47 protein-coding genes and 2 pseudogenes (1 of these 49 only partly in view) are annotated in these 57,671 nt (G+C 31.9%); 25 read left to right on the forward strand and 24 right to left on the reverse strand.

Features of this window, described 5'->3' with window-relative positions:
- The first annotated feature begins 520 nt into the window (after positions 1–520).
- Entirely contained in the window at positions 521–1,189 is a 669-nt protein-coding gene (locus KA883_RS00150) for an RluA family pseudouridine synthase (RefSeq protein WP_046206938.1), read from the forward strand.
- A 129-nt stretch (positions 1,190–1,318) separates the two neighbouring features.
- On the opposite strand, the gene KA883_RS00155 is transcribed toward KA883_RS00150, so the two are convergent.
- Together KA883_RS00155 and KA883_RS00160 are read right to left on the reverse strand one after the other, a co-directional pair.
- On the reverse strand, positions 1,319–1,981 hold the full coding sequence (locus KA883_RS00155; RefSeq protein WP_046206937.1) for a transglycosylase family protein: 663 nt from the start codon (positions 1,979–1,981) through the stop codon (positions 1,319–1,321).
- Positions 1,982–2,366: 385 nt separating this feature from the next.
- Entirely contained in the window at positions 2,367–2,873 is a 507-nt protein-coding gene (locus KA883_RS00160; protein WP_046206936.1) for a YfiT family bacillithiol transferase, read from the reverse strand.
- 297 nt (positions 2,874–3,170) lie between these two features.
- Between KA883_RS00160 and KA883_RS00165 the strand changes: the two genes are divergently transcribed.
- Positions 3,171–4,697, forward strand: a complete 1,527-nt coding sequence (locus tag KA883_RS00165; protein WP_046206935.1) for an SLC13 family permease — start codon at positions 3,171–3,173, stop codon at positions 4,695–4,697.
- A 131-nt stretch (positions 4,698–4,828) separates the two neighbouring features.
- Here KA883_RS00165 and fadH read toward each other — a convergent pair whose 3' ends face one another.
- A complete protein-coding gene (fadH, locus tag KA883_RS00170; protein WP_046206934.1) occupies positions 4,829–5,593 on the reverse strand; it encodes a 2,4-dienoyl-CoA reductase in 765 nt (254 codons plus the stop codon).
- Between the two features lie 517 nt (positions 5,594–6,110).
- Here fadH and lqo point away from each other — a divergent pair.
- The 4 genes from lqo to KA883_RS00190 all read left to right on the forward strand — a co-directional run bounded on the left by lqo (position 6,111) and on the right by KA883_RS00190 (position 9,122).
- The gene (gene lqo / locus KA883_RS00175; RefSeq protein ID WP_046206933.1) at positions 6,111–7,601 is read left to right on the forward strand and encodes an L-lactate dehydrogenase (quinone); all 1,491 of its coding nucleotides are present in this window, start codon (positions 6,111–6,113) and stop codon (positions 7,599–7,601) included.
- Positions 7,602–7,828: 227 nt separating this feature from the next.
- Positions 7,829–7,930: an SE2200 family small protein gene (locus KA883_RS00180; RefSeq protein ID WP_064499651.1), complete on the forward strand. Its 102-nt coding sequence runs from the start codon at positions 7,829–7,831 to the stop codon at positions 7,928–7,930.
- Between the two features lie 325 nt (positions 7,931–8,255).
- On the forward strand, positions 8,256–8,900 hold the full coding sequence (locus KA883_RS00185) for a DUF2975 domain-containing protein (RefSeq protein ID WP_046206932.1): 645 nt from the start codon (positions 8,256–8,258) through the stop codon (positions 8,898–8,900).
- A gap of 12 nt (positions 8,901–8,912) precedes the next feature.
- Positions 8,913–9,122, forward strand: coding sequence for a helix-turn-helix domain-containing protein (locus KA883_RS00190; protein WP_046206931.1), 210 nt, complete (start codon positions 8,913–8,915; stop codon positions 9,120–9,122).
- Positions 9,123–9,344: 222 nt separating this feature from the next.
- Here KA883_RS00190 and KA883_RS00195 read toward each other — a convergent pair whose 3' ends face one another.
- The 3 genes from KA883_RS00195 to melB form a co-directional block, all read right to left on the reverse strand.
- Positions 9,345–11,054: an ABC-ATPase domain-containing protein gene (locus KA883_RS00195; protein WP_046206930.1), complete on the reverse strand. Its 1,710-nt coding sequence runs from the start codon at positions 11,052–11,054 to the stop codon at positions 9,345–9,347.
- 182 nt (positions 11,055–11,236) lie between these two features.
- Complete coding sequence (locus KA883_RS00200) at positions 11,237–14,215, reverse strand: glycoside hydrolase family 2 TIM barrel-domain containing protein (protein ID WP_210139806.1); 2,979 nt, start codon at positions 14,213–14,215, stop codon at positions 11,237–11,239.
- Between the two features lie 13 nt (positions 14,216–14,228).
- Entirely contained in the window at positions 14,229–15,620 is a 1,392-nt protein-coding gene (gene melB, locus KA883_RS00205) for a melibiose:sodium transporter MelB (RefSeq protein ID WP_046206928.1), read from the reverse strand.
- A gap of 180 nt (positions 15,621–15,800) precedes the next feature.
- Between melB and KA883_RS00210 the strand changes: the two genes are divergently transcribed.
- The gene (locus tag KA883_RS00210; RefSeq protein WP_210139807.1) at positions 15,801–16,631 is read left to right on the forward strand and encodes an AraC family transcriptional regulator; all 831 of its coding nucleotides are present in this window, start codon (positions 15,801–15,803) and stop codon (positions 16,629–16,631) included.
- A gap of 209 nt (positions 16,632–16,840) precedes the next feature.
- Here the strand turns inward: KA883_RS00210 and KA883_RS00215 are convergent, their stop codons facing one another.
- Positions 16,841–18,130 carry a YhgE/Pip domain-containing protein gene (locus KA883_RS00215; protein WP_064209912.1) on the reverse strand — a complete coding sequence of 430 codons (1,290 nt, stop codon included), beginning with the start codon at positions 18,128–18,130 and terminating at the stop codon, positions 16,841–16,843.
- A gap of 160 nt (positions 18,131–18,290) precedes the next feature.
- Between KA883_RS00215 and KA883_RS00220 the strand changes: the two genes are divergently transcribed.
- The 7 genes from KA883_RS00220 to KA883_RS00250 all read left to right on the forward strand — a co-directional run bounded on the left by KA883_RS00220 (position 18,291) and on the right by KA883_RS00250 (position 28,234).
- Entirely contained in the window at positions 18,291–18,908 is a 618-nt protein-coding gene (locus KA883_RS00220) for a TetR/AcrR family transcriptional regulator (protein ID WP_107365629.1), read from the forward strand.
- Positions 18,909–19,307: 399 nt separating this feature from the next.
- On the forward strand, positions 19,308–19,652 hold the full coding sequence (locus tag KA883_RS00225) for an ArsR/SmtB family transcription factor (protein WP_046206924.1): 345 nt from the start codon (positions 19,308–19,310) through the stop codon (positions 19,650–19,652).
- Entirely contained in the window at positions 19,645–22,053 is a 2,409-nt protein-coding gene (locus tag KA883_RS00230) for a heavy metal translocating P-type ATPase (RefSeq protein ID WP_046206923.1), read from the forward strand. The genes KA883_RS00225 and KA883_RS00230 overlap by 8 nt, the downstream gene beginning before the upstream one ends.
- Before the next feature lie 175 nt (positions 22,054–22,228).
- A complete protein-coding gene (gene licT / locus KA883_RS00235; RefSeq protein ID WP_046206922.1) occupies positions 22,229–23,053 on the forward strand; it encodes a BglG family transcription antiterminator LicT in 825 nt (274 codons plus the stop codon).
- Between the two features lie 297 nt (positions 23,054–23,350).
- Entirely contained in the window at positions 23,351–25,309 is a 1,959-nt protein-coding gene (locus KA883_RS00240) for a beta-glucoside-specific PTS transporter subunit IIABC (protein ID WP_046206921.1), read from the forward strand.
- Between the two features lie 18 nt (positions 25,310–25,327).
- A complete protein-coding gene (locus tag KA883_RS00245) occupies positions 25,328–26,758 on the forward strand; it encodes a 6-phospho-beta-glucosidase (protein WP_046206920.1) in 1,431 nt (476 codons plus the stop codon).
- A gap of 24 nt (positions 26,759–26,782) precedes the next feature.
- A complete protein-coding gene (locus KA883_RS00250; protein ID WP_046206919.1) occupies positions 26,783–28,234 on the forward strand; it encodes a glycoside hydrolase family 1 protein in 1,452 nt (483 codons plus the stop codon).
- A 101-nt stretch (positions 28,235–28,335) separates the two neighbouring features.
- Here the strand turns inward: KA883_RS00250 and KA883_RS00255 are convergent, their stop codons facing one another.
- From KA883_RS00255 to KA883_RS00270, 4 genes are all read right to left on the reverse strand, one after another.
- Positions 28,336–29,607 (reverse strand): amidohydrolase family protein, encoded by a 1,272-nt coding sequence (locus tag KA883_RS00255; protein WP_046206918.1) that lies wholly within the window; start codon positions 29,605–29,607, stop codon positions 28,336–28,338.
- 192 nt (positions 29,608–29,799) lie between these two features.
- Positions 29,800–30,999, reverse strand: a complete 1,200-nt coding sequence (pbp4, locus tag KA883_RS00260) for a penicillin-binding protein PBP4 (protein ID WP_046206917.1) — start codon at positions 30,997–30,999, stop codon at positions 29,800–29,802.
- 60 nt (positions 31,000–31,059) lie between these two features.
- Positions 31,060–31,740 (reverse strand): M15 family metallopeptidase, encoded by a 681-nt coding sequence (locus KA883_RS00265; RefSeq protein ID WP_046206916.1) that lies wholly within the window; start codon positions 31,738–31,740, stop codon positions 31,060–31,062.
- A 301-nt stretch (positions 31,741–32,041) separates the two neighbouring features.
- A complete protein-coding gene (locus KA883_RS00270; RefSeq protein ID WP_046206915.1) occupies positions 32,042–33,538 on the reverse strand; it encodes a glycosyltransferase in 1,497 nt (498 codons plus the stop codon).
- Between the two features lie 290 nt (positions 33,539–33,828).
- Between KA883_RS00270 and panB the strand changes: the two genes are divergently transcribed.
- Both panB and panC read left to right on the forward strand, forming a co-directional pair.
- Positions 33,829–34,641, forward strand: a complete 813-nt coding sequence (gene panB / locus KA883_RS00275; protein WP_046206914.1) for a 3-methyl-2-oxobutanoate hydroxymethyltransferase — start codon at positions 33,829–33,831, stop codon at positions 34,639–34,641.
- Positions 34,638–35,486, forward strand: a complete 849-nt coding sequence (panC, locus tag KA883_RS00280) for a pantoate--beta-alanine ligase (protein ID WP_046206913.1) — start codon at positions 34,638–34,640, stop codon at positions 35,484–35,486. The genes panB and panC overlap by 4 nt, the downstream gene beginning before the upstream one ends.
- 85 nt (positions 35,487–35,571) lie before the next feature.
- Here panC and ptsG read toward each other — a convergent pair whose 3' ends face one another.
- The 3 genes from ptsG to KA883_RS00295 all read right to left on the reverse strand — a co-directional run bounded on the left by ptsG (position 35,572) and on the right by KA883_RS00295 (position 39,777).
- Positions 35,572–37,587 carry a glucose-specific PTS transporter subunit IIBC gene (gene ptsG / locus KA883_RS00285; protein WP_046206912.1) on the reverse strand — a complete coding sequence of 672 codons (2,016 nt, stop codon included), beginning with the start codon at positions 37,585–37,587 and terminating at the stop codon, positions 35,572–35,574.
- Positions 37,588–37,767: 180 nt separating this feature from the next.
- Positions 37,768–38,604, reverse strand: coding sequence for a glucose PTS transporter transcription antiterminator GlcT (glcT, locus tag KA883_RS00290; RefSeq protein ID WP_046206911.1), 837 nt, complete (start codon positions 38,602–38,604; stop codon positions 37,768–37,770).
- Positions 38,605–38,817: 213 nt separating this feature from the next.
- The gene (locus tag KA883_RS00295; RefSeq protein WP_046206910.1) at positions 38,818–39,777 is read right to left on the reverse strand and encodes a cation diffusion facilitator family transporter; all 960 of its coding nucleotides are present in this window, start codon (positions 39,775–39,777) and stop codon (positions 38,818–38,820) included.
- Between the two features lie 201 nt (positions 39,778–39,978).
- Here KA883_RS00295 and KA883_RS00300 point away from each other — a divergent pair, with 201 nt between their 5' ends.
- Together KA883_RS00300 and KA883_RS00305 are read left to right on the forward strand one after the other, a co-directional pair.
- A complete protein-coding gene (locus KA883_RS00300; RefSeq protein ID WP_046206909.1) occupies positions 39,979–40,755 on the forward strand; it encodes a 3-hydroxybutyrate dehydrogenase in 777 nt (258 codons plus the stop codon).
- A 341-nt stretch (positions 40,756–41,096) separates the two neighbouring features.
- Positions 41,097–42,515 carry an anion permease gene (locus KA883_RS00305; RefSeq protein ID WP_210139808.1) on the forward strand — a complete coding sequence of 473 codons (1,419 nt, stop codon included), beginning with the start codon at positions 41,097–41,099 and terminating at the stop codon, positions 42,513–42,515.
- A 96-nt stretch (positions 42,516–42,611) separates the two neighbouring features.
- On the opposite strand, the gene KA883_RS00310 is transcribed toward KA883_RS00305, so the two are convergent.
- Entirely contained in the window at positions 42,612–43,739 is a 1,128-nt protein-coding gene (locus tag KA883_RS00310; RefSeq protein WP_046206907.1) for a zinc-dependent alcohol dehydrogenase family protein, read from the reverse strand.
- A gap of 15 nt (positions 43,740–43,754) precedes the next feature.
- Positions 43,755–44,603: an AhlS family quorum-quenching N-acyl homoserine lactonase gene (gene ahlS, locus KA883_RS00315; RefSeq protein ID WP_046206906.1), complete on the reverse strand. Its 849-nt coding sequence runs from the start codon at positions 44,601–44,603 to the stop codon at positions 43,755–43,757.
- Positions 44,604–44,880: 277 nt separating this feature from the next.
- On the opposite strand from ahlS, the gene KA883_RS00320 reads away from it, so the two are divergent.
- From KA883_RS00320 to KA883_RS00340, 5 genes are all read left to right on the forward strand, one after another.
- Positions 44,881–45,834, forward strand: coding sequence for an NAD(P)-dependent oxidoreductase (locus tag KA883_RS00320; RefSeq protein ID WP_046206905.1), 954 nt, complete (start codon positions 44,881–44,883; stop codon positions 45,832–45,834).
- 14 nt (positions 45,835–45,848) lie between these two features.
- A complete protein-coding gene (locus KA883_RS00325; protein WP_046206904.1) occupies positions 45,849–46,214 on the forward strand; it encodes a cupin domain-containing protein in 366 nt (121 codons plus the stop codon).
- A 307-nt stretch (positions 46,215–46,521) separates the two neighbouring features.
- Positions 46,522–46,632, forward strand: coding sequence for a type I toxin-antitoxin system Fst family toxin (locus KA883_RS00330; RefSeq protein ID WP_107365522.1), 111 nt, complete (start codon positions 46,522–46,524; stop codon positions 46,630–46,632).
- Between the two features lie 566 nt (positions 46,633–47,198).
- Entirely contained in the window at positions 47,199–48,170 is a 972-nt protein-coding gene (locus KA883_RS00335) for a chitosanase (protein WP_107365523.1), read from the forward strand.
- 30 nt (positions 48,171–48,200) lie between these two features.
- Positions 48,201–49,520: a glycoside hydrolase family 5 protein gene (locus KA883_RS00340; RefSeq protein ID WP_046206902.1), complete on the forward strand. Its 1,320-nt coding sequence runs from the start codon at positions 48,201–48,203 to the stop codon at positions 49,518–49,520.
- A gap of 592 nt (positions 49,521–50,112) precedes the next feature.
- Here the strand turns inward: KA883_RS00340 and KA883_RS00345 are convergent.
- Both KA883_RS00345 and KA883_RS00350 read right to left on the reverse strand, forming a co-directional pair.
- A complete protein-coding gene (locus tag KA883_RS00345; protein WP_046206901.1) occupies positions 50,113–50,889 on the reverse strand; it encodes a hypothetical protein in 777 nt (258 codons plus the stop codon).
- Between the two features lie 74 nt (positions 50,890–50,963).
- A pseudogene (locus KA883_RS00350) lies at positions 50,964–52,115 on the reverse strand (MFS transporter).
- Positions 52,116–52,233: 118 nt separating this feature from the next.
- On the opposite strand from KA883_RS00350, the gene KA883_RS00355 reads away from it, so the two are divergent.
- On the forward strand, positions 52,234–53,064 hold the full coding sequence (locus tag KA883_RS00355) for a LysR family transcriptional regulator (RefSeq protein ID WP_046206900.1): 831 nt from the start codon (positions 52,234–52,236) through the stop codon (positions 53,062–53,064).
- A 93-nt stretch (positions 53,065–53,157) separates the two neighbouring features.
- Here the strand turns inward: KA883_RS00355 and KA883_RS00360 are convergent, their stop codons facing one another.
- The gene (locus KA883_RS00360) at positions 53,158–53,565 is read right to left on the reverse strand and encodes a carboxymuconolactone decarboxylase family protein (RefSeq protein ID WP_046206899.1); all 408 of its coding nucleotides are present in this window, start codon (positions 53,563–53,565) and stop codon (positions 53,158–53,160) included.
- A 108-nt stretch (positions 53,566–53,673) separates the two neighbouring features.
- On the opposite strand from KA883_RS00360, the gene KA883_RS00365 reads away from it, so the two are divergent.
- A complete protein-coding gene (locus KA883_RS00365) occupies positions 53,674–54,084 on the forward strand; it encodes an Lrp/AsnC family transcriptional regulator (protein ID WP_210139809.1) in 411 nt (136 codons plus the stop codon).
- A 219-nt stretch (positions 54,085–54,303) separates the two neighbouring features.
- Here KA883_RS00365 and KA883_RS00370 read toward each other — a convergent pair whose 3' ends face one another.
- The 5 genes and pseudogenes from KA883_RS00370 to KA883_RS00390 all read right to left on the reverse strand — a co-directional run.
- Positions 54,304–54,477 (reverse strand): hypothetical protein, encoded by a 174-nt coding sequence (locus KA883_RS00370; RefSeq protein ID WP_155390631.1) that lies wholly within the window; start codon positions 54,475–54,477, stop codon positions 54,304–54,306.
- A gap of 90 nt (positions 54,478–54,567) precedes the next feature.
- Positions 54,568–54,872, reverse strand: a pseudogene (locus tag KA883_RS00375) (recombinase family protein); the annotation flags it as partial.
- Positions 54,873–54,899: 27 nt separating this feature from the next.
- The gene (locus tag KA883_RS00380; RefSeq protein ID WP_046206896.1) at positions 54,900–55,514 is read right to left on the reverse strand and encodes a CPBP family intramembrane glutamic endopeptidase; all 615 of its coding nucleotides are present in this window, start codon (positions 55,512–55,514) and stop codon (positions 54,900–54,902) included.
- On the reverse strand, positions 55,489–56,814 hold the full coding sequence (locus KA883_RS00385) for a YcaO-like family protein (RefSeq protein ID WP_046206895.1): 1,326 nt from the start codon (positions 56,812–56,814) through the stop codon (positions 55,489–55,491). The genes KA883_RS00380 and KA883_RS00385 overlap by 26 nt, the downstream gene beginning before the upstream one ends.
- On the reverse strand, positions 56,801–57,671 hold the 3' portion of the coding sequence (locus KA883_RS00390; RefSeq protein WP_046206894.1) for a bacteriocin biosynthesis cyclodehydratase. It continues 59 nt past the right edge of the window; the window shows 871 of its 930 coding nt (coding positions 60–930); the start codon falls outside the window, past its right edge; its stop codon occupies positions 56,801–56,803. The genes KA883_RS00385 and KA883_RS00390 overlap by 14 nt, the downstream gene beginning before the upstream one ends.

Consider the following 57,671-nt stretch of genomic DNA (forward strand, 5'->3'; position numbering starts at 1 on the left):
ATCTGCTGAATTTCCTGCTGCAATTCCTGTTACGCCAAGTCCTACTGCTAACGTTGAAGCTAATACTGTTTTTTTCATTATTAATAAATCCTCCCAAGAGATAATACTTTTAAATTTGCTTTTTAAATTTGTGTTTCGTTTTTTGCAAAATTACTTTTATCAAATTTGCTAATCCCTACTGTAACATCTAGAAAAAGCTTGTGGGTTACAGTGAAGTTAAAAAATATCTAGAATTTTTACGCCTCAATTACATTGATCACGTACCTCAATTCCATTCAAAAAACCAACACATCAATCAGGAACTATTATTCTACTTTTACAAATATGTAATGACAATGTAATTAGTGTGAAAATAATATTCACTTTCACCTTAATAAATAATTACTTTTTATGATTTTTAAATATAAGGAAGATTGAATTTATATCTAACTACTGATAATATCTTAATTTGGTTTAATTTTAATAATTTTATTTTAAAATTTACGAAAACTAATAATGTATATTATGTTGGAGGAATTAAATGTTCGACAATATTCTTTATGAAGATAACCATTTATTAATGGTAGAGAAACCTATCAATGTTCCTGTACAAGAAGATAACTCAAGAGATCAAGATTTGTTGTCTATTTTAAAAAATTACATAAAAGTCCAATACAATAAACCAGGAAATGTATATCTTGGTCTCGTACATCGCCTTGATCGGCCTGTTGGAGGCGCAATCGTATTCGCTAAAACATCCAAAGCGGCTTCTAGGTTATCTAATGAACTTAGAAAACAAAAATTATATAGAACATATCTAGCGATTATTCACGGTGTACCTTCAAAAAAAGAAGGTGAACTTCGTGATTATTTATGGAAAGATAGAAATAAAAACATTGTATATGTGGTTAATTCCAAGAAAAAAGAAGCTAAAGAGGCAATTTTGAATTATAAAGTTATCAAAACCATTAATCGTAAAACTTTGGTTCAAATCCAATTAAAAACAGGTCGTTCACATCAGATTAGAGTTCAATTCGCAAATCAAAACTTACCCTTATACGGAGATCAAAAATACGGCCAAAAATTTAATAAACCCGGTCAACAAATCGCACTTTGGGCATATAAACTCAGTGTCAAACATCCAACTAAAGATGAAATTATTTCTGTAACTTCTACTCCAAATAAAGGTGTTTGGAATGACTTTTTATAACTTTATGCTTAAATACACGTAACTTTATCCAATTGTTAAATAAAAAAGCTATGAAAGCTTCTCTACTGAAAGATGCTTTCATAGCTTTTATTAGTATTTTTTGATTTTAATTAAGAATTATAATTCAGATTATGCAGTAACCCATTGTGAAGCGCCAACTTCATTGTAAAGTTTTACAGCTGCAGCATCTTGTACTGATTCTGGTGCTTCTGTTGGAGATACACCTTTATATTGTGCTGGTGCTACTGAATCCCAAGTGCTTTGTAAGAATTGGTATTTACCTGCTGCACCTGAAGATGGGTTAACAGCTTTTAAGTCGCCGCCTGATTCACGTTGCGCGATTGCTTGTAAATGTGAATTAACGTTTACTGAAGAACCACTTGAAGCTTCATTTGAGCTTGATGATTGAGTTGAAGCTTTCGTAGTTGCTTCTTGTTGAGGTTGTTGTGTTTGTTCAGTTTGTGGTGCAGTTTGTTGAGCTGGTTGCTCAGTTTGTACTTGTTGTGGTTGTTCTACAGTTGAAGCGTTAGCGCTTGAACCTTCACCATAACTCCATGACCAAGTTTGTCCATTTGATTCAAAGTTATAGTTTAAACCATTATAATTAAAGTTATAGCTATATGAGCCTTCTTGTACTGGTGATGCATTTAATTGTTCTGGGTTAGATTGTGCTAAGTTTGCTAATTCTGCTTTGTCAATACCTTGTTCAGCCGCGTCAGCTGAATTTCCTGCTGCAAATCCTGTTACACCTAATCCTACTGCTAATGTTGAAGCTAATACTGTTTTTTTCATTTTTGAGTAAATCCTCCTACAAGTTTGTTTTTATATTTTTAAGAATTAATTTTATCTGTGATATTGAAACCAATTGTTATTTTTGAAAAATCCAATGCTGTTTCAACCAATTTCCAGTAAATACTATAACATCCATAAAAACCTTGTAGGTTACAGCGAAATTAAAAAAATCCTGTGCATTTTACATAATAATTACATTAAATCGAATATAAATTCGAAGATAATTTGTAAAAAAACCTATTCCTAAAGTATATAAACTAATTTTCAAACTAATTTTTCTGTAACACAATTGTAATTAGTGTGACAACTATCGTAGTTAGTTTGTTATTTATACATGAAAAAAACCGTTCAATGATTAAAATTGAACGGTCTCAACATATATTTATTATGATAATGCAATTTTAATATGCGCTAAATGATGTTCTTCATGCCAAGCTAATTTAGCAACTTTAGTAGCAACAGATATTTCTCCGCTTCCTCTTAATGTAAATGTACGATTCAAATCATTTTCTGTTAAATGATTACCAATTGCTATAATACGTTCATTTATACCTTCTAACATTTTAATGGAACATTCTATAGGAAGTTGACTATCAACAAGTTTAGCCCACTCATCTTGAATAAAAGGATCTACAGCTGGATTCGTATCTGTTAATGCCAATTTTAAGCGTTGAAACATATTTAATTGAGAATCTGCTATATGATGAACAAGTTGTCGTACATTCCAACTTTTCTCCCGATATTGTTTATTTAACGCTTCTTCATTTAAATGATCTACAGTTTGTCTTAATCTATATGCATACGTCTCAATTTCACTAAGCCATCGTTGGATATCTTTTAGTGTCACATAATCTGGTACTTCTAATTCACCAATTGGAAATCTAACATCCATATTAATCACCTTTTTTATTTATTAAATGTTTAATGGCATTCTTATATTTTCCATTAGTATTGCTATTACCTATTTATTATTAATTAAACTTGCAAACGATTTAATGTCGCAGTGTTGAACGCCTCTCCCATATTCATATCAAAAGTATCTTCTCATAATTACTATAAAATTTTTAAAATTAACGATTTATCATATACATAATTAGTAACTTTTTATGAACTTTCTTAAATTATAATGATACAACTTAATAAAATTTGTAATATTATTGTGAAAGATATAACAAGGGAGTGGAAATATATGCGTAAAGATTCATCTACTAAATCTACATCTCATTTTAAACCATTTTGGTTACTCACAAGCATCACCGTCTTAATCGCTTTGTTGTTATTGCCTACACCAGAAAGTTTACCGCTTATGGCTAAAAGCGCATTAGCAATATTATTATTTGCAGTCATATTATGGGTTACTGAAGCAGTGACTTATCCAGTTTCTGCAGTCATGATTGTTGGACTCATTATTTTATTGATAGGGTTCAGTCCAGTACAAAATTTATCTGAATCACTAGGGCATCCTCAGTCAAATGGTGAAATATTGAAGGGAAATTCACTTTTCGGAACAGGTAATGCTTTAAAACTTGCTTTTAGTGGGTTTTCTACGAGTGCATTAGCTTTAGTTGCGGCTGCTCTTTTTTTAGCAACCGCAATGCAAATCACACAACTTCATAAAAGGCTTGCACTCATTGTACTATCTGTAGCAGGCAATAAGACAAGTCGCATCGTCATAGGTACAATATTAGTAGCAATATTTTTAGCATTCTTCGTTCCATCAGCAACTGCACGAGCAGGTGCTGTGATTCCTATATTATTAGGAATGATTACAGCATTCGGTGTTGCTAAACAAAGTAAATTAGCTGGACTTTTAGTTATCACAGCTGTACAAGCAGTTTCTATTTGGAATATTGGTATAAAAACTGCAGCTGCACAAAACATTGTCGCAATTAACTTTATAAATGATCAATTAAATACTGATATATCATGGGGGCAGTGGTTATTATATGCAGGACCTTGGTCTGTATTGATGTCAATTGCGCTTTATTTTATCATGCTTAAAGTGATGCCTCCTGAAGAAAAAGAACTTTCAGGCGGTAAATCTTTAATTCAACAACAGTTAAAAGCGATGGGGCCCGTAACTTCTAAAGAGTGGCGTCTTATTGGAATATCTATCATTTTATTAATACTTTGGTCTACCGAAAAAATATTACATCCTATTGATTCATCTTCAATCATTTTATTAGCACTGGCTGTCATGCTAACTCCTAAAATTGGCGTCATGTCTTGGAAAGAAGCTGAAAGTCGTATACCTTGGGGAACTATTATTGTTTTTGGCGTTGGTATATCTTTAGGAAATGTACTTTTAAAAACAACAGCTGCGCAATGGTTGAGTGATCAAACGTTTGGCATCATGGGTTTAAATCATTATCCTCTTGTAGTAACCATTGCATTAATTGCACTTTTCAATATTTTAATACATTTAGGTTTTGCAAGTGCAACAAGTTTAGCATCAGCGTTAATTCCTGTATTTATTTCACTAACCACTACCTTGGATTTAGGCAATCAGTCTGTGGGATTTGTGCTTATACAACAATTCGTTATCAGCTTTGGTTTCTTACTACCTGTAAGCTCACCACAATCAATGTTGGCCTATGGCACAGAAACATTTACTGTTAAAGATTTTTTAAAAACAGGGATTCCTATAACGGTTATTGGTTATTTACTTATGATTTTATTTAGCGCCACTTATTGGCATTGGCTCGGTTTAATTTAATGTGAAAATTATCCTTATCCATAACAAAATCGACTTGCTAAAAAACCATTATAATCAATAACAGGCTGTAACAATTAGTGTGTCACAGCCTGTTATTATTTCTGTTATCTTCATAAAGTTACGCTATGATGTTAAAATGCGTTTTGGTTAAGCCATTGACCACCATCCATTGTCATACAAGCACCATTAATGTAATTTGCCTCTTCAGAAAATAAAAACTTAGCTAATCCTGCAATTTCTTCTGGTTGGCCCATGCGTCCTAAAGGCACACTGTCCAATGTTTGTTGACGTGCGTCTTCCGATAAACTAAGTTTTCCAGAGCCTCCTGTATGATCTATAGGGCCTGGCGCAATTGCATTTACGGTAATGCCATACTTTGAACCCCACTCTACAGCGAGCGTTCTGGTCATTGCTAACACACCCGCTTTTGCACTAGCAGAGTGTACAACACCTGGCCCTGAACGCCATGCATAAGTTGCCACCATATTGATAATACGTCCACGATGTCCTTGTTCAATCCATTTTTTTCCAACAGCTTGTGTACAATGCCAAGTTCCATTTAAGACAATATCTACGACAGAATTCCAACCATTAGTTGTTAGTTCTTCAGCAGCACATATAAAGTTACCAGCTGCGTTATTAACCAAACCATCTATTTTACCAAAAGTATTAATGGCTTCATCCACTGTATATTGTACGCGTTCCGTATCACGAACATCCATATCAACACATAAAATTTGTCCTTCTCGGTGTTCAATTTCCTTTTTCGTTGCTTCTAACCGTTCTAACGATCTACCTGTTATAACGACATTTGCACCTTCTTCAGCAAAACGTTTCGCCATTGCTTTTCCCATACCACTACTTCCACCAGTAACCATTATCACTTTATCTTTCATATAGAGTCTCCTTTATCAATTAAATTAGTAAGCGCTTACATTTTATAAATCAGTATAACAAAGTTTTGCCAATTTTTCTCATTAAAAGATAACTCTCAATTATTGAGAAACATCATTTTATATCCATGTTTCATATGAAACATTTTGCTTATTTAATCGTTATGTATTTAATAAGTGGTTGATAAAACCAATTGCTTAAATACAAATTCACACGTCTAAATTTTTACTTCTATACCCTTTATAATTAATTAAGACATATATAATTGAAATTTATAGATACTATAATGTAATATTACTATGTAGCAGTTATTGTCACTTATTTTAATGATTTATACTTGAAATATAGGGTAAATTATTATAAGTATGGTCACATATTCCAAATAGGAATGTGTTATATGATTAATATGTATTTTCACATGTGTGAATCGCGTAATATAATAGTAAATAAAGACATAAGATGAGTGACAATGTATGACAATTTGTTACTGATGTTATTAAGAATGAAAGGTGAGGAACTATGGCTAAAACTGAGTCAAAAGACGTCATTCTTATTGGCGCCGGTGTATTAAGTACTACTTTTGGTTCTATGCTTAATGAACTTGAACCAAATTGGAACATTAAATTATACGAACGTTTAGATCGTCCTGGTGACGAAAGCTCAAACGAACGTCATAACGCAGGTACAGGACATGCTGCACTTTGTGAATTGAACTATACAGTGCAACAACCTGATGGTTCAATTGATATTGAAAAAGCAAAAGAGATTAATGAGCAGTTTGAAATCTCTAAACAATTCTGGGGCTATTTAGTTAAAAATAACTATATCGAAAACCCTAGAGAATTCATTCATCCTTTACCACACATTAGTTTCGTAAGAGGTAAAAATAACGTTAAGTTTTTAAAAGACCGTTATGAAGCAATGAAAAACTTCCCTATGTTCGATAATATCGAATATACTGAAGATATCGAAGAGATGAGAAAATGGATTCCATTAATGATGCAAGGTCATAGCGCAAACGACATTATGGCTGCCAGCAAAATTAATGAAGGTACTGACGTAAACTTTGGTGAATTAACTCGTAAAATGGCGAGAAACCTTGAAAAAAGCCCACAAGTAGAAGTTCAATACCATCATGAAGTACTTGATTTCAATCAACGTAACGATGGTAAATGGGAAGTTCAAATCCGCAATGTAAATACTGGTGAAACACAAACACAATTAGCTGATTATGTATTTATCGGTGCTGGCGGTGCTGCTATTCCATTACTACAAAAAACAGGCATCCCTGAAAGTAAACATTTAGGTGGATTCCCTATTACAGGCCAATTCTTAACATGTACAAATCCAAATGTGATTGAAGAACATGATGCCAAAGTGTATGGTAAAGAACCACCAGGCACACCACCAATGACTGTGCCACATTTAGACACACGTTTCATTAATGGTCAAAAAACATTATTATTTGGACCGTTTGCAAGTATTGGTCCTAAATTCTTAAAATATGGTTCAAACTTAGATTTATTTAAATCTGTTAAACCAAGTAACATCACAACATTATTATCAGCGGCAGCGAAAAACTTACCGCTACTTAAATATTCATTTGACCAAATTTTAATGACAAAAGAAGGTTGCATGAACCACTTACGTACTTTCTATCCAGAAGCACGCGATGAAGATTGGCAATTATATACTGCCGGCAAACGTGTTCAAGTGATTAAAGATACTGAAGAATATGGTAAAGGCTTCATCCAATTCGGAACAGAAGTTGTAAACTCAGAAGACCATTCTGTCATTGCATTACTTGGTGAATCACCAGGAGCATCAACTTCTGTATCTGTAGCATTAGAAGTATTAGAGAAAAACTTCTCTGAATACAAAAATGATTGGGAACCTAAAATCCAAAAAATGATTCCTTCTTATGGCAAATCATTAATTGAAGATGTTGATTTAATGAGAAAAACACGTCAACAAACTTCAAAAGATCTTGAATTAAATTATTACGAATAAATTTTTGATTGCTTAAGTGTAAAAACTAAAATGAACTGAGATTAAGATTGTGTGAAACACCTATTTATGAACCTACAACCGTATATTATTTTCTGCTCGCATCTTAAGAGATGTGTCTCGATAGATTTTATCGTTACTGAATGCCTGTTGGTTCCTTAATCTTTGTTGTTCATTGGTATTTTTAAAGATACTTTGTTATCAATGATTCACTTAAAGGAGCGAAATGTATGAAAAAATTATTAGTAGTTGTGGCTATAGGCGCATTAGCATTTGTAGGCCTTAAACGTTACCAACAACATGTAAACAAAGCACCAAACATTGAATATTAATAAATGACAAAAGCCATCATAGGTAAGTCTTACCTATGATGGCTTTTTGTTTTTATTATATAACACGCAAGTATAAAGCGGTGATTATCCTGAGATATTTATACTTATATCTCTTTGTATAAACTGTTGTCTTAATGGCTGCACTATATCTCCATTTACTCAACCCACTCATGTTCATCGTATAATAGCATTATTATATTTCCTTTTTGTATTATCTAATGATTCAATTCGTCCTTCGATTTTTTTATCGTTATTCGATAAAAAAGTATTGATTATCGATATATTTAAGTTATAATGAAATTAATCAATTAAAAGGAGCGTCAATATGTCTACAATTAAAAGCAAACGTTTTAATATTTTAATCAAAACACTAACTATTTTAGCAACCATCGCTTTAGTTTTAACTTCTCTTAGTATATTACCAATTATTATCGCAATTATAGCATTGTTAATCATTCCTTCTTCATTTATTAACACCCAATTAGACAAAGCCAATAAACCTTTTTGGGTTGATTCATTAGGACTAAAATCACATGATATTACCAAGCATGATCTAAATAGTATTACTTTTCCTAAACCGTCTGTTATATTAATACTATTATTAATAATTGTATTAATTGCAATTTATATTCTGGTTATTGCCTATGTCAGAAAATGGCTTAAAAATGTTAGCAAAGGGCAAATTTTTACAAATAAAAACGCAAGCATCATAATTTTAATTTCTTACTGCTTTATTGGATTGGGTGTATTTGAAGCATTTTTTGAATTGGCAAATAATTTTATGATTTATAATTTTTTAGGACAAAATGCTAAATTGTATGCACTAATGGACAAAGATATCGAAACCTTTGCAGATTTCTTTTTTAATTTTAATTTCACACTTATTTTAGCGGGTATCGTTATTTGGATTATAGGAAATGTTTTTAAATATGGTGCATTCTTACAAGATGAGTTTGATTATACCGTTTAGGAGATTATATAAATGATTGTAGTTAGATTAGATCGAATATTAGCAGACAGAAAAATGAAACTCAGTGAATTAGCTAATGAAATTGATATTACTGTAGCAAATTTATCAAATTTGAAAACAGGCAAAGCAAAGGCGATACGTTTTTCAACATTAGATGCCATATGTAAAGCACTTGATTGTCAGCCTGCAGATATTATAGAATACACAGAATCTGAAGATTAAATCTTCATCTTTACTAATAACTTTTCTAGTTCAAAACGCTACATTAAAATTCATAGACTAGCTTATATTTATCATAGCTATACTTTTGCCTTAACTCCTGCTTAGTGGTTAGGCTCACGCTTGTGTTAGCTCAGACTAACCGGATGTCTAAAACTTTATTTAAATAGAAAACAGGAGTGGAACAAAGTAATACGTAAGTTCCACTCCCGTTTTTTGTATGTTTTAATATGTTTTAATATTCAAACCTCTATAGCGATTGAGTGCGCCACAGAATTCTTGTTTTCTCGGCAATGCAAGATTACCAGGGTGTCCTTGATGCGGTGAAATAATATCTAACCCTTTATCACTAATTAAATTAAAAATTTTATCAGCTGCTTGTGATATCGTATCTTGTTCATTTAACAAATGACTTTGATAATAATCTATCATGGTAGCTATACAGTTCGTTTGGCTAGCATCAACAAGTTGTTCTAATCCCGAAATATTTATTCGTTCTTTACCGTATAAAATTGTCTGCATGCCTTTTACTTTAAAACGTTGATCTTTGCCTTTATGTGAAAAACTAGATTTCAATGGTATTCTTTGCGAAATTTTTCCAAAGTGGCATTGTGATGCTTCATCTTTCAAGTGACTATCTTCACTAGCAATTGCTTTCGCTTTATGAGTGACGTCTTTTAATACATATTCATCCATCATTAATACTTGATCAGCCACTTCAAAGTAATCGCCAGAACCTCCTACGATGAGAATTGTTGAAACATGATAATCTTGGTATAAAGACTTTACTTTCATAGCAAAAGGTGTGATTGGTTCTTTTTCGGGTGCGATTAATTTTTGCATTCTCCCGTCTCTAATCATAAAATTTGTTGCAGATGTATCTTCATCTATTAATAATAACGACGTTTGAGATTCTAAGGCTTCCATAACATTTGCTGCTTGTGATGTACTACCGCTCGCATTTTCAGTAGAAAATTGAGTAGTATCTTTTTTACCTGGTAAATTATTTATAAATGGTTCAATATTTACTTTTTCGATACTTCTTCCATCTTCCGCACGGATTTTCATCGCATCTTCACAGGTAATAATAAGTTCACGTCCATCACCTGGAATATGGTGATATACACCACGCTCTAAAGCTTCTAGTAGTGTTGATTTACCGTGGAATCCACCACCAACAATGAGCGTAATCCCCTTCGGAATACCCATACCACTAACTGTCTTTCCACTAGGTAAATTCAATTGAATTTCAAATTCCTGTGGACTTTGGAATGTTACAGCACCAGCTAAAGGCATATCAGACACACCACTTTTTCTTGGCAATATAGAACCATTCGCAACAAATGCAACTAAATTTTGTCGTGACAGTGCCTCGCGTATAAATACCTGATCTATCATCGTAGTCACTTGATCATTTAATGCAGTTCTATTGATATGTTTATACATTAATGATTTTTCTACTATTTCAGGTAATAAATCTATAAAAATATGATGAGCAACTTTTCCTAAAATTTTTCTTCCTGCTGCTGGTAAACCTACCTCAAAGCGAACCTCAATTTCACTTTGATTAATCACTACAGAAGTACGTTGTAATATTTCTTGGCCACAGCGATCTATAAAAATATCAGGTCTCTTTTTAGAGGTTTTATCAGCTTTAAGTACATCACTAATACGCTTACTAAATGACCTTGCTAAAAAATCAGATACAGCAATCTTTTTATCTTCTGAATCTAATAATTCATCTGGTATATTGGCAATATGACGCTGCATTTTAGCACGCACTTTAGATGGTGGTGCGTAAGGATCTGCTTGTATATGATCTATAATTAAGTGAAATTTATCAAAAGCATATTCACCTTTAAGTCGTTTATATGCACCATATTTTTGTCCGTCTAATGATTTTAATAACTTCCCGAATTCCAATGTATTTTTCAAACGGAACACTCCTTCAAAATAGGTTAATACTCTTTTATTTCATACCCAAACTCCCGAACCTGTGAAACTCACTCTAATAATAAATGTTAGTTTCCTGATAAAAAGACCAAATTCCAACGAAAAGAGCCCACACAAAGTTAGTTTTTAATCACTACTTTTTGTGGGCATTTTTAAAAATTTAATTATTCAAATTTTAACTTAAATTGAAATTGGATATGCTTGTCGTTTAATTGGTACATTTCATTTAATTCTGGTCCACAACTATTAGATCCTATACCACTTTGACCATAATCGATATATATATAAGTCTCTTCTTCTACTAATTGATCTTTATGCATCGTATGTGTAAGTTGTTCTAATGAGTAATGTGTCGCATTAAAACTGAATGGTTGATCACTGGTTACTGTAATTTGATGCTCATCATTAGAAACCTTCGCATATGTTGTCCCACTATGGCTACCTGATTCTTGTGGCTTGATATGATTACTACCATTTTGTGTAACTGTTGTATCGAAGTAGTCTAAATACGTTGCTACACCTTTATCAGAATAACTACTGAATGGGCCATTGCCATAGTATTTCACCGCTTCAAATGTATGTGGTAATGTTATCTCTAAGCCAAATCTAGGCAGAAATGGTCCTGCAATATCTTTCTCCAAATCATATGTTACATCTATTGAACCATCGCTTTGAACAGTCCACGTTATTTCTCCCTGTAAAATAGGAGGAACCACATCATGGACAATTATTATTTCGAATTTAATACTGACTGCATTGTTAATTTCTTCAACTTTATAATTTTGTACACGTGTATAAGCTTCTGCATAACCCATATATTCCCAATCTTTTCTAACATTAATATCATTATCTGTAGGTGCACGCCAAATCTTATTTTCTGTAGGATGATTGACTATGGTATTGCCCTCGTAAACAACAGAAATCAAACTACCATTTTCTTTATTAAAGGTATAAGCATAACCGTTTGCTAACACTATTAGAGAATGACTATTTTCTTTATAACTGACTGGACCTTCCTGTACGTCTAATTCGTGTTGGTTAGTAGATTGACGTTGATAGACGATTTGATCTTGTCCTAATTCAAAATTAATGTGACGTAAAGGCTCTTCATTTTTCAATTTATAGCGTAATAGTATATCGCTTAATTCAGCTATTTTAATATGATTGCTTAAATCTATATCTTGTGTACTATGTGGTTCAAAATTATCAACCGTAATATCAAACGATGTTTTATCACCGTTTAAAAATGTTGCTGTCGCTTCGATAGTTAAATAATTTTCTACATGACTAAAATCTAGTTGATTACGTAATTTTAATATACCGTTCGCTTCTTCTATTACTCTAACAGGTCTGTGTTCATGTTTAAATTCATAGTAACCTTCATGTGGTGTACGATCAGGGAAAACGATGCCATCCACACAGAAATTCCCATCATGAAGTTCTTCTCCAAAGTCCCCGCCATATCTAAAAATAGGCTTACCATTTTGTTGACCAACTTGAATACCATGATCACACCATTCCCATACAAAACCACCAATAAAACTATCATATTGTTCCACTAGCATTTGATATGCATGTAAATCACCTGGTGAATTTCCCATAGCATGTGCATATTCACAAAGTATAAATGGTTTATCTAAATCAGGGTCTGTAAGATACTTTTGTTCAACTTCTTCTGGTGATGCATACATTCTACTAATCATTTCCACATTGGATAAATCATATGATTTTGATTTATCTCTATGGAATGTTCCCTCATAATGAATAGGACGTGTGTCATCTAATGTTTTTACTCGTGACATAGCTATTACCATATTCACACCAAATCCTGACTCGTTTCCCATAGACCAGGAAACAATAGAGCTGTAATTTTTAAATGGAATGATGGACGCTTCAATACGTTCTACAATTGGTTTTTCATATTGCGGATTATCTGTAATAAGATTAAAATAATCTGTATTTTCTTCGCCATAAAGCCTCACTACACCATGCGTTTCTAAATCTGCTTCACTCATTACATAAAATCCATATTGATCAGCAAGTTCATAAAACAAAGGCGACTTAGGATAATGTGCTGTACGAATAGCGTTAAAGTTACCTTGCTTCATTAGTGTTAAATCTTTCATAAATTGTGCTTCACTCATTACATATCCTGTTTGAGGATCGCTATCATGATAATTGGTTCCACGAAATTTAATTGATTGACCATTGATATAAAACTGATTATCTTGTATTTGTATTTCTCTAATTCCTATTTTTTGAGTAATTACCTCTGATTTCGTAGTAAGCGTAATAGTATAAAGTGTTGGTTTTTCTGTTGACCACAATTGTGGTGTTTCAATTATAAAACGATGGCGGTTTGAAATTTCCGCTTCCTGCAACAACGCACCATCAGGACCATATAATCGTGTCTGTACACTATCCAATCCCTGTTTATCTTCTAATTTTACGTCGACTATCCCTTGGTTTTGCAATTCATTAACACGCGTTTCAATTCTAAAATCATTAATTCGTGATTTCGCACGTTTTAAAATGTAAACATCTCTGAAAATACCTGAATGGCGAAACATGTCTTGATCTTCAAAATAGGTACCATCCGAATATTTTAAAACAAGTACTTGAATCGTATTAGTTCCTGAATGTACATAGCTGGTGATATCAAATTCAGAAATTGAATGTGATATCTGACTATAACCAACAAATTGATCATTAATCCATAGATAAAATGCACTATCGACACCTTCAAAATTCAAATGATAATCACTTTTTTCGTCGTATTCAGTCACTTCAAATGAACGGATATAACGTCCACAGGGATTAGATTTGGGTGCATACGGTGGATCAAATGGAATTGGATATTGTGTGTTTAAATATTGTATTTGGTCATATCCATGTATATTCCAAACTGATGGTACTGGAATAATCTGTGACTTATCTATTTCAAGACTACTTGAGTAATCTTCTATTGAATTAAAATATTTAAAATACCAGTTTCCATTTAATAATGTGACATTATTAGTCTGATATCGCGTTTCTAGGCGGTAAGCAGACTCCTTTAGTTGATAAGGAATATAAAATGCACGTCGTGGCAAAGTGTTTACATGTTGAATATCTATATTTTCGTGAAATTGTTGCTCTAACATAAAAAGTTCCCCCTTATTTACTCATACGTTCTCTATGCTCTTTTTGACGTTTGTATTGTAGAGTTTTTTCAATATCTGTTAAAAAATCACCTTTTAAATGGAAGGCTTTATGATATAAAAATGCAGCTAAGATGACGAAAATAATTGGCAACACAATAATAAGTATGCGTAATCCATTGATGGTTAGTGCTGTTTGTTCTTCATTGGGTGTGTAGCCAAATATTGATAAACCTACACCTACAATTAATGCAGCTACTGCTTGTGAAGTTTTCGTTAAAAATGTGTTTGTAGAAGTAATGACGCTTTCGTTACGTTGGCCAAATTTCACTTCTCCGTAATCAATAACATCTGCCAAAGATACTGTTGTAATACCAATCATAAATCCAGAACCAATGCGTAATAACCCTGCTCCCACAATAACGGTAATAACACTTTGTGGTACGATAAAACCTGAAATCAAAATAAATAGTAAGCCTATGATTATAAGTGATATTGCTGTATTAAAAGCCTTTGTTCTACCTACCCACTTGATAAAACGTGGCAAAGTAAGTAAACCAATCATCTCGCAAAGAATCATTGCATTAAAAATAGCAAATAAATGTTCTGCATTAACTACATATTTAAAGTAATAAATGATTGAGCCATTCAGCGTTTGTAAGCAAAGGTTAAAGGTAAGTAATACTCCCATAATTGCTAAGAGCTCTTTATTTTTAAATAAAATTCTACCAATATCTTTAAATTGTACTTTAATGCCTGTTTGTTGTTCCATTTCTTTATCTTCAGGTACTTTCCATACAGTGACACCTATTGTAAAAATAAAAACCATACTGCAAATAACCGCAAAAACAAAAATACCTACTGAATCACTACCTTTACCAAAAATATCCCCTAGTTTATGTATAAAAAATAAACCAAATGTACCTACTGTAAAGGCAGCTAAACTTGCAAAAAATCTCGGTATTACTGATACTTCTTCACGTTCTCTTGGATTATGTGTTAAATTTGGAAGCCAAGACCAATACGGAATATCCATCATCGTATAAGTCATACCCCAAGCAATGTAGATAATCGATACATAGATATACATTGCCGTTTGTGGTAAATCTAAATTTGTGAATAATAAAATCGTTACAATTGCATTTATGATTGTCCCAATCACTAACCAAGTTTTAAATTTACCAAAGTTATTTCTTGTATTATCAACGATGACACCCATGATAGGATCATTAATCGCATCCCAAATTCGTGCAACAAATAACATTACACCGACAAACGCTGGACTCAAACCAACAATATCAGTAATGTAAAACATCAAAAATACGCCAACAATATTAAATATGGCATCCTTTCCAATAGCACCAAATCCAAATGAAAATTTTTGTATACCGGTCAAATGTCTGTCCATTTTCTTCACCTCTGAATTTATACAATTTAAAACGCTTTCATAATTGTTACTACTATTTTATCAACAGCGTATACCAACTATGAATAGCATAATGATGATGATATATGGCAAAATGTTGCATTTCATAATTAAATTGTGTTTATATAAATTAAAGATTATTTATTTTAAGAGGTATGTTGGATGCAAATATTATGGAAAAAATTTCAAAAAAAGCATATTGATGCTAATTTAATAGAATGTGGTATTGAAATTGGTGTACCAAATGTTGGCTATAAATATACAGTAATAAGGGACGCTGTTTTGCATATTGTGACGAATGGAGAGGGCGTATTTATATATAATGGTAAAACACATACTTTAAAAGAAGGTGACATGTTTTTATTAGAGAAAGGGATGGATGTAGAATATAAACCTTCTTTTTCTAACCCATGGACGTATTACTGGATTGGCATAAGCGGAAAACAGATTTTAGATTACTTACAACGTTGCTACATTGTAGATCAACATGTTATTACAAATAAAGAAACATCTAGCATAAGACACATTATTCAACAAATATGCGACTTTTCTAAATCTATTGAAACAAATAATTCCAAAGATATTTTAATTATGCAGCACTTATATAGTTTAGTTTATCAATTACAAGAACAATTTCCTAAAGCATTTTCTGTTAATGTTGATATCATTAATGTAGATATTCAAAGAGCTGTTGCTTACATCAACTCAAACTATCAAAAAGACATTATGATTGTAGATGTAGCAAATCACGTCAATGTGACACGAAGTCATCTATTTAGACTATTCAAGAAAAACTTAAATTGTTCTCCAAAAGCATATTTAACTTATATCCGAATGTATCATGCTTTTCAATTATTAATCCATAGTAATACTTTAATAAATGAAATAGCACTTCAAGTTGGTTATAAAGACCCGCTTCTATTTTCTAAAACTTTTACAAAACATTTTAAAGTTAGCGCTACTGAATATCGTAACCAATTTTCTAACAGATAAATCTTAGCTCAACCACAAAAATGATCACTTTAACACATTCATTTCAACAGAAAAGCACAGCCACATATCGATGAAATAACTGATCACATATTTTTATTCCACGTTTTATAAATTCAACCATTACCTATTAAAAAAGCTCTAAAACGATTCATTAAAAATCGTTTTAGAGCGATGGTGTATTATATTTTATAAACTTCTGTTTTAAAAATTTAAGACGGAACTTCTGTACGTTTTGTACTGTGTTTTCTAATTATAGCTGCAATCAGTGCAGAAATAGCACCAAAAATCATGAATCCGATAAACATCCACATCGTTGTATCTAATTGAATGCTGCCATGTAAATATAAAATTTCTCTTAATGAGTTTGCATAATGTGCAAATGGATTCCAATCGACAATATATTTTTGATAAAAATCAGGCAACATTTGTTTTGGCAATGTTACTAATTGCATGCTGAAAAACATTAATAAGAAAAAGATTGGAACAGACTTCAAGCCTAACCAAGTCATCGTACCGAGAATAAGTCCGACAAATCCCATGATTGCTAATGCGATAAATGTAGCAGTTGTATTAGGCGCATTGAAATTAAAGTCTAATACTAGTTTCATAAAATACACATACGTGAAAGCTCCTACAAATGCTGTAACAATTGTCATGGCAATTTGTCCTAATGATGCAATAATACGATGTTGTATCGCTATGTTATTACTTGTTCTAAATGCAAAGAATAGTAATACAGAAATAATAATAGAACCCATCCAAACAGGCATAAACATTAAGAATGGACCATTGCCACCTGCTTGATGACTACCGATTTTATTTACTTTTTCACTATCCACTTTAACTGGGTGCGTTAAACTTTGAATATCTGATGCTTTTAAATCAATGTTTTGTTTCTCTAAAATATCTAAGCTTTGTTTAGTAATTTGTTGGTTCATGTTATCACCCATGCCTTTTAAAACTTGGGAAGACATTTGTGAAACTTGCGCACCTGCACCATCATTAATAAATGTTTTAAAGCTTGCTTTTTGAGGTTTTATTTGTTGATTCTCGCCAGATTGTGACATTTTTTCTTGCATCATTTTAGCTTGTGCTGCTGGTATTTCTCCAGATTGAACTTTATCTTGCATTTCTTCTTTTTTAGAATCCATCACAACTTTTTGTGTTTTGCTTAAAGCATTTTTTGAAAAATCTTTTTCTATAACAGCTGCTCCAAAATATTTTTGTTCTTGCATCCCTTGTTTTAAATCTTTTTCATTATCAACTTGAATCCATTTTATTTTATTTGAATTACTATCTAGCAATTTATCTTCTAAATTTTTACCTATATTAATATTTTTACCTTGCATATCAACACCTTTATCGTTGTTAACAATTGCAATTGGAATATCTTTGGGTTTAGGGTTAAATGCTGGATAAAAAGCGACTGAAAATATTACAAATATTAGAATAGCTGCAATCGGTGCAAGCCATAATAATTTATTTTTAAAAATATTCATTTTTAATTCCCTCCTATTTAACGAACACAGTGTTCAATATTTATCACATTGTCTATTATAATAATTAGTAAGTAATATACAATATGCAATTATGTTCAAGACGTTCTTTAATGAACACTTTTAAGATAAATGTCTATTAAATAAAAAGGAGATTCAATATATGGCTGAAGACAGACGTGTTAGAAAAACACAAAATGCTATTAAACATGCATTTATACAATTATTAAATGAAAAAGACCTAGATAAAATAACGATTAGTGATATTACACACAAAGCTGATATTAATCGCGGTACTTTTTATCTCCATTATGAAGATAAATATATGCTATTAAATAAAATGGAAAATGGTTATATTGAAGACTTGTCTAATACATTAAGCACAAAAGATAAATTTTATGTAGGCATGGATGCAGAAGCATTTGCTCGTATTTTTACTGAAGAAAAATTAAAAAAAATCATCCTCCATATCGATACAAACTTTGAATTCTATAAAACCATATTTATGTTAGAAAGAAGAAGCCAATTAGAAACAAAAATAAATCAAGTCATGTATGAAAATATGAAAAAACATTTAGTTACAAAAGATACGGTTGATGGCATCCCGCTAGACTATTTTCACAGTTATGTAGCAGGTGCATCTATTTCTTTCATTAAATATTGGGTGAAAGATAATCGGAAAATTGATCCACAAACTTTAGTAGAAAGTTTATTTAAAATTGTATTTTATGGACCGCTGCGTTTAATGGCAAAAGAACAATATAATATAAGCGAACAATAATACCTTTAATCTTGCAGTGTGGACAAGAATAACATTTTTCTATCAGTGTAATGTCCACTACTGCAAAATGAGTTGAATGTCTATATTTCACAATATCAAGCAAAAACATCAGCTCAAAAGTAAGAAATATATTCAATCCAACTCTTTTTTCATGTTTCTTTTTGTCGTTGCATGTTAACACATGATTATTGAACGCTCTTCTATATGTAATAATGGCATTATTGTATCCAACCCCATGCTTCTCTTAAAGTCAACAAATATTTACTACTTTCACTTATTCCCTTCTAAAATCCAACAAATTTATATCATTTTCTTATTTTTAACGATATTCTCTTCTATAACATATTAGATAATGCTAATATGTTATATATTAAGTTTTACTAATATGAGGTGTTCAAAATGAATAGTAATGATTTTACATTACAGGCACGTTTTTTACGTGGGCTTTCTAATAAAGTTAGATTAACTATTTTAGAATTATTAAAGGTCTCCGAAATGACTGTTAACGAAATTGTTTCAAGCTCAAAAATGAGCCAATCTAGTATTTCTCAACACTTATCTTGTCTAAAAGAATGTGGCTTAGTGACTGCTAGACAAGACGGTAAATATATTTATTATCAAATTAAAAATCCATATATTTTAGAATTATTGAGTTTGGTAGATCATATTGTAGAAGAAACAAAAGATGATATTATCACTTGTAAATACCATAATAACTTAAGAATGGATGATGCTGATGAATAAATCATCTGATGTTTGTTGCACTAACACTTGTCAAAATGCGAACAATGAAAAAGTGTCAAAAGATATAAAAAACGCTACTGACACATTACAGAAAGTTACTTTTCAAGTTAATGGTATCGATTGTAGTTCTTGTGCCACAACGATAGAAAAAGCACTCATACCCTTAGATGCTGTTTACAATCCAAAAGTTAACTTCGCTACTGGTAAATTAACAGCCGAAGTGAGTACTGCAAATACGACAAACCAAATTATAAAAACTGTGGAAAAACTAGGTTATGATATTCAAAACACTCAACCACAATCAACACAAAACACAATATTTATGATTAAAGGCATGGACTGTGGAAATTGTGCTAAAACCGTTGAAAAACATGTTTTGAACCTTCCCTATGTAAAAGATGCACAAGTTAACTTTTCTACAGGTAAACTTCAAGCCAATATCGATGGCCAAAATGAAAAAAATATTATAAAAGAAGTCGCTAAGATTGGCTATACTGCCACTTTACAAAACAATAAAAAAAATGATGAGCAGAAATTAAGATTATTTACTAAACCAATCATTTCTGCCATATTCATAATACTCGGGCTATTAATGTCAATAACATCTCTACCAATTGGATTTTCTTACATTTTATATACAATTGCCATATTGGTTAGCGGCATGAAAGTATTTAAAAGTGCGTTTTATTCATTAAAATCCAAAAGTTTGGATATGAACGTCTTAATGACAGTTGCAGTTATTGGCGCTATGCTGATCGGCGAGTTTTTCGAAGGTGCTATTGTTATTTTCCTATTCACCATTGGTACTTTGTTACAAACAATTTCGATAGACAAAACAAGAAATTCCATTCAATCACTTATGGAATTAACGCCCAAAACAGCCAACTTATATACTAAAGAAGGTATTATATCTAAAGATTTACATGAGATTCACGTTGGCGATATTATTCTTGTAAAGCCTGGAGAACGCATACCATTAGACGGCACTATTACTGAGGGAACGTCTAGCTTAAACCAATCACCTATTACCGGAGAATCTATACCTGTTGATAAAACAACGAATGATGACGTTTATGCTGGTTCTATTAATGAAAATGGTACATTGAAAATCAAAGTTACTACATTAGTAGCAGATACTACACTTTCAAAAATCATTAATATGGTAGAAGCAGCACAAGAAAACAAAGCACCTGCACAAGCATTTATAGACAAGTTTTCAGAAATTTATACACCTGTTGCTTTTGTATTAGCACTATTAGTAATGGCCATACCACCTATGCTTACATTAGGTTCCTGGGGTGAATGGTTCTATAAAGGACTAGAATTACTTGTTATCGCTTGTCCATGTGCGTTGGTCATTTCAACGCCTGTTGCTATAGTGACAGCGATTGGCAATGCGGCAAAAAATGGTGTACTTATTAAAGGTGGTAATTACTTAGAAGCATTAGGTTCTTTAAATGCATTAGCATTTGATAAAACAGGTACACTCACTGAAGGAAAACCTAAGGTAACAGCTGTTAAACATATGGAAAGTGATGAACAAACACTATTACAGCTTGCACTTAGCTTGGAAGCTTATTCAACACATCCTATAAGTAAAGCTATTGTAGAACACACCACTAAATTAAATATTTCCCCCAAACACGTTAGTGATTTTGAAAATATAACTGGTAAAGGCATCAAAGGTAAAATAGATAATCAAATCGTTTATGCAGGAAATCAAAGTTTGATTGAGTCCATTAAACCCAAAATAAAATCACATGCATCACTGTTTAGTCATTATGAAAAACAAGGTTACACAATCATTATCATATCCTCAACGACAACATTATATGGTTTGATCACGATTGAAGATCCATTAAGAGAAAATATAAAATCAACTATTCATCAGTTGCAGAAATACAACATTAAAAATACAGTTATGTTAACTGGCGATAATCAAGAGACCGCCAACAAAATTGCAAATCTTGCAGGTATTCGTGAAACTTATGCAAAATTAATGCCTAAAGATAAATTATCAGCAATTGAAGATTTACAAAAACGTGGTTATCGTGTTGGTATGATTGGTGATGGTATCAATGATGCACCTGCACTTGCCCAAAGTGATGTAGGAATTGCAATGGGAGGCGTCGGATCTGATACTGCAATGCAAACAGCAAATATTGTTTTGATGTCAGATAACTTACAGCAACTTCCAAAATCTATCTCTATTAGTAAAAAAGCCAAAACAATTATCAAGCAAAATATTTACTTCTCAGTGATTATTAAACTGATTGCTTTCATATTAGTATTTCCTGGGTTATTAACTTTATGGTTAGCTGTCCTCAGCGATACTGGCGCTGCTATCCTAGTTATTTTAAATTCATTGAGATTATTAAATTTAAAAAAAGATAAACAATAAGCGAGCACAGTTCAAGTGCTCGCTTTTTATAATTTTTATATTTATATAAACTTTTTTACTACTAAAATAAAATTTCATAATAAGATTAAATAATAAATTTTGACTATTCAATACTTTCTCCACTATATTTAATATGTAAGCATTCGAAATCATATAATTAAGGGAATGTTTTATTATGAAAATTACTAAAATATTAAATAATAACGTTGTGCTATCTAAAATTAATGGGAATGAGCGCATCGTAATGGGAAATGGCTTAGCATTTGGTAAGAAAAACGGCCAACAATTAGAGCGTGCCAAAATTGAAAAAGTATTTCGCTTAACAAGTGAAGAGCAAGAACGCATGTTGACTTTATTAGATGAAATCAATCAAGATGTCCTTTTAGTTACCGAACAAATTATTAAAGAAGCTAATAAGCTTTATGATTCACCTATTTCTGAATCAATATATATTGCATTAACTGACCATATAAATTATGCCATCGAACGCACACATGATGGTTTTGATATCAAAAATCCGTTACTTTATGAAATACGCACGCTTTACCCCAAAGAATATGAAGTAGCTCTTGATGGATTACGCAAGATTAATCGATATTTCAATGTTACGTTGCCAAAAGATGAAATTGGATTTATTGCCATGCATATTGTGAATGCTAGTTTAGATGAAAATATTGCAAATATTTATGAAATCACTAAAATTACTAAAAACATTGTTGATATTGTCCGTTATCATTTCAATCTATCTATCAATGAAGATGAACTCAATTATTCTAGATTTATGACACACCTTAAATTTTTTAGCCAAAGGCTAATTAATCAACAGTCTTTAAATGAAGTTACAGATGAAACTTTGCTTGATGTTTTAAGACAAAAGTATGCTAAATCTGATGTTTGTGTAGATAAAATAGCAGATTTTTTATTCAAACATTATAATCATAAAATATCTAACGATGAACGTGTTTATTTAATCTTGCATATTGCAAGACTACTAAAATAGTAAATGTAAGCGTTGACATTTATTTCTATAGAGACTATACTGTGTTTAAACTTATATATTGTTACTTTAGACGTTGTTATCAACGTTTGGGGTTGTAACTTTAAGTAGGCAAAACCCAGAGTAATGCATTACGAACCTTAATCTAGGGGCGTATGTGTATTATTCTGGGTTTTTTTGTTTTTTAGCTTATTACTTGTTTTCAAACTGCTTTAAATTCATTGAGTGGCCACTCAATATAACATTCAAAAAAACATGAAATAGCTATAAAACTGATTAAAAATTGAGGTGAATGAACCAATGAAATATGAAAAATTAGCACAAGAAATTGTTGAAAAAGTTGGTGGTGAAGAAAACATCAATTCGCTTACACATTGTATTACACGTTTACGTTTCAAACTAAAAGATGAGCACAAAGCCGATACAGAATTTTTAAAAAATCATGATGAAATTGTAACAGTTATGCAATCTAGTGGACAATACCAGGTAGTGATAGGTAACCATGTTCCTGATGTTTACGAGGCAATTACTAAAGTGACTCATCTAGATTCAGCTAGTGCTGGTCAAGCACAAGAGAGAAAGTCGGGTAGCATATTAAATCAATTTATTGATTTGATCTCAGGTATCTTCCAACCTATTCTTGGTATCCTTGCAGCTGCCGGGATGATTAAAGGCTTTGCCGCGTTATTTTTAGCACTTGGATGGTTAACAGAATCATCTGGAACATATCAAATATTATTCGCTTTAGGTGACGCGTTATTCTATTTCTTCCCAGTATTTTTAGGTTTTACTGCTGCCAAAAAATTTGGTTCCAATCATTTTATTGGCATGGCTATCGGGGCAGCAATTGTGTATCCAACTTTAGTTTCTGCAATGGAGTTTGGAGCAAAAGGCGCGCATACACTTTTCGACGGAACAATTTTTGAAGTCGAATCAAATTTATCTTTTTTAGGAATTCCAGTAATTTCTATGAACTATACATCTAGTGTTATCCCTATTATAGTAGCTATTTATTTTGCAAGTATTTTGGAAAGGAAATTAAAACGTATTATACCTGATGTTATTAAAACATTCTTTGTCCCATTTTTCACCTTGCTAATCATTGTTCCGTTAACATTTATCATAATCGGACCAATATCTTCATGGGTTGCTAATTGGATTGGTTCAGGTGCAATAAATATCTATGGATTAAGTCCGATATTAGCTGGATTACTATTAGGCGCATTTTGGCAAGTCTTTGTCATATTCGGTATTCATTGGGGACTGGTTGCAATTATGATAAATAATGTTTCTACATCTGGTTACGATATCATTAATCCCTTAATCTTCGCCGCTTCATTTGCTCAAACTGGAATCGTTATAGGACTTTTCTTAAAAACTAAAAACACTAAACTAAAATCTATATCCTTACCAGCAGCTATATCCGGCATTTTTGGTGTAACAGAACCTGCAATTTACGGTGTTACTTTACCAAGAAAAAAACTCTTTATTTATAGCTGTATCATTAGTGGATTGTTTAGTGGTTTTGTTGGTTTTGCAGGAACCAAAATGTATTTTATGGGAGGACTGGGTATCTTTGGTTATACAACCTTTATTGGTGAAAGTGGATTGGACTTTGCATTCTGGGCAACAATCATTGCTTCATTGTTAGCCGTATTAGTGGGTAGCATCGTTGGATATCTTGTACACTCTGATAAAAACGAGCAAAAAGTCCAAGCTACCGCACCAAAATCAGAACAAAAAATGGATGATTCCAAAAATAATGCATCAGGTACTTCAGTTGATGAAGTTATTTCTGAACCAAAAGATGATTTTATTGTATCTCCTGTCTCAGGTGAAATGAAAAATCTTAATCTTGTAGATGATCCTGTATTCTCATCTCTCGCAATGGGCAAAGGAATTGCTATTAAACCATCCTCTGATACGATTATTGCACCATTTGAGGCAACGGTAGAAAGTTTATTCCCTACTGGTCATGCAATTGGCTTAAAGTCAAAAAATGGTACAGAATTGCTTATCCATATCGGCATCGATACCGTGAAACTAGACGGATTAGGTTTTAAGCCACTCGTAAGTCAAGGAGAGACCGTTACAGCCTACCAGCCACTTATTCAGTTTGACTCACAAAAAATTCAAGAAAATGCATATGATGACACTGTAATGATAGTAATAACGAATACAAACGAAACCAAAGATGTTGTGATAGAAGAGCAACAGAAAGTTAAAGAAAAAGATTCATTAATTTCTGTTATTTATTAAATATAAGGAGGTAATATCATGTCAATATTAGGCAATGATTTTTTATGGGGCGGTGCTATCGCCGCGAATCAAGTTGAAGGTGCGTACGATAAAAATGGTAAAGGCCTTAGTTTGGTTGACCTACTGCCAGCAGGAGAAGCACGTAAAGAACCACTATTCAACCCAGCTAAAGGATTGAATAACACTTTTGATTTTTATCCTAGTCATCAATCGATAGACTTTTATCATCATTATGAAGAAGATATAAAACTATTTGCCGAAATGGGTTTTAAAGCTTTACGCTTTTCAATCTCTTGGCCAAGAATTTTTCCAAATGGTGATGAAACAGAACCAAACCAAAAAGGTTTAGCTTTTTATGATAAAATCTTCGAAACTTTAGAAAAATATGGTATTGAACCCATTGTTACAATCAACCATTTTGATACACCATATTATTTAGCAAAAAATTATGGTGGATGGTATAACCGTAAAACCGTTGATTTCTTTTTAAATTATGCAACTGTCCTATTTAAAAGATATAGTAACCAAGTTAAATATTGGATTACACATAATGAAATTAACATGATTTTACACATCCCTTATATTGGTGGTGGCCTTATTATTCCAGATAATGAAAATAGAAATCAGGTTATGTATCAAGCCGCACATCATCAACTTATCGCATCAAGCTTAGCCACGAAAATCGCCAAAGAAATTGATAATACAAATCAAATAGGTTGTATGTTAGCTGCCGGTGATGTATATCCAAACACGTCTCATCCAAATGATGTGATGGCTGCACTTTCTAAAAATAGAGAACAATATATCTTTATAGATGTTCAAACTCGTGGTGAATACCCTAACTATAGTAAACGTATGTTTGAAGATTTAGGTGTTTCCATCGATAAACAAACTGGGGATGATGAAATTTTAAAACAATACACAGTGGACTATATTTCATTTTCTTATTATTCAAGCCGACTTGAGAGTGGGAATGATGAAATCAATCAAAACAAAGAAGCTGGTAATGCTTTTGCCTCTCTTAAAAATCCATATTTGGAAGCATCAAATTGGGGATGGCAAATTGATCCAGTAGGATTACGCGTGACAATGAATCAAATATATGATCGCTATCAAAAACCTTTATTTATCGTAGAAAATGGCTTAGGTGAAATTGATAAACTTGAAGATGATGGTCGTATTCATGATACTTATAGAATTAAATATTTAAGTGACCACTTAAATCAAATGATCGAAGCGGTAAAAGATGGCGTACCACTCCTTGGATATACTTCATGGGGATGTATAGATTTAGTTTCAGCAGGTAGTGGAGAAATGAAAAAACGTTATGGTTTTATTTATGTTGATAGAGACAATCAAGGAAATGGTTCATTAAACAGATATCGTAAAGATTCATTCTATTGGTACCAAAAAGTTATTCAAAGTAATGGCGAAAATTTATCATATTAATTCAAACAAAGTGAGGTATTAAACATGAAAAATATTAAAGGTTTTAAAAAGAATTTTTTATGGGGTGGTGCAACTGCAGCTAACCAAATAGAAGGTGCATTTAATATTGATGGTAAAGGTTTGTCGAGTGCTGACTTTTCAGAATATGTTCCTAAAAGTCAACGCACAGGTGATAACCATATGGAAGTAACTTCAGATTTCATAAATAAAGTTAAAACCGGCCAATACCAAGGACACTTCCCTAAACGTGTTGGTATAGACTTTTATCATAATTATAAAGAAGATATTAAATTATTTGCTGAAATGGGATTTAAGGCATTTAGAATGTCGATCAATTGGTCACGTATTTTTCCAAAGGGATACGAAAATGAGCCAAACGAAGCGGGACTCGCATTTTATGATGATGTATTCAAAACATTAAAATCATATAATATTGAACCTGTTGTAACTTTAAGCCATTATGAAACACCTTTTGGTTTAACTGAAAAATATAATGGTTGGATTAATCGTAAGGTCATTGATCATTTTGTCCACTATGCTGAAACGGTCTTTAATCGCTATAAAAACGATGTGAAATATTGGATAACATTTAACGAAATTAATGTGATTAACATCTCACCTTTTACGGGAGCCGGCATCATTTCAGATAAATTAGATCATCCTATTGCAGCTTCGTATCAAGCACTTCATCACCAATTTGTAGCATCAGCTTTAGCTACTCAAAAATTAAAAGAGATTAATCCGAATGCACAAATGGGTTGTATGATCGCAAGGATGAAACATTATCCATATACTTGTGATCCACAAGATGTATTAAAAGCACAACAAGAAGACCAAATGAATTTAATGTATACTGACGTACAGGTTAGAGGGGAGTATCCTAATTTTTACAAACAATTTTTAACAGATAACAGCATTGAGTTAGATATTAAAGATAATGATTTAGATATCATTAGACAACATACAGTTGACTATCTATCATTTAGCTATTATATGTCTATGTTGTCATCTGTATCTCCAGAAGGACAAACAACACAGGGAAACTTGATGAACAGTTTAAAAAACCCTTACTTAGAAGCTTCTGATTGGGGTTGGCAAATTGATCCAATCGGCTTAAGAATTGTTTTAAATGAATTGTGGGATCGCTATAGAGTGCCATTATTTATAGTTGAAAACGGCTTAGGTGCAGTTGATGAGGTTGTTGATGGAAAAATTCACGATGACTATCGTATAGACTATTTAAGCAAACATATGGCTGAAGCAAAAAAGGCTGTCGAAGATGGCGTGGACTTAATCGGCTATCTTTCTTGGGCACCTATCGATCTTATTTCAATGTCTACAAGCGAGATGTCAAAACGTTATGGCTACATTTATGTTGATCAAGATAACTATGGTAACGGTAGTATGAAACGTATGAAAAAAGATTCTTTTGAATGGTACAAAAATATTATCTCAACGAATGGAGCGTCATTATAGTTTCATAAAATACACACTTCAATACACGCCATGAATACACAAAAAATGCTGGGACTTTCTATCGTCTCAGCATTTTATCTTATACGATGCAACTACACGTATTATTTTGTTTGGCGATCAATATCTAATGCAGTTGTATATTTCGGCTTTTCTTTTCTAAATAGATATTCACCATTACGTATCGAAGCAAGACAGTCAACACGTCGACGTTGTGCTTCAAATACATTTGGTGCGTCCAACACGATAAAGTTCGCTGGCTTACCTTCCGATAATCCGTAATCCTCATCTAAATGCATTAATTTTGCACCGTTATAAGTAATTAAGTCGAAATTGCGTGGGAAATCTTCTTCTCGCATTAATTGTGTGGCATGCAAGCCATTATCTAAGATATTCATTAAATTACCCGACCCTGCTGGGTACCATAAATCGACGATTGAGTCTTGGCCAAAAGCAACATTAATATCATTATCTACAAACTCTTTAACACGTGTTAAACCTCTTCTTTTTGGATAACTATCTTGCCTACCTTGTAAATATAAATTTTCGGTTGGACAAGAGACAAAGTTTAAACCTGATTGACGAAATAGACCCATCATTCGAAATGCATAAGCATCATCTGCTGAACCAAATGAGCAAGTATGTGAAGCTGTCGTAGCATTTCCATATCCTTGTTTCATCACTTCAGCATTTAATATTTCTAAGAAACGTGCTTGTACATCATCTGTTTCATCACAGTGTACATCAATTAATTTATTATATTGGATCGCAAGTCTAACGATTTCTTTAATTGATTTCGTTCCTTCTTCTGGGCTCCATTCGTTATGTGGAATACCACCGACACAATCTGCACCTAATTTTAAGGCTTCTTCAGTTAAATCACGACCCGTTTTACCTTGCGCTTCAAAAGCGTACATACCATTTTGAGGAAACGCCACGACCTGAATTGTAATATTATCTTTCAATTCATCCCTTACTTCAAGTGCTGCTTTGATGCCCGTTAAATTGGGGTCAGTACAATCCGTCTGAGCACGTATATATTGTGTACCATAGCTTGCAACGTCTTTGACTGCTTGACGCATACGTGATTTCATCTCTTCTTTTGTAGTGCCTTTTTTATAATCATTCCATAAATCAATTGCTTCAAATAACGTCCCAGATGTGTTTTTGATTTGAGTGTCTTGTCCTGTAAAATAATAATCTAGATGAAGATGCGCATCTACATATGGTGGCAAGACTAAAGCGCCTCCTAAATCAATTACTTCATCCGCTTCACCAAGGTTCTTTCCAAATGTTTTAAACTTACCGTTTTCCACTAAAATTTCTGAAGCTTCATCATACTTATAAATTGATGCATTAATGAATTTTTTACGCATTCATAAAACCTCCTATACACTTCTACCATAAGCCTTAATACATGTATAAGCAATGATTACCCAGTGAATATGTTTGCAATGAATACCAACTTAATAGATTGAACTTAATTAACAACAAAAAATCTGCTGACACACGTCACACAATCGTGGTATCAGCAGATAAATTGAATGATTTAATTAGAAATATACAGATTATATTTGTGACATTTTATGCGCATCTTTGCTAAACAAATTTTTGAAAAATGCAGTAAATTTATTGTCTTCTTTTTTAACTGTAGCATCTACTTGGGGGGCATGCGAACCTTTCATAAATTGACGCTTATATGCCACATATACCTTGCCTTCTTTATTCACATTAAACTTTAAATGATCCATTTTTTTAGGAACTACATCATATAAATCCTGCTTAACTTGGTACGTTTTTCCGTTAATTTCGTGTTCGCCTTCACTTAATACTTTTCGGTATTCATATTTTTTAAATTGTTTATTAATAAGCGCATTGGCAATTTTATGGCGTTCATTTTTAGCTTTCATACTTGGATATGGCTTCACGTTGAGAATCGCTTCATTGAGACGTAAACCATTGCGTTTACCTGTTAACGCTAAACTATAACCTTCATCGCTTGTTCCAGTTTTCAATCCATCTGCACCTTTTAATTCAAATCGTTGTCCCTTTAAAGAAAGATTTTTTGTTTTTAAATTTGTTCCAAATTGTTTATCTGTCGTTTTAGAACTATATTTTAATATTTTAGGATGATCTTTTAATAAATGTTGCATTAGAATGGTCATATCATCTGCAGTAGTTTGTGTTTTACGTTCTTTTTGATATTGCTTGGGTGCATATTGTTGCAAAAGATGGTTGTCAGCACCTGTAGGATTCACAAAACGCGTATGATTCATACCGAGTTTTTTTGCCTTGTGGTTCATTTCATCTGTAAATTTTGATGTTGAACCACTCACCTTTTCCCCTAGAATTAGTGTCGCTGCATTGCTCGACTCTAAAGTAATTTGTCTAAGAAATTGATTAATAGAGTATGACTTTCCTCTCTCTAAAGGAACACTAGCCAAATCAGGTAATACAGACATTTTTTCATAATCAGAAGTGATTTTTATTTTGTCTGTAGGTTTTATATCTCCGTTTTCGATTGCATCCAATGTCAAATACATCGTCATCATTTTAGTCAACGAAGCCGGATCCGTTACTTTTTCAGCTTTATCTTGATATAAAATTTGACCTGTTTGTGCTGTCACACTAACACTTTCTGGTTTATATTGTGTACTTTGCTTAGAACTCGGTGATTTTTCTGTTTTAGCAGTTATTGTCGTTGTTGGTGCAATAACAGTTAAAGTGAGCAACCAACTTAGCATCACCACACTTAATTTCTTAAACAATGATGACCATTCCTCTCTAAAAATTTATATTAACTAATCAAGCACATTTCGAATTTGATCTTATTTTTTTGGATATAGATCTAAGTACTCTTCTAATGTTTCATTACTTTTATATAATTTTTTAGCTGTATCTTTTCCAACATACCTGATATGCCACGGTTCATATTGGTATCCCGTAATATGTGTTTTATTCTTGGGATATCTGATGATAAAACCGTACTTGTAAGCATTGTCTTTGAGCCACTGACCTTCCTCGGTCTTACCAAAAGAAGTTTTAAAGTTGGTGTCTGTATTCTCAGAAACAATGTCGTATGTCAGTCCAGTTTGATGTTCAGAATGTCCTGGTTTCGCACTATATTTATTGGCTGCTTTTTCTCCATCTCTTTGAACATATTGGTCAAATAACTGTTCTTGACTTTGATAACTTCTGAAACCACTAGCGTTTGATAATTGAAATCCTTGTTTATTACCATCATTTAAAAGTTTCTGTAATGCATGACGTGCTTTTTTATTTTCTCCAGGGTTAAAATGTTCTGGTAACGAAATATCTTTGTTCACAATTAAAATATCATCAATATACGTTACACCATGCTTCACTTCTTTGTGATGCTTATTTTCACTATTGCTACTTTGCTGTTTTTCATGATTTTTACTGTCTTTATGCTCAGCTTCATTTTCTTGAGCAGAACATCCAACTAAGACTAAACACAACATGATAATCAATAATTTAAATTTATTCATTGTTACCCCTTTTTAAAAAGTATAATCAAAACAAATATTGACGAACAATAAAATAGTTTAAAAAACAATTGCAATTAACATTAATATAACACGCTGTATATAAGAGACAAGTATTTTATTCAATTTATTAATATTTTAAATCACAAAGACCAACCTTCAAATGGATAATAACAAAATAAAAACAGTGACACTGCTTTGATTAAGCAATGACAACTGTTTTTTCGTATATGTTTTATTTTGTAAAATATGCAGCAGAAACATACTGATAAATATATGATAAAGAGAGACGGAAAAAATTTTATTATTTAGTATACCCGATGTCTTGAAATAGTTTTTTATAATTTTCTACAGCTTTATCATGACTAAGTTCGGGTCTAGTCTGTACGTTATTAAATGGCTCATCGATGATTTTAGCCATACAGTCAGCAAACGCTTTAATATTATCTGGCTCAACGAGATAACCATTCACACCATGATTTATAATCTCTGACGGTCCATATCTCACATCATAAGCAATTACTGGACAACCAACTTCGATACTCTCCATGACAGTTAAACCAAATCCTTCAAATTTACTTGTTAAAAGTGAGGCTTTTGATTGTTGAAATTCTCTCAAAGGATTATTCGTAAAAGCGTTGATTTCTACTTGATCCTGAATGCCAAACTGCTCAATTAAATCCAACAACACTTTTTTCTGTCCATCTTCATCCATACCAAATATGGATAATTTCGTATCATAGCCATAATCTAAAAATTGCTTATACGCTTTAATTAAATGGTCTACTTGTTTTTGAAAACCTAATCTACCTATAAAAACAAAGCGATCTAACTTATTTTCGTTTGCAAGTGATTTATAAGTTTTAATCGAATGTGGTATTACTGATAATTGTCTTTCATCTAGTGGTACTTGGCTAAAAATATCTTCTTTTTGCTTTTCAGTTAATATTAAATATTTTTCTACTTTTTCAGAATGATTGAGCGCAAATTTATATGAACCTTTCATTTGTTGTCCATTCAAATGACTATTATGAAAAACTAAAATATTTTTAGTCGCATGTTTTTGATTTAATAATGGTTCATCTAAAAGTCTGGCATCATTAAATACCACATCATCTTCACTGAACCGATGGTCGAAATAATATTTAAATAATGCTTTTTCACTATTAAAGGATAAGTAAGGTCTATCATCTTTATAAAGTTGGATATAATCTAAACTTTCTCTCTCTGTATTAAAAAATTTTTTACAGTATATAGCTCCGTATGTATCAAAATAAACTTCACATAATTTTGAAAAAGGTTTATGCGTGTAATAAATCTTTCTATGCAATTGACCAAATTCATTATATTCCCAACGTTCTAACCGTTTTTTACTAATAGATGACATAAAATCTTCAAGTTGAACTATATTGCTATTGTCATAATATTTTCTGTACAATACATAATTATTATTTTTGTAATATCTCATAACATTTCCATCTTTAAAACTTTTACTTTCCAACCCTTCGAGTTCACGGTCCATCGTTTGATACTTTGGTTGCTTTTTAAATTTAGTCTTTGGCGTTTCTAATAGTTTGAAACCACTCAGCCAATCATATAAATTTTCAAATTCTGTATGTTCTGTCACCTTTCCTTCATTTATAAACTTTTCATAAACAGATGGATAATTGGCATTATAATTCGTTGTTAAAATTTTACTTTTGATTCCCAATTCACTATCTATTAATTTTATTCGGCTTAGCAATGCTTTAGTTCTGCCTCCATGTACTGGTGGTAATGTGCTCGTTATTGTATAAATCATGATTTCCCCTCATTCTCATCCCTGAAGTCTATTATTGATATCATTTGCTTTAATAAATTTTAAAACTAATAATTTATATTGTGTATTTTACTTATTATTTACTATTTATTATAAACTAATATGTATTACACACCTAATATTATTTGCAATTTAGTCGATTTTTCTCGTAGAAAACATTTTAATTTATTTATCAAGTATAAAAAGATGTATTAAATTAATTTTATTTTTTGAATACATTCGTTAATATATGATTAAATATAAAAATATTGAGACAACGGAGTTGAGTTTAATTGTTAACATTAAAACATTTAATTGATATGAAACAGCACGCAAATAAAATTTCAATGGTTACAGCTTATGACTATCCTAGTGCAAAACAAGCAGAATCTGCACAAATCGATACCCTTTTAGTTGGTGATTCTTTAGGTATGACTGTCTTAGGTTATGAAAGTACAGTTCAAGTAACAATGTCAGATATGATCCATCACGCGAAAGCTGTGCGACGTGGTGCCCCTAATACATTTATGGTTGTTGATGTTCCTTTTGGCGCTGTTGGCATCAGCGAACACTCTGATTTAGAAAATGCTATAGCTTTATACAAACAAACTAGTGCAAATGCAATCAAAGTTGAAGGTGCACATTTAATTGATTTTATAAAAAATTGTAATCACATTGGTCTACCAGTCGTTTCACATTTAGGACTTACACCACAAAGCGTTGGTATCACTGGTTACAAGATGCAAGCCAACACAAAAGAAACAGCACAGCAACTCATAAATGATGCTTACGCTGTACAACAAGCTGGCGCCATTATGCTCGTTTTAGAAGCTGTTCCGAGTGATTTAGCTGCACAAATCACCAAAAATTTAGACATCCCAGTGATTGGTATAGGAGCAGGTAAGGATACTGATGGACAAGTATTGGTTTATCATGATGTGCTGAACTATGAAGTGCCACACCAAGCTAAATTCGTCAAGCAATATGGAGACTTTTCCAGCGGCATCACAGCTTTAATGCAGTATCATCAAGAAGTCAAAAACGAAATATTTCCTGATGAATCACATACGTATAAAAAACAAATTATGGATGAGGTATCAGAATGACAACATTAATTACATCTATTCAAGAAATGAGTAAACTAAGTGCAAATTTAATAGAAAATAATCAGTCCATCGGCTTTGTTCCAACCATGGGTGCTTTACACGAAGGCCATTTGGAAATGATGTCACAATCCGTAATGGAAAATGATGTTACAATCATCAGCATTTTTGTAAATCCACTACAGTTTGGACCAAATGAAGATTTTGATGCATATCCTAGGAATATAGACCAAGATAAAATTAAAGCAGCATCGGTTGGTGTAGACTATATCTTTTATCCTGAAGCAGAAGAGATGTACCCTGAAGAACCTACGATAAAGTTAAATGCTGGTAGGCTCGCCACTGTTTTAGAAGGTGCACAACGTCCTGGCCATTTCAATGGTGTCATCACAGTTGTTAACAAGTTATTTAACATTATTCGCCCACAACGTGCGTATTTCGGCAAAAAAGATGCACAGCAACTAGCTATCGTCGAAAAAATGGTCATGGATTTTAATCATCCAATAGACATCATTGGTGTTAATACAGTACGTGAATCTGATGGTCTCGCTAAAAGTTCACGCAACGTTTATTTGACGCATACAGAACGACAAGAAGCGCCTGCACTATATAAAAGCTTACAGTTAGCAAACGAACAATATCTTCAAGGAGAGCGTAATAGTGCCAAATTAATAGACACAGCTAAAACATATATTGAACAGCATACATCCGGTAACATAGAAACGGTAGCTATATATAGTTATCCAGAATTAGAAGCAATCACACACATTAAAGGAAAAATTTTCATTTCACTAGCTGTAAAATTCAGCAAAGCACGTTTAATAGATAATATGATTATCGGAGATTAATTGATTGAATGATAAGATTAATACTGTTTTTCTACAAAAAACCTCTTAATTACACGATATTGTGAATTAAGAGGTTTTATATATATTATAATTTAATTAACACTTCTCCTGTGTCGACTGCACCGTCATGTGTTGTTTTAATCTCGTGTTCTCCAGAATTAGTTACGATAATCGGCGTAATGTCACTTTTTGCATGTGTTTTAATATAGTCTAAATCTACAGTCATAAGTGATTGACCTTTTACAATCGTGTCTCCAGAATCTACATGTACTGTAAAACCTTCTCCTTGCAATCCAACAGTTTCTAAACCAAAGTGTATTAACACTTCTACACCTGATTCAGATTTTAAACCTATCGCATGTTTGGTAGGGAAGACTAACTCTACTGTGCCATCAAACGGTGCCACAACCTCTCCATTATCTGGATAAATCGCAAGACCATCACCCATTAATTTATCACTAAATACTTGGTCTGGTACTTCATCCAACGGTATTGTACGACCTTTAAGTGGTGCATAAATCGTTTCACCTTCAACTGTAACTGATTCATTCATCGCTTCACTTTCAATCGTTGTCTCTTCTGGTTTTGTGATATTACCAGCGATAATTTGTGCCATATCATGCTTAATTTGATCTGATTTCGGCCCAAAAATCGCCTGCATATTATTGCCTACTTCTAGTACGCCTGAAGCACCTAGTTGTTTCAAACTTTCAACATCTACTTGAGATTTTTCATTAACTTCTACTCTTAAACGTGTAATACATGCGTCAAGATGTTTAATATTTTCTTTTCCACCCATTGCATCTAAAACTTTAAATGGTAACTCACTTACTGATACAGAATTATTTTGCATTTCTTTATCTTCTCTACCAGGCGTTTTATAATTTAATTTTTTGATAATAAATCTAAATATAAAGTAATAAAGTATTGCATAGACTATGCCTACTGGAATAACAAGCCACCAAGCTGTCTTATTAGGTAAGATATTCAACAGTAAGAAATCAATAAATCCACCTGAGAAAGTATAGCCTAAATGTACATTCAATAAGTACATAATTAAGAAGCCAAAGCCGTCTAGCACTGCATGAATAAAGAACAAGAGCGGTGCTACAAATAAGAATGAAAATTCTAACGGTTCTGTTATACCTGTAAGAAATGATGTTAAGGCACCTGATAACATCAAACCACCAACCACTTTACGATTTTCTTTCTTTGCCGAATGATAAATTGCTAGAGCAGCAGCAGGTAGTCCAAACATCATTACCGGAAATTCCCCACCCATAAATTTACCAGCTGTCAGTGGTACGTTTTCAGTGATTTGAGCAATAAAAATTCGCTGGTCTCCATGAATAATTTGTCCAGCCGCATTTTTAAAACTTCCAAATTCAAACCAGAATGGTGCATGAAAAATATGATGTAAACCAAATGGTATTAACAAACGTTTAATAAAGCCAAATAAGAATACGGCTATACCTGTATTAGATTCTAAGAGACCTTCACTGAATGCATTTAAACCATATTGAATGGTTGGCCAAATCCACGCCATAGGAAATGCAAGAATGAAAGAACACGTTGCCATCATAATCGGTACAAAGCGTTTACCAGCGAAAAATCCTAAATAACTTGGCAATGAAATATTATAGAATTTGTTATAACACCATGCAGCCAACGTCCCAATGATAATCCCTCCAAACACACCTGTCTGTAAGGTAGGTATGCCTAGTACATTTGCATAACCACTAGCAGCATCACTGACATTATCTGATGTAATACCTAAAAATGCACCCATGGTTTTATTCATAATCATAAACCCTACAAATGCAGCAATCGCAGCAACACCATCTCCGCCAGCTAAACCGATAGCCACGCCTAATGCAAAAATCATAGGTAAATTATCGAAAATGACAACCCCTGCGCCTTCCATCATTTGAGCAACATGTTGAAATCCATCTGCTTTAATAAATGGGAGATAAGATTGTAAAACGTCTCCTTGTAAAACTGTCCCAAAAGCTAATAACAAACCGGCTGCTGGTAGAATGGCCACAGGTAACATCAAAGCCTTACCTATACGTTGAAGCTGACCAAAAAATTTCTTCCACATAATATATCCTCCATTTTCAAGAAACTATGTAACGTTCATGTACAAAACATAATATATTATAAGTCCCTTTATTTTTCGTCAAAACAAGATCAAAGGCACAAAAAAAGGCATGAGTAAATAAACTGAGCTTTTGCTCTGTCTAAGTACTCATGCCTGATCGAATCAGTTACACGTGCTTATTTATTGTTGTGTTAAGTGGTTGATATGTAACGTTAAATAAATAACTTCTGCTTCGTATACCGTGACACCTAACTGTTTTTGCATCATTTTCATTATTTTGACAGCAACATTATAGCACAGCGGATAATGCGCTTTCAACATCTTTTCAAATTCAGTTTGCGACTTGATCGTTTCACCTATACTCAGTCTTCTAATTAAAAATTGAATATGTCTAATAAATCTTTGATATTGTACAGACGTCGTATCAATAGATTGGTGTAAATCATGCTCCACAATTTGAATACATTTACTGATTAAATCATTAATGTTATTCATTTCACTCATTGTTAGCTTTTCCATATTAGATGCAATATGTAATGCTATAAAACCAACCTCATCTTCTGGAAATTGAAGTGACAATACCGAATTGAGTTTATAGATAACTGAAGCAGCTATTTTATAAGCTTCAGGGTATAGATGTCTCGTTTCGATTGCAAAAGGGTTACTAATATATTGATTTTGCGTGAGTCGTTTATATGCAAATATAATGTGATCCGTTAACGCTACAATTAAGCGATTATCATCAATTTCTAAATCTGTATTAGTAATCATATTAATCGCTTCAATAATCGCTTGAATGACAGAATCATCGGCATGTTCAATAAGTGCTTTATAATGTTCTTGTTGCTTTTTCTGTTCTAGCGCATAAACTTTTTCTATCATTGTCTCATCATCTACAACCATCCCTGGTCTCTTATTGAACCCGATTCCTTTGCCAATAAGTACCACTTCACGCTCTTGATGCATACAAATAATAACATTATTGTTTAATGGTTTTGTAATTTGATATTGACCCATCATATACACCTTTCTAAGTTATTGCTTAAAATTATATAGCGTATTTTTATAAATTAAAACTAAGAAGATGTAGTTCTTTCAAATTAATCATATTTTATAAAAAGGATGGTGTTTTTCTCTATCTCGATAATGAAAGTTTGTTTAAATTTTATATTTCTCTCTGTCTATATAATCAAACATTCAACAAATTAAATTTCTACAAACACTGAATAGTTATGATTTCAAATTTTCATAATATGTCTTAGAATGACTATTGATGCTAAGGTTTTCAATTTGTAACGTTGTGTGCTTGATATTGTATTTATTTTCCAATAATTTAGAAACATTATTTATGACATTAAATGATTCATCCTCAGACGGAGCACTTAGTACAACATGGGCACTTAAAGAAAAGTGTTCCGTGGTTATACTCCACAAATGAAATTCATGAACATCATCAATCCCTTTTATACTTTTCATATCAGCAATTAATTTATCAATATCGAACTTTTCAGGCACAGCTTCCATCAATACAAACCAAGCATTTTTAGCAATTTTCCATCCACCACGTAATATAATTAAGGAAATGATGATACTGATGATTGGATCTATCATCTGCCATCCTGTTATGTGGATTAACACGACAGCAACAATAACACCGATTGAGTTTAATAAATCCCCCATGAAGTGCCATAATGCGCTTTGAACATTGATATTGTCTTCCTGTTTTAAAGAACGTACAAGCACGATTGTCAAAACGATATTAACGAATAAACCAATCGTGGCTATGATAACCATAACACCACTTTCAATTGGTTGTTGATAAATCATTCGCTTAACTGCTTCATACAGTATCCATAATGAAATAATCATTAATGCTAAACCATTTAAAAAAGCAGCTAATATTTCTAATCTCAGATAACCAAATGTAAAACGTGACGTAGGCTTTTTCGTTGCAAAATATATCGCAACCATAGACAAACTTAACGCGATAACATCACTTAACATATGAAACGAATCAGATAACAATGCTAAAGAATTTGAAAGTATGGCACCGACAAACTCTACTATGGTAAATATCAGTGTAATAATAAATGTTATCCACAGTGTTAATTTAGAGTTTTGTTGCTTTTTCCGATGATCAACGTGATGAAAATATTCTCTCCTACTCAATAACTTTAGCCTCCTATTCATTTTAACTACACTAAATTATACCTTCTTTCTAAAATGAATTATACTATTATTTTATATTAAAATATAAATATTATTGAATTGTTTGTCTTTCTATAATCGAACTCCCACAAAAAGAGCATATATAGTACAATTAAATCCTTTATTTTACTAATCCATTGAACAAATGTAAGCTAAATATGATATAAAAAGGGAGGCAAACATATGTTAAAAGACAAAATCGCAATTATTTCAGGTGCAGCGAGTGGCATTGGGTTGGAAATTGCTCAGGTGTTTTTAAATGAAGGTGCAAAAGTTGTATTTACCGATATTAATCAAGATGCATTAAATCGTACAGTTGAATCATTTAAATCAAATGGCTTTGATTGTATTGGTGTTACTGCGGATGTTTCTAATGAAAAAGATGTAGAAGTATTAGTGGATAAAACCGTAAAACAGTATGGACAAATTGATATTTTAATTAACAACGCAGGCCTTCAAAACGTGGCAAATATTGAAGATTTTCCAACTGATAAATTCAAACAAATGATAGATATTATGCTAGTTGGTACTTTTATTATGACAAAGCATGTACTTCCGCTAATGAAGCAACAACAATACGGACGAATTTTAAACATGTCTTCTATCAACGGACTTGTAGGATTTTCTGGCAAATCTGCTTATAACAGTGCCAAACACGGAATCATCGGTCTAACAAAAGTTACAGCTTTAGAGGCAGCCGAAGATGGTGTGACAGTCAATGCGATCTGTCCTGGATACATTGATACACCACTCGTTCGAGGCCAAATGAATGACCTTGCCAAAACAAGAAATGTGAGTGTTGAACAAGTATTAGAAGACGTACTATTCCCATTAATTCCACAAAAACAACTTGTAAATATTCAAGAAGTTGCTGATTATGCTGTATTCATTGCTAGCGATAAAGCTCAAAGTGTCACTGGACAAGCAATCGTAATTGACGGCGGCTATACAGCACAATAATTTTTAACAATTACAAAGACGATTGCTTTATTTAAAATTTGTAAAGCAATCGTCTTTTTATAATATATATGAGCATGAACGCACAGTACGCGCAGACAAACCGAAGACTTCCCGAGTGTGTAAAACCCATATTAGCTATGTTTCCATGATCAATTTTCGTATAAGTACATAAACTGATTTCTAGTTTTTCTAATATACCTCAAAACTTCGAATAATTTGATTCACAAAATGAATCATTCAGTATTTAATTGTCTATAACCTTTTTTCTTTACATCTCTTTTTTATAAGTATAAATTGATAACTGTAGTAGGTAACCTGTATAGAAAGAAGGAAATTGTAGTATGCAAAACTCAATAAAGTACCGTAAATTCATTTTACCTTTAGTGATTGGTATACTTATTTGGCTGCTCACCCCTTTCAAACCAGATTCACTTAGTATACAAGCTTGGTATATGTTTGCTATTTTTGTGGCAACGATCATTGCTTGTATCACACAACCAATGCCTATTGGAGCTGTATCTATACTAGGTTTTACTGTCATGGTAATTACAGGCGTCTCTGATATAAAAAATGCCGTACAAGGTTTTGGCAATAATAGTATTTGGCTCATTGTCATAGCTTTTTTTATTTCAAGAGGCTTTGTGAAGACAGGCTTAGGACGACGTATCGCATTACAATTCGTTAATCTTTTTGGTAAAAAGACCTTGGGACTCGCGTACTCACTCGTAGGCGTAGATCTTATATTAGCACCGGCAACACCTAGTAATACTGCACGTGCAGGTGGTATTATGTTCCCAATTATTAAATCTTTATCTGAATCATTTGGCTCAGACCCAAAAAAAGGTACAGAAAGAAAAATGGGTGCTTTTCTAATTTTCACTGAATTTCAAGGTAATTTAATTACTGCTGCAATGTTTTTAACTGCGATGGCTGGTAATCCGCTCGCACAAAACCTTGCAGAAAGCACTGCGAATGTACATATAACATGGATGAACTGGTTCTTAGCTGCACTTGTGCCAGGCTTGATTTCTTTGATCATAGTACCGTTCATTATTTATAAAATATATCCACCCAGTATTAAAAAAACGCCAAATGCTAAAAACTGGGCACATAAAGAATTAATGAAAATGGGTAAAATATCCATTCCAGAAAAATTTATGATTGCTATTTTTATCATAGCACTCGCTTTATGGATTACTGGAAGTGTCATTCAAATAGATGCTACATTAACAGCATTTATTGCACTTTCACTCTTACTCATTACAGGCGTTTTAAATTGGAAAGATATTTTAAATGAAACTGGCGCCTGGAACACATTAATTTGGTTTTCAGTGCTTGTATTAATGGCTGATCAACTTAATAAACTGGGCTTTATCCCTTGGTTAAGTAAGTTAATTGCATCCAGCTTAGGTAATTTTAGTTGGCCAATCGTGCTCATATTATTAATTGTTTTCTATTTTTATTCACACTATCTTTTTGCAAGCGCAACGGCACATGTTAGTGCGATGTATGCTGCACTATTAGGAGTCGCTGTCGCCGCTGGTGCACCGCCATTATTCAGCGCTTTAATATTAGGTTTCTTCGGTAACCTATTAGCTTCAACAACACATTATAGTAGCGGTCCTGCACCGATACTATTTTCTGCTGATTATATAAGCCAAAAACGTTGGTGGACAACGAATTTTATTCTCGGTATTGTTTACTTTATCGTTTGGATTGGCATAGGATCAATTTGGATGAAAATGATTGGTATCATGTAATATGAACTCACAACGTTTTTCTATTATAAAAAGGTTAAGTTGTTTGTTGATTTTACGCGCAACTTAACCTTTGTTTTATATATTTTGAATTATTAATTAAGACATTTTGATAATAATTCTACCGGCATCGCCATTTGCTAATTGATCAAACCCTTTATTTATCTGATCTAATGAGATAATATCACTGATTAATGGATCAACATTGAGTCTGTTTTGACGATATAAACTCACGAATCTTGGTATATCACGATCAGGAACACAACTTCCAACATATGAACCTTTAATCGTCCTCTCTTCAGCAGCTAACGTTACTTGTGGAAATGAAAATTCTGCTTTTGGATCAGGTAAACCTGTGGTCACTGTTGAACCACCCCGTTTTGTTATCGCGTATGCTACTTGCATTGCAGGTACTACACCTGCTGTTTCAAACACGTATTCAGCACCGCCTGTTACGCAAGCTTTAACATCATCAATCACATTTTCATCACTTGAGTTAAACACTGCTGTTGCACCTAAAGTTTTAGCAATTTCAAATTTATCTTCGTTAATATCTAAAGCAATAATCTCATTAGCACCAGCCAGTCTCGCACCTATTATAGCATTGAGTCCAATGCCACCAAGACCCACTACAGCTACGTTACTCCCCGGTCTAATCTGAGCTGTATTTATAACAGCACCTATGCCTGTAATGACAGCACAACCAAACACTGCTGCCCGTTCATATGGAATTTCTGGATCTATTTTTACTATTGAATTTTCTGAGACAACAGCATATTCTGAAAATCCAGAAACACCTAAATGATGATGTATGACATCTTTTTCTTTAGATAGTCGGAACCCACCTTCTATCATCTCACCTTTCTCATTGGAAGCTGCACCATTTTCACATAATGCAGGTCTTCCTTCACGACATGGTATACATTTACCGCAACTAGGGATAAAAGTACAGACAACGTGATCTCCAACTTCAAAATCACTAACACCTTCACCTAGTTCTATAATTTCACCTGCAGCTTCATGGCCAAGCGCCATAGGCATTGGTCTTGGACGACTACCATTAATCACTGACAAATCAGAGTGACATAAACCCGCGGCATGAATTTTAATTAGCACTTCATTTTGTTTAGGGGCATCCAGGTTTAAAGTTTCTATTTTTAAAGGCTTCTTTTTTTCATATGGCCCTTCAACACCCATTTCATATAATACTGCAGCTTTTGTTTTCATTGCTTCACACATCCTTTACTCATAATAACCATCCGTAGACTTTCTAAAAGATTCAAATTGGTTACCATCATGGCCAAACCAAATCTCTGCATTCTTTTCTTGAGCAAGGCGCTTAATATATTCCACTGAATTTGCCCAACCAACTGAATCATAAAGAATACCAGGTGGTTGTAATTTAGGTTCCATACTTTCTTGTGTGTAAATAGCATCAGAGGCTAAGATGAGTGTTCCTAACTCTTCAGTTTCAATTTCCAAACCAATCATTCCCCAGGCATGTCCACTACCAAAGTTAAGTACTTTCACACCATCTACAAGGTTTAGATGTGCTTGATCTCGCGCTATAGTTTGCCAAGTCAAATCACTTTTAATCCAAGCATCGATATCACTCCAAATGTACGCACCTTCTTGTTGATTACGCGCATAGCACTTCATTGCACCACTGAATTCATCATCGTGAACAATTACAGTCGCATTAGTAAAATACTCTAAACACCCAGCATGATCAAGATGTAAATGGGAAGCTACAACTATATCCACATCTTTAGGATCGACACCTAATTGCTCTAATCTATTTGGTAAGTGACATGATTCATCAGAAAAATAAGGGAACGCTTTTTGTGTTGCATTAATCCATCGTCCTTCCTCGCCCATTGAATTCGGATTACAAGCAGTATCAAATAATATCTTAGCATCAGGATGATCTATAAAAACGGTATAAATCGGAAATTCATGTAGTTCATTTTCTTTATTTGGATTATCTAATGTCGCCTGGTTTGAATTTGCAATCATTAAATTTTTATCCATTTTCATTCGCCCATTATCCAACACATATATTTTCATACGGTCTTTTTTTATATTCACCATACCAATCACCTCTTAGTATAATATTACACCAAAATGTAAGGGTTTTCCATAAATATACTAATACTTGCACTCAACACTTATATAAAAATGAATTATTATATTTTCACTTGAAATTCAATCAACTTTCGACACTTTTCTACGTACAAATGCAGTTTGTCCATATCACACAAAACACACAATACACTTTGGCACTTTTTACATACCCAAAACACCAAATAGTGTTAAACTTAAATTGAAAAATGTGAATATTTTCACAAAATAGGAGGAGACGACTTTTATGAAGAAGATTTTTATCGCAGGTGCTATCCCAGAAGCCGGGCTTAATCAACTTGAACAACATTTTGACGTAGATATGTATACTGGTGAAACGCTAATTTCCGAAACATTATTAATAGAAAAAATTAAAGATGTAGATGCATTAATCACTTTATTATCTACTAACGTGAGCCGAAAAGTTATTGAAACTGCACCAAAATTAAAAATCATAGCTAACTATGGTGCTGGTTTTAATAATATTGACATAGAAGCTGCGCGTGAACACGATATCAATGTGACAAACACACCCATTGCTTCAACCAATTCAACTGCAGAGTTAACAATGGGTATTTTACTTGCTGTTGCAAGACGTATTCCTGAAGGAGATCAACTTTGCCGTAATGAAGGATTTAACGGTTGGTCACCGTTATTCTTTAGAGGACGTGAAGTATCTGGTAAAACAATTGGTATTATTGGATTAGGTGAAATTGGTACTGCCGTTGCAAGACGTGCTAAAGGTTTTGATATGAATGTGCTTTATTCAGGTCCTAAACGTTATGAAGATAAAGAAGCTGAATTAAATGCAGAATATGTTTCACAAGACGAACTTTTAAAACGTTCAGACTTTGTAACTTTAAACTGTGCATATAATGAAAAGTTAAAGCACATGATTGACTATAATGCGATCAAAAAAATGAAACCAACTTCATATTTAATCAACGCATCAAGAGGTCCAATTGTTTATGAAGAAGAATTAGTAAAAGCCCTAGAAGAAGGTATTATTGAAGGTGCAGCACTTGATGTGTTTGAGTTTGAACCGAAAATTACTGAAGCACTGAAATCAATGAAAAACGTAGTTATCACACCACATATTGGCAATGCAACATTTGAAGCAAGAGACATGATGGCTGATATTGCAGCATCTAACGTAGTTAAGCAACTGAGCGGTGAACAACCAAACTATATTGTAAACTGACAGGAGTGAGAAATATGTCACAAACATCCAATCGCTTTTTTAAAATAAATGAGTTACAACATTTTTCTGACGATGCAGCGAAAAAAACCATATTTTATGAAACGCGACATTCAGCTGGTGCGGTTTGGTGTCTTAAACCAGGACAATCATTACCTTGTCACACACATAAAGATGCAGATGATGTTTGGATTGTACTACAAGGCGAAGGAACATTTTTCACAAATGATAATGAACAAAAACCCATTAAAGCCGGAGATATATTCGTTTCATTCCCAGGAGATGCGCACGGCATGACCAACACTGGTGACGAAGACTTTGTCATGTTAGGTTTTGCTACACCAATGCCATTGGACTTCAACCCATATGAATGTGCACAATAAGTGCGACATATTTTAATTATTATAAAATTAAAACCACCTGTTTCACGGGTGGTTTTCTTTTGGGCTATAAGCCTGATTTAGTTGTTAGACTCTTAAGTGGTATTGGATTAATTTTAATAACCTTTATATTCTTTAACATGTTTTTCTTGATCTTGTATATATTTCTATTGTTGTTTCATTTATCCCTTACTTTACTAGCATCATTCAACTTGTGGGAAGTAGATGTGCTTACATATTAACCAATGATATAAAAATGAAGTTGCCTATCTCTCAGGCGTCAATTGACGTAGGGAGGAGGTGCGTATCAATGTTCGAAGCTTTTGTTCACATCACGACCACAGTCATCAGTGGTTGTATCGTTACTTTATTTGCGTATTGGCTGCGTATTGGCTGCGTAATCGTAACGATAAGTAAATAGGCGACTAGTCACACCAAAAAATCCCTTCACTACTGGCATAGTGAGGGGATTTGGTGCATACATGCACGACATCTTTGTTAATTGCATTATAACACCATAGTGGGTAGGAGTGGAAAATATTGATAATCATTCATTGACTTACTGAAAGGTTATTGTTTTTCAAACAGCTCATTAGGGCGATATATGTTGACATGTTGTTCTTTTTTATATTTCTATTAAATTTACTACAATAATGTAATATAACAATAAGATAAAAATACCAAACAAAAGTTTTTCGTATGCACTTACAAAATATTATATTCCGAAAAAATTTTATTAATTATTTATGTATTAAATGTTAATTAAATTTATATATAATAAAATTTCTATTAAGTCTCTTTGGAAAACGCTTTCTTTAGTTGTACAAAACAGAAAGAAAAGTTACCATGTTTTTTGTTAGTAAAGCTAACCATTTTTGAGGGAGGGAGGAAGAAGGCTTGCTTATACATACATATTATTGATTTGGTATTTTCAATATTTATAGCCATTTTTTGAATTCGATTTAAAACTAGAAAAGGAGTATTGAAATGAAAAGCACTATGAAAATTGCATTATCTGGAGCTATCGCACTATCGACTCTAACACCATTGACAAATGGAGCACTTGCAGAGGAACAACAAGGAAAAAACTTAACAAAGCATACTTCGCAAAAAGTACAAAAATTGAATGCCAATAATTATATGGATAAAAATTATGATTTAAGAAAGCGTGTATTTGCTTTAATGAGTGCATCAGAGGATGCTAGCTATGATTATTCAAAACAGTATAGATCATGGACTGGAGACTATGAAGATGGAAGAGGCTATACAGCTGGACTAGTTGGATTTACTAGTGCAACTGGTGATATGTATGATGTAGTTAAATATTATAATGAAATTAATCCTAAAAATCCTTTGGCAAAGTATACAGACCAATTAAAAGAAAAGAAAGATAATCACAGTGGTAATGTATCTGGTTTGGAAGGCATGGAACAGGATTGGTATGAAGCATTTGATACTGACAAAGATAATTTTGTTAAAGCACAAAATAAAGTAATTAAAGAAGAATACTATCAACCAGCTATTGATGCTGCAAAACAAGATGGATTATCTCAATTAGGACAATATATATACTTTGATGCATTAGTTAAACATGGACCTGGGGAAGATAAAAACGCTGAGATACAAGATGCTAGTTTTGGTGATTTAAGAAGATACGCACAAGAAAATGGAGTTAAAACACCTGCAAATCGAGGGGATGAAAAAACGTATCTTTCTAATTTTGTAGGTAAAAACTATGATGCTACAAATGCTGAAAAAGATGCATATGGCGAAGATGACGATGTTACAGATCGCTTAGATTTCCAAAAAGAACAAATTGATAAAGCTAATTTTGACTTAAACTTACCACTTGCCCCAAAAATTAATGGAATGAATGACAATGGTGAAAAAAATATTTTAAGTCAAGAAGTCATTGACGATTTAAATGACAACGATATAGATTTTGATAATGTTGATTAACAAGTAAAAAATGAAAGGGATAATATACCAATGAAAAAAGCAATTTTCAGTTCAATATTAACAGCTGTAACGATAACATCATTTGGTATGCCAAATGATTCAGTACATGCCGAAGATATGAGTCAACTCCAGACACAGGGTCAAGATATAGTTCAAAAAGATGAAGATAATAGCAAATACCCAATTAAAGGTGTGAATGCAGGGAATGTGTTTACGACTGAAGCCTGGTTAGGTGGTTACGCCAATACAGTAAAGAAAAACGGTGATGATAAAGGATATCAAGAGGTATTTGATCAAACTCAGGATAAAATGGGAGGCGATGCCAATAAAGCTCATAAAGCTTTAGAAAAATATGCAGATAATAGATGGAAAGATAATGATTTCAAACGAGTTAAAGATATGGGAGTTAATACCATTCGCCTACCTATTAATTATATTAACGTAACTAACTATGACAAGAACATGGAAGTAGGTGATGATAAAGAAATAGATCCTACAAAGTTACAAATAAGACAAGAAGGTATCGATACAATTAAACGATTTGTTGACAAAGCTAAAAAGCATGGTCTATACGTTATTTTAGATATGCATGGGACTCCAAATGGTCAAAATGGTGAAGCACATTCTACTTATGCCCATGGCGGTCAAGGAACATTCTGGGATGATGAACATTCTAAAGAAAAAATAAAGCAAATATGGCATCATCTTTCAAATGAATTTAAAGATAATGATGCTATAGCTGGTTACGATATTTTAAATGAACCTAAAGGACCAGAAGGAACAAAAGGTAATCAAGATGAGATTAATGAACTTCAAAAATTCTATAAAGATACATTAAAAACTATAAGAGATAATAACGATGACCATATCGCTTTTCTAGAAGCAACATGGGACCCTCAAGATATGAAAGACCCTAGTTATTTTGGTGAAAATAATAAAAATCTTGTTTATGAATATCACAATTATCCATGGGGAGAACAAGCTAAATCTCATGACGGTATAAAAGAAAATTTTGATAATAAAATAAAAGGCATTAAAGATGCTAATTATGATGTTCCTTCATATATGGGAGAATTTAATGGCCACCTTGCAGGAGAAGGAGATCACATCGCACCAAATACTAGTGACTTCAAACATATTATTAAGAAAATGAATGCTAATAATTTGTCCTGGACGCTTTGGAATTATGATAAAGAAGGAAAGAATCAAGATGACTCATCTTGGGGCACAGTAAACTTCACTGGAATTGAAACTAATCTTAATTCCAACGATTTTGGCAAGAAAAAAGAAGCAGAAACAAATGAGGTATATGATGCTGTTAAAGATTCAGCAAATGAACATAAAACATAATTAATGAAGAGCCCAAATCATGATTGTGGTGTCCCCACTTTTTGGCATAAAATAAAAACACTTCCGTTGAATTCATTTAAAATGAAAAATACGGAGGTGTTTTTTATGAAGAGAAGTACTTATTCTTTATAATAAACTGATGTGAACTATTATAGACTTTGTTTATATAACTTAATGTAATAAGAGAAAATACAAAAGAAAAATCATTATGATATTTTCAGATGAAGATAATAGAAAAGAAATGGTTTCGTCATCATCTTTTTGATAATTTTTCAAATTACCCTACCTTATAATGTTAGCTTTATCTCTAGTATACTACCTCTCATTTCAAGGGTTTTAAAGTATCTATAAATACACTTTGTTAAATATATATTTTTCTTGATTATTCATTTCTCCATAATGAAATCAATTTTTTCCAATAACCCATTAAAAATTTCATTATTTTTAATCTTACAGTTATATACTAATTTGTTTTTTGAGAAAAAATTTCCCATAGCTAAATTTACTTAGCTATACTCATTAATAAAGATGATTTTCCTTCAGCATTATTTCTACATATAGTTCCATAAAATCCTCCACATTAATTTTCAAGTTAAAAATTCCTTATGTTCAATGCAGTTATGTAAAGAGCTAAAAACAATTCTTTTTTTTCTGTTTTAAGATTTGGATCTACATTAATTATATGCTTTTCACCCCTTCTTCCGTTTTTTTCATTTTTAGAAAAGAAATTGAAATATGTTCTCTTTCCTGACAATAAGATAGTTTCTTCTTTTATATACGCAGTTAAGTCTAAATAATCATTTGTTAATTCATATTCCTTGTTATCGATTTGAATGAGAAAATTGATGTATTTTTTTATTCCCTCTTTCTTTAATAAACTTTTAGCATTAAAAGTACCTTTATAACACTCATTAATATATATATCATATTTATATTTGAGCCATCCCCTACTTTTCAAACAAATTTGATTTTCTTCTGAAATTAGCAGTAAACCCGGTATAGAAAAAAGGTCAAATATAAATAAGAACTTATGAAAAATGTTATTAAAGTATAATTGAAAAGTAATATTTGATTTCCCATTAACTCTTATTGGCATGTTGTCTGTTAATTGTACAATAGGTAATTGATAGAAAAATTCATTTTCATTGGCTGTACTAGTTATATCTTCATTTACCATTTTACTATACTTATTTTGTATATATTTTCTAAAAAGTAAGTTAGCAACAGCAACAACTATACAAAATGTATATAGCAACCATGTGTAAAGTAAATTTGCTCCGAAATAAGTTTCTCCATTATTTATAAAATAAATACTTTCAAAAGTATTTAAAAAAGTATATAAGACGATTATCACAAAAATTATATGCATAACTACTCTCCTTCTATTAATATGTATAATCATCGATATGAAATAGTCCCTTCAATAACAATATCAGAAATATTTTATTCTTCTCCATTTTTTCTATCAATATTGATGTTTATTAATTGAATAATAATTCCTAAAATAATCACAGTAAATGCACCATAAATTAAAGTCTTCAATGATCCTCCTTGCGCAAGTAATAAACCACCTAATGCAGCACCAATAGCACTGCCTAAATAATTTAATGAACTATTTAAAGCTACAGATGCACTTCCATGTTCAGCATGCTTTTTTTATAATATATGCTGTTGAGGTGCTTGTGTCGCCCATCCCATAGCTCCCCATAGTAAGAAAGGCAAAAGTCCTAAAATAGGTATTTTAATTAAAGTAGGAATTAACGCTATACTTATACTTAAAGCAACTAAAATAATAAGCATTAAAATTTGAGTGTTTTTAAATTTATCCATGACTAAACCTACACCAAAACTTCCTAATAATCCCCCTATTCCCCAAGTCGTTAAAAAAAGTGAAATATAGTGTGGTGAAACAGCTGCGCTTATTACCTGAGAGAGGTAGGTATATAATCCTAAGCTGGCAATTGCAGCACATACAGTTACAGATACCACCCTTAATACATGTATATCTATAAAAAGTGAGAATCTATCTTTCAAGTTAGGTGCTGCAGGCATATTAAAATTAGGAAGTAAAATAGATATACTAATAAACGCAACTATACTTACAATTACAATTAACCCTATGGCAAACCTCCAATTAATTAAATCAGCTAATTGTAACCCTAAAGGGACGCCAACTACAGTTCCTACACTCATACCTCCAACTATAAAAGCTAATGCTTTGCCTTTATTTTTTTGGCTTACTAAATACCCCCCCGAACTAACTGCCATAGGTGAGAATAGTCCTGCCCCTAATCCAGCTACACATCTAGATAAGATATATGTTGAATAGTTATAAGATAACATCGTAATTAAATTAGCTACCCCAAAGGTCAGTAGTGCGATTAAAAGTATGTTTTTAACAGAATACTTAGCCAATAGTGTTGAAAATATGGGTGCAGATAAAGCAAAAAACAATGTAAAAACAGTAACGCCTTGTCCTATTTCAGCACTGCTTTTATTAAAGCTTTTTCCCATATCAGGTAATAGTCCTGCCACAATATAAGTATTCATACCTAAAGCAAACATGCCTAACGTTAAAATCCAAATTTTCTTCATGATTTAACCCTTTCTAACAAATATTTGATGTCATTTAGCGTAGTATAATATTGTAATTAATGGAATAATGAATATATTAAGGGTGGTATTAAAGAAAAGTTAACAGGGAGCGTAATATATGAATATTGAATATATAGAGGATTTTATCAAAGTTGCTGAATATCAAAGTCTTAATCAAGCATCTAAAATACTTAATATCAGTACTCCAGCACTTAGTAAAAGAATCAAAAGTATTGAAGAATATTTTGAAAGTGACTTGTTCTATAGAACTTCTCGAGGCATATTTCTAACTGAAAACGGGGAGATAGTTTTGAATAAATTTAAGCGTATAAAAAGTGATATAGATGTATTAAAAGCACAAACTTTAAAAAATGAAGATTCAACAATTAGAATTGGGTTATTGCCCAGTTTTTCACTATATAAATGGGCAGAACACAAAAAGGAAATAATAAGTGAAAGTCTATCTATAAAAATTGAAAGTAATACTCACATTTTACTTGATCATCTACATAATGGGGATATAGATGTAATAATTGGAGATATAACTGCTACAGAAAATAGTCAACTTTATAGTCATATTTTATACCGCGAAAAGTATATGGTGGTTTTTCCAATAACTAGTAACTTAAGACTATCTGATAATATATTTTCTAGTGATTTAATGGATGAACAGATACTTCTCCTTAATCCACCATGTGATACTTTAGATTTTATACCAAAAAATTTCTCTAAAACTACGATAAATATTGAACACAAAAATGATTTAGAATCCATATTGGCTAATGTTAAGGCTGAAAAAGGAATAACAATCATTCCTCAATCATTAATAACACGAGTTGAAAGTATGAATCTTTCAATCAAAGAATTGGAAAATCATTCAAGAGAAATTGGACTAATTGCATATAACGAAAAGATAGCGCAAAAAGTATGGAATATTTTAAGTGAATAAGTAGTTGGTCGTGATTAGGTTTTAAAAACACAAAATATTATATTAATAAGGTATTAAGAAATAATCTTAATACCTTATTAATATATTCTATATTTAAGCTTCTAATTGCATAATTGCACCAAAATATTGTTGGCAGGTAGTGAAAGTAATAAATGAAATTAATTCGCTAATTTCTTGTCTATTTAAGGTCTCTTTTAATATTTTTACAGCATAGTCAGGAATATTAGTTCCTAATGTTAAGTAAACTTCTACAAATCCTATGCAAACAGCAGATTTTTCATCACCTAATTGATTACTTGGCTTTCCTTTTGCTTTGCAATACATACATCCGTTCTTTTGCGCCAACATTCTTCTCAGCTCTTCTTTTAACTCTTTAGATAGCGAGTGATCTCTTTCTAATGATTCACTAAGGTTGTTCCAGTTTTTCATTATCTCTCTGTTATATCCCAGTAATTTTTGAAATGGCGTTTTACCATTATTAGACAATTGAATTATCGTCATACTACTCCTCCTTCTTGTAGTTTATTTTAGAAGATTATTATAGTGAATTGAATGAGATATATTAGGTATAATGTAAATATAATTTCTTAATTTAAGGAGAATTTTCAAATGGACTTAACAGACAGAAAAATTATTGAAACGCTAAAAAAAGATAGTAAAGTTTCACTAAGTTATATAAGTAATAGTGTTAATTTATCTACACCTTCTGTACGTGAAAGAATTAATAAAATGAAAGATATAGGTGTCATTAAAAAATATACAATTGATATTGATTATAAAACCCTTGGATACGATATTGATGTAATCATAGATATCGTAATAAAGAATAATTTGTATAAAGATTTTAAAACATTTATAACAAAGCAAGGTGATGTAGAATTTTGTTATAGAATTTCTGGGGAAAGTTGTTTTATTTTTAAAGTGCGTTTTAAAAATATGATGGATGTTGAGATATTTATTGATAGTTTACAAAGATACGGACATACAAAAACACATTTTATATTTTCAAAAACGATATAACTTCAATTTAAAAGAGCATGTAAATGAATGCGTTTTTCATTATCTAAAAAAATTATGTTGATAAGGGTACACCCTAATCACGCAGTATTTATGATATTAAATTTTATTATAGTTAGCTTCTAATTGTATATTTGACTAAGTAATAATTAATAAAACATAGATACATTCGCCTCTATTTTGTAAATAACATAGGACGAATGTACCTATAAAATTTTTACTTTATACTTTCTCAATAGTACATCCAAACAAACCATCTTTAACTTTCACATTATGTTTACCTGTCCAAAATGTGCTTACTTGATAATAGCACCACTCACCATCGTCCTTTAGAAATTTAATATCTTTATAATCTTTTTTCAGTAAGCATTTTAAGGTGTCATCTCTTCTAGACATAAATATCATCCTCCTTTATATGTATTAAATATAGAATAAGTAAGTGCATAGATAAAGTGAAATAATGTCAAAATTCCTTTTATTTGTTTTTTATTTAACAATTCGATAAACAGTAGATCGGCTTACTCCTGTTTTTTAGCAATTTCTTCACCTGTGAGCTTCTGCTCATCATATAAAAATTTAATTTCTCTTTTCTTATGATCAGGTAATGAAGATCTTCCACCTTTTCGGCCTCTTGCTCTTGCTGCTTCTAGTCCTTTTTTAGTTCGTTCACTTAATAAGTTAGCTTCAAGTTCGGCAAATGCACTCATCATTGTAAAGAACATTTTACCCATCGCATCTTTAGTTGATATGTTCATATCGATAATATGTAAATCAATGCTGTTTTCATCGAACATTTTTTAATTCTTCTAACATTTTCGTTATTTTGTTATTATAGAACGATTTAATTTTTTCATTTGACTACTGAATACTAATATATTGAACATCATATGAATAATAATATTGATAAAAATATCTCTGAAATACAAATAAATTATTGATTGTATTGTAGCAAAAAAGATTTTTACTACGGAAGACTTTCCTTGATATAAAAAATGAGAAAAAACAAAAGTTAGTACTGATAAGATAATGTACTGAATAAAATGATAATCATATATCAAACTGAAATAATACAAAAAGTATCGAAAATTTAATTCTTCTAATATTGGGTAGGCAATTAATACACTTAAAATAAATTTGCTGTTTTTGTTATAAAAGTCGAAAGCGTTTTTCTTAAACAGTAATAATTTTTCTGCAATATAAATTATTACTGGTATAATGATAATGACAGACACACATAAGTATATATTTGTGCTACTTACAAATAAACATGCATCTATTAATAGTACCAGTATAAGTACTAAAATGTATTTGTAAAATTCAGGTAAGTACTTTAAAAAATTTACTTTTCTAATGAAAATAAGTAGTATGCCTGGAAAACAAGTTAGAAAAAACATTAAACCAATCAAACTATGCCAAAGGATGAGGAATATCATTTATTATTCCTCCTATTTCTTTATATCTTGGATGTAGGTAAGGTGGATATGATGGTATTGCTATCGTCAATAATTCAGGTATAAATGTTCTAACGACAACTAAATTTTTATTATAAAATTCAACAGGCGTGATATCTAAATAACACGCATAACGACTTAAATGTTGTAATTCATTTATTATTCCATGTAAGCTAGTAGCTTTTTTTATATTTTGGAAGTTGTTTCTTCTTTTCTGCATATTAAAATTCAAACCATATTTAGCATAATACATAACATTATCATCTAAATTATCAATAGGATGATTTTCAATATTTTCTGTGATATTTTTAAAATGAGTTGTATTATTCCAAACTTCAGTCATTGTATACTCTAACACAGTAATACATTCTAATAAGCTTCTATAGATGCATTGTTCTAAATTCATATCGCCTTGAACCCCAACAACATACTTAGGTAAGCTTAAATCTTTAGACTTAGATTTAACCTCACAGACGACAACATGAATAGGTTTATCAAAGCTTATATCAGTGAAAGATACATTGAAATTATCAATAAATTTGTGTACAATGCTTGGTCTTTTAAACCATTCATTTAGTTTTTCATAAATATTTACAGAAATCTTCTTCCCTTCAATACCTCCGTACCACCACAAATTATATGAATCTATTTGTAAAATTTCAATTATAGAATTAGTTAAACTTTTCTCAAACGTTTCATGACTTGCTGTACCAGTTGAAACACCACTATTCGTAAACTGTTTTTCATCTTTAAATATCGATTTATTATATAAAACAAGCATTTGTAAAGGGACTAATACATCATAATCAGGATGATATAGAGACTTAAGTGGAACCCATTGAATTAAATCATTGCCATCAATAAAATGATTTGCATCTTTTTTTTCAAAATATATATTAATTAATTCCAGAGGCAATGCTAAGCTATTGGTATTTTTTAGTTGTTCTGAGATTTGTGCATGTGAAGCATAAATAATTTTATCTTTTAGGTTTTGATACAAGAGGGTAAAAGCATATCTTTCTGAACTTTCTCCTAAAAATGACGCTAGTGCTTCATTATAATAAATACCGTAACCACTCAAATGATAATTCACTTTGAAATCTTCACTTAAGAAATTTTTTTCGAAATTATTAAATTGAGCCGTTATATAATGATAATTCATAATTGGATATGAATTTAATCCTAAGAAAAAGCTATTGTCTTTCCATATTCCTAATACATTTCCACCTAATAAATTTTGCCTATACAGATTATAATTCAAATCATTTTTAAAGGTTATCATTCTCTAACACCCTTTTTAATATATTTGCTGACCTCATATTTTGCTCTTTAAACAAAACGTTATTTATCGTCGAACATGTAGAACAAGTAGACTGACGCTTATTGAAATTAAAGTTATATTCATATGTGGGCAAATAAAAATGAAGCACATTCCCTATTAACGTTGAATCCCCATAAATTTCTATATTATTAATTTCATTTATCACTATACTTAATATGTAACTGTATAATTTTAGATTATATATTCCTTGATTTTGAACATCCGGAACAAAGTAATTTTCTATAGCACCAGGAAATTTAGAAATTAATTGTCGTTCTAAGCATTCATAACAACCTGTCTCTCCATGGTTAATGTTTGTAAAAAATACATTTTCATTATCATAAGAAGCAAGTGTATAAGTCATATCTAACAAGTTTGTTAAAAAGTTAAACGCTTTAATAAAGGGTTGATTGGCATATGATAAAATAACAAAAACGTTCATATCTTTAAACTTTGATTGCTTTTTTTTAACAACTTCACTTATAGATAAATTGTTTTTTTGATTATTTAAAACTTCAATTTCATGTTTTTCTAGAACTTCATTAAACTCATATATTTCATCTATTTTATCGAGATGATCTTTTAAAAATACTTTAGCTTCTTTATCTGTAATAATACAAAACTTATCAAAAGTATCGATTTTTTGATGTATTAAATTTAATTGTGCTAATTTAATAAAATCCTCAATAACATCGTCATTTTCATTTAATTTTATTTGATTTTCAACGATTAATTTTTTGAAGTTATCTATAAAATTTTCACTACTTTCTTCTTTATCTATAGAAACTGAGTGTTGATGTAAATATCCCTTTTTTAAT

Origin of the sequence: Staphylococcus sp. GDY8P54P, assembly GCF_017892645.1 — a bacterium.
Lineage (GTDB): Bacteria > Bacillota > Bacilli > Staphylococcales > Staphylococcaceae > Staphylococcus > Staphylococcus ureilyticus.

Bases quoted from the DNA above. Each gene is read 5' to 3' on its own strand.
- KA883_RS00150 (WP_046206938.1), top strand. From the start codon at position 521: ATGTTCGACAATATTCTTTATGAAGATAACCATTTATTAATGGTAGAG.
- KA883_RS00155 (WP_046206937.1), bottom strand. From the start codon at position 1,981: ATGAAAAAAACAGTATTAGCTTCAACATTAGCAGTAGGATTAGGTGTA.
- KA883_RS00160 (WP_046206936.1), bottom strand. From the start codon at position 2,873: ATGGATGTTAGATTTCCAATTGGTGAATTAGAAGTACCAGATTATGTG.
- KA883_RS00165 (WP_046206935.1), top strand. From the start codon at position 3,171: ATGCGTAAAGATTCATCTACTAAATCTACATCTCATTTTAAACCATTT.
- fadH (WP_046206934.1), bottom strand. From the start codon at position 5,593: ATGAAAGATAAAGTGATAATGGTTACTGGTGGAAGTAGTGGTATGGGA.
- lqo (WP_046206933.1), top strand. From the start codon at position 6,111: ATGGCTAAAACTGAGTCAAAAGACGTCATTCTTATTGGCGCCGGTGTA.
- KA883_RS00180 (WP_064499651.1), top strand. From the start codon at position 7,829: ATGAAAAAATTATTAGTAGTTGTGGCTATAGGCGCATTAGCATTTGTA.
- KA883_RS00185 (WP_046206932.1), top strand. From the start codon at position 8,256: ATGTCTACAATTAAAAGCAAACGTTTTAATATTTTAATCAAAACACTA.
- KA883_RS00190 (WP_046206931.1), top strand. From the start codon at position 8,913: ATGATTGTAGTTAGATTAGATCGAATATTAGCAGACAGAAAAATGAAA.
- KA883_RS00200 (WP_210139806.1), bottom strand. From the start codon at position 14,215: ATGTTAGAGCAACAATTTCACGAAAATATAGATATTCAACATGTAAAC.
- melB (WP_046206928.1), bottom strand. From the start codon at position 15,620: ATGGACAGACATTTGACCGGTATACAAAAATTTTCATTTGGATTTGGT.
- KA883_RS00210 (WP_210139807.1), top strand. From the start codon at position 15,801: ATGCAAATATTATGGAAAAAATTTCAAAAAAAGCATATTGATGCTAAT.
- KA883_RS00215 (WP_064209912.1), bottom strand. From the start codon at position 18,130: ATGAATATTTTTAAAAATAAATTATTATGGCTTGCACCGATTGCAGCT.
- KA883_RS00220 (WP_107365629.1), top strand. From the start codon at position 18,291: ATGGCTGAAGACAGACGTGTTAGAAAAACACAAAATGCTATTAAACAT.
- KA883_RS00225 (WP_046206924.1), top strand. From the start codon at position 19,308: ATGAATAGTAATGATTTTACATTACAGGCACGTTTTTTACGTGGGCTT.
- KA883_RS00230 (WP_046206923.1), top strand. From the start codon at position 19,645: ATGAATAAATCATCTGATGTTTGTTGCACTAACACTTGTCAAAATGCG.
- licT (WP_046206922.1), top strand. From the start codon at position 22,229: ATGAAAATTACTAAAATATTAAATAATAACGTTGTGCTATCTAAAATT.
- KA883_RS00240 (WP_046206921.1), top strand. From the start codon at position 23,351: ATGAAATATGAAAAATTAGCACAAGAAATTGTTGAAAAAGTTGGTGGT.
- KA883_RS00245 (WP_046206920.1), top strand. From the start codon at position 25,328: ATGTCAATATTAGGCAATGATTTTTTATGGGGCGGTGCTATCGCCGCG.
- KA883_RS00250 (WP_046206919.1), top strand. From the start codon at position 26,783: ATGAAAAATATTAAAGGTTTTAAAAAGAATTTTTTATGGGGTGGTGCA.
- KA883_RS00255 (WP_046206918.1), bottom strand. From the start codon at position 29,607: ATGCGTAAAAAATTCATTAATGCATCAATTTATAAGTATGATGAAGCT.
- KA883_RS00265 (WP_046206916.1), bottom strand. From the start codon at position 31,740: ATGAATAAATTTAAATTATTGATTATCATGTTGTGTTTAGTCTTAGTT.
- KA883_RS00270 (WP_046206915.1), bottom strand. From the start codon at position 33,538: ATGATTTATACAATAACGAGCACATTACCACCAGTACATGGAGGCAGA.
- panC (WP_046206913.1), top strand. From the start codon at position 34,638: ATGACAACATTAATTACATCTATTCAAGAAATGAGTAAACTAAGTGCA.
- ptsG (WP_046206912.1), bottom strand. From the start codon at position 37,587: ATGTGGAAGAAATTTTTTGGTCAGCTTCAACGTATAGGTAAGGCTTTG.
- glcT (WP_046206911.1), bottom strand. From the start codon at position 38,604: ATGGGTCAATATCAAATTACAAAACCATTAAACAATAATGTTATTATT.
- KA883_RS00295 (WP_046206910.1), bottom strand. From the start codon at position 39,777: ATGAATAGGAGGCTAAAGTTATTGAGTAGGAGAGAATATTTTCATCAC.
- KA883_RS00300 (WP_046206909.1), top strand. From the start codon at position 39,979: ATGTTAAAAGACAAAATCGCAATTATTTCAGGTGCAGCGAGTGGCATT.
- KA883_RS00305 (WP_210139808.1), top strand. From the start codon at position 41,097: ATGCAAAACTCAATAAAGTACCGTAAATTCATTTTACCTTTAGTGATT.
- KA883_RS00310 (WP_046206907.1), bottom strand. From the start codon at position 43,739: ATGAAAACAAAAGCTGCAGTATTATATGAAATGGGTGTTGAAGGGCCA.
- ahlS (WP_046206906.1), bottom strand. From the start codon at position 44,603: ATGGTGAATATAAAAAAAGACCGTATGAAAATATATGTGTTGGATAAT.
- KA883_RS00320 (WP_046206905.1), top strand. From the start codon at position 44,881: ATGAAGAAGATTTTTATCGCAGGTGCTATCCCAGAAGCCGGGCTTAAT.
- KA883_RS00325 (WP_046206904.1), top strand. From the start codon at position 45,849: ATGTCACAAACATCCAATCGCTTTTTTAAAATAAATGAGTTACAACAT.
- KA883_RS00330 (WP_107365522.1), top strand. From the start codon at position 46,522: ATGTTCGAAGCTTTTGTTCACATCACGACCACAGTCATCAGTGGTTGT.
- KA883_RS00335 (WP_107365523.1), top strand. From the start codon at position 47,199: ATGAAAAGCACTATGAAAATTGCATTATCTGGAGCTATCGCACTATCG.
- KA883_RS00340 (WP_046206902.1), top strand. From the start codon at position 48,201: ATGAAAAAAGCAATTTTCAGTTCAATATTAACAGCTGTAACGATAACA.
- KA883_RS00345 (WP_046206901.1), bottom strand. From the start codon at position 50,889: ATGCATATAATTTTTGTGATAATCGTCTTATATACTTTTTTAAATACT.
- KA883_RS00355 (WP_046206900.1), top strand. From the start codon at position 52,234: ATGAATATTGAATATATAGAGGATTTTATCAAAGTTGCTGAATATCAA.
- KA883_RS00360 (WP_046206899.1), bottom strand. From the start codon at position 53,565: ATGACGATAATTCAATTGTCTAATAATGGTAAAACGCCATTTCAAAAA.
- KA883_RS00365 (WP_210139809.1), top strand. From the start codon at position 53,674: ATGGACTTAACAGACAGAAAAATTATTGAAACGCTAAAAAAAGATAGT.
- KA883_RS00370 (WP_155390631.1), bottom strand. From the start codon at position 54,477: ATGTCTAGAAGAGATGACACCTTAAAATGCTTACTGAAAAAAGATTAT.
- KA883_RS00380 (WP_046206896.1), bottom strand. From the start codon at position 55,514: ATGATATTCCTCATCCTTTGGCATAGTTTGATTGGTTTAATGTTTTTT.
- KA883_RS00385 (WP_046206895.1), bottom strand. From the start codon at position 56,814: ATGATAACCTTTAAAAATGATTTGAATTATAATCTGTATAGGCAAAAT.